The organism is Inhella sp. (assembly GCF_027532025.1).
Taxonomy (GTDB): Bacteria; Pseudomonadota; Gammaproteobacteria; order Burkholderiales; family Burkholderiaceae_C; genus Inhella.
The window spans coordinates 1-50,999 of the sequence record NZ_JAPZSY010000033.1; the positions used below are offsets into that span (position 1 = coordinate 1).

Genomic DNA, 50,999 nt, shown 5'->3' on the forward strand with positions numbered 1-50,999 from the left:
CTTCGGCGAGTTCGGCAGCACCAACAAGCTGAAGATCACCGCCCTGGGCGCCAGCACGTCGTTCGATGACGTGGGCGTGTCGGGTCAGTACAGCCAGTACAAGCAAGGCGCCACCACCCTGAAGGTGTGGAACCTCGGCGCCACGGTCAAGCTGGGCAATGGCAAGCTGATCGGGTCCTACGGCAACGCCAGCGGCGCGGCCAACCGCGACGCCACGCTCTTGGCTGTGGGTTACGACCACAGCCTGTCCAAGCGCACCACGCTGTACACCACCTACGGCAACATCAACAACAAGGGCACGTCGACCTTCAGTCTCTTGGGTGCCACGGGTGCCTCCCTGCCGTCGGCCGGCGGCAACTCGCGCGGTTACGAGTTCGGCGTTCGCCACAACTTCTGATCGTCGGGCGCCCTCCAGGCGAACCGCACAAAGGCGCCCTCGGGCGCCTTTGTTGTTTTTTGCTGGCGGTGTTCGCGGCGGTCATCCGCCACCGCTTCGGAACGGGGTCAGAGCCACCCTGGCGTTATCGGGCGACCCTTGCATGCCCTTTGTGCATGAGGTCTTGGGTTCGCCCTGCTTGCGGGCGGGGGCCGGCTTGGGGATGATGCGCGGCTTTTGTCGGCGCTGAATCGAGACGATATGTGGGTGTTTGTGTTGCGCCGCTTGGGCCAAGCCCTGGTGGTGATGGGGGTGGTGGCCCTGATTGCCTTCTCCCTGTTCCAGTTCGTGGGCGATCCGGTCGACAACATGCTGGGGCAAGAGGCCACGCCCGAGCAGCGTGAGGCTTTGCGGCGCGACCTCGGCCTGGACCGCAGCGTGGTGTTGCAGTTCGCCACCTTTGTGGGCAACGCCGTTCAGGGGGAGTTCGGCCTGTCCTTGCGCCAGCAGCGCAAGGTGTCCACGCTGATCGCCGAGGCCTTCCCCGCCACCATGGAACTGGCTCTGGCCGCCGCCTTGATTGCCGTGGTGCTGGGCATTCCGCTCGGGGTCTACACGGCCCTGCGGCGCGGCAAGCCCTTGGCGCAACTCATCATGGCGGGCTCGTTGGTGGGGGTGGCTTTGCCCACCTTCCTGATCGGCATCATGCTCATCATGGTGTTCGCAGTCGAGCTTCAGTGGTTGCCGAGCAATGGCCGCGGCGAGGTGTTGCAGTTGGGCTTTTGGACCACCGGCTTGCACCGCTGGGAAAGTGCTCGCTACCTGATCTTGCCGGCCATCACCTTGTCGTTGTTCCAGTTGGCCTTGATCGTGCGTTTGGTGCGCTCGGAGATGCTCGAAGTGCTGCGCACCGACTACATCAAATTCGCGCGGGCGCGGGGCCTGCCGGAGCGGGTGGTGCACTTCAAGCACGCTCTGCGCAACACCTTGGTGCCGGTACTCACCATCACGGGCCTGCAACTGGGCTCGCTCATCGCCTTCGCCATCATCACCGAGACGGTGTTCCAGTGGCCGGGCATGGGCCTGCTGTTCATCCAGGCGGTGCAGTTCGCTGACATCCCCGTGATGGCGGCTTACCTGAGCCTGATCTCCCTCATCTTCGTGACCATCAACTTGCTGGTGGACGTGCTCTACGTGGCCGTGGACCCGCGCCTGCGCGTGGACGGCCGTGCTGCCGGCCACTGACCGAATGCCCAACATGACGACGACGATGCAATCGCCCAGCGCTTGGCAGCGGTTTTGGGGCGGTGACGTGATGTATGCCTTCCGCCGCTCGCCGGTGGCCATGGGTTCCTTCCTGACCGTGCTGCTGTGCGTGCTGGTGGCGGTGTTGGCGCCTTGGGTGGCTCCGCACAACCCGCAGGACTTGGCCAGCTTGAACCTGATGGATGCGCAACTGCCCCCTGCCTGGATGGCCGAGGGTCGCAGCACCTTTTTGCTGGGCACCGATGGCTACGGACGCGACATCTTGTCGGCGTTGTTCTACGGCGCGCGCGTCTCCCTCATGGTGGGCTTGGGCGCGGTGCTGTTGTCGACGCTCATCGGCGTGAGCCTGGGCCTGCTGGCGGGCTTTTATGGCGGCCGCTTGGATGCCACCCTCATGCGCTTGTGCGACGTGATGCTGTCGTTCCCGGCCATCTTGGTGGCCCTGTTGATCAATGGCGTGGGGCGGGCCCTGTTCCCGAACGCAAGCGACAGCCTGGCTTACGGGGTGCTGATCTTGGCCATCGCCCTCAGCGGGTGGGTTCAGTACGCCCGCACGGTACGCGGCTCGACCCTGGTGGAACGCAACAAAGAGTACGTGCAAGCGGCGCGCGTGGTGGGTGTGGCGCCCTTGCGCATCATGCGCCGGCATGTGCTGCCCAACGTGCTCGGGCCGGTTTTGGTCTTGGCGACCATCCAGGTGGCGTCGGCCATCATCACCGAGGCCACGCTCAGCTTTCTGGGCGTGGGTGTGCCGCCCACCAATCCGTCACTGGGCACCTTGATCCGCATCGGCAACGAGTTCTTGTTCGCTGGGCAGTGGTGGATCACCCTGTTCCCGGGGCTGATGCTGGTGACCATTTCCCTGTCCGTCAACCTGCTGGGCGACTGGCTGCGCGATGCGCTCAACCCCCGACTGCGCTGATCGATGACCGTGCTGACTGCTGCTTCCCGTTTGAGCACCGAGCCTTTGCTCTCGGTGCGCGATTTGTGCGTCGAGTTCCCCACCCGCCATGGCGTGTTGCACGCGCTCGATCGCGTTTCCTTCGACATCGCGCCCGGCGAGATCCTGGGCGTGGTGGGCGAGTCGGGCGCCGGAAAATCCCTCACCGGCGCCGCCCTGATCGGCCTGTTGGAGCCTCCGGGCCGCGTGAGCGGGGGCGAGATCTGGTTTGAAGGTCGCCGCATCGACGACCTGTCGCCTGAAGCTATGCGCAGTCTGCGGGGGCGCAAGATCGGGGCCATCTTCCAAGACCCTCTGACCTCGCTGAACCCCCTGTTCACCGTGGGCCAGCAACTCACCGAGACGATTCGCGCACACCTGCCCCTGGATGCCCGCGAGGCCCGTGCGCGCGCCATCGACTTGTTGCGCCAAACCGGCATTCCAGCGCCCGAAGCGCGCATCGACCAGTACCCGCACCAGTTCAGCGGCGGCATGCGGCAACGTGTGGTGATCGCCCTGGCCCTGGCGGCCGAGCCCAAGCTCATCGTCGCCGACGAACCGACCACGGCCTTGGATGTGTCCATCCAAGCCCAGATCATCGGGTTGCTCAAACGAGTCTGCCGCGAGCACGGTGCGGCGGTGATGCTGGTCACCCACGACATGGGCGTCATTGCCGAAACCTGCGACCGCGTGGCGGTGATGTACGCCGGACGTGTGGTGGAGATCGGCCCGGTGGACCAGGTCATCAACTGCCCGGCGCACCCCTACACCATCGGCTTGATGGCCTCCATTCCCTCCATGAGCGACGAGCGCGAACGCTTGCAGCAAATCGATGGCGCCATGCCTCGCCTCAATGCCATGCCCAGCGGCTGTGCCTTCCACCCCCGCTGCCCTCAGGCGGGGCCCCGCTGCTCGCGCGAAGTGCCGGTGTTGATGGACGTGGCCAGCACCCGGGCCGCGTGCTGGGTTCACGCCGCCCAGGGGGTGTCGGCATGAGCGCCACGCCAGCTTTCATCCAAGCGCGCGACTTGGTCATGCGCTTCGACGTATCGCCGCCCTGGCTCAATCGCGTCTTGCAGGGCCAGCCGCGGCAGTTCGTCCACGCCGTGGACGGCCTGAGCTTCGATTTGCCCCGAGGTCAAACGCTGGCGCTGGTGGGCGAGAGCGGTTGCGGCAAGAGCACGGTGGCGCGCATGCTGGTGGGCCTGTACCGCCCCACGGCCGGGGATGTGGTGTTCGAGGGGCGCAGCACCCGGGAATGGTTTGCTGCCGCCGATGCACCGTCCTTGCGTCGCCGCTTGCAGATGATCTTCCAGGACCCCTACGCCAGCCTGAACCCCCGCTGGAAGGTGGCCGACATCGTGGCCGAGCCGCTGCACGAGCACCGCATCGCCACCACGCCTGCCGAGGCGGTCGATCGCGTGGGCGCCTTGCTCAGCCAAGTGGGCTTGAACCCGGCCGATGCGGCCAAGTTCCCCCACCAGTTCAGCGGCGGTCAGCGCCAACGCATCTCCATCGCTCGGGCCCTGGCTTCGGCCCCCGAGTTCCTGGTCTGCGACGAGCCCACCAGCGCGCTGGACGTGTCGGTGCAGGCTCAGGTGCTGAACCTGATGCGCGATCTGCAACAGCAGCACGGACTGACCTACTTGTTCATCAGTCACAACCTGGCCGTCGTGAGGCACATGGCCGATCAGGTGGGTGTGATGTACCTCGGTCGCCTCGTTGAGCAGGCCGACACGCGCCAGCTCTTTGCCCAGCCGCGTCACCCTTACACGCGCATGCTGCTGGATGCCATCCCTGACGTGCGGCTCACCGGTCGTCAGCGCGTGGCGGTGCAGGGCGAAGTGCCCAACCCTTTGAGTCCGCCCAGCGGTTGCAGCTTCCATCCCCGCTGCCCGCTGGCCAACGACCGCTGCCGTGCCGAGCGGCCAGCACTCCAAACGTTCCAGGGCGTCCGCGTGGCCTGCCACGCGGTGGAGGAGGGGCGCGGCTGAGCTGGCTTCAACGCGCCAGCGAGGCCGGCGGCGGGGGCAGTTTCAGTGGCCCTTTTTGGCCGCAGCCGCTCAAGGCCAACACGCCGGACAGGGCCATCACGGTGAGCCCCAGGCGCCACCAGCGCCCGACTTCTACACTGCGGTTTGCTTTCATGCCCCGCAGTGTAGAGACGCCATGTCTGCCCCGAATGCCTTGAGCGACCGCGAATACCGCGACCTGAGTGACGCCCTGCTGCGCCGGCTTGAGGCCCAGGCCGACGCATGGTTGCAGGACGACGTGATCGACATCGACGCTCAGCGCACCGGGGGTCTGCTCGAGTTCACCTTCCCCGATCGCAGCAAGATCGTGGTCAACACCCAGCCGCCCCTGCACGAAGTTTGGCTGGCCAGCAAAGCGGGTGGCTATCACTTTGCCTGGCGCGACGGCGCTTGGCGTGACACCAAGACGGGCGAGTCCTTCGACGCGGTGTTCAACCAGCAAGCCAGCCGCCAAGCCGGCCGGGGGCTGAGCATCAACGCTTGAACAGGTCCAGGATGCCCTTCTTCTCCTCCTCGGAGGCGGGCTTGGGCGCGCGGGTTTCGTCGTCGGACGTCAGGGCCGACACGCCGGCTTTGCCCGCGTACTCGTCGAAGTAGACCTCGCCGTTCACCATCAGCACGCCCTCTGGGGGTTCGATCGGGGCCGTCGGCGTGTTGCGGAGCGCGTACTGCATGAAGTCGATCCACACCGGCAGGGCCAGGCCCCCGCCGGTTTCGCGGCTGCCCAGTTTGCGCGGCTGGTCGTAGCCAATCCACACCACCGCCACGAGGCTCGGCTGGTAGCCGGCGAACCAGGCGTCGATCGAGTCGTTGGTGGTGCCCGTTTTCCCGTACAGGTCTGCTCGCTTGAGGGCGGCCTGCGCCTTGGCGGCCGTCCCACTTCGCGTCACCTCCTGCAGCAAACTCGACATCACGAAGGCGTTGCGGGCATCGAGCGTGCGGTTGTCGTCGCTGAGCACCGGCGGTTGGGCGCGGAACAGCTCGCGGCCTTTGTCGTCGGCGATGCGCTGGATCAGCGTCGATGGCAGGTAATGCCCCCCGTTGGCAAAGACGGCGTAGCCTTCGGCCATTTGCAGCGGGGTCACCGAGCCAGCGCCCAGGGCCATCGTCAGGTAGGCCGGGTGCTTGTCGGCCGCAAAGCCAAAGCGGGTCAGCCATTCTTGGGCGGGCTGCACACCCACCGCACGCAGCACGCGGATCGACACCATGTTCTTCGACTTGGCCAGCGCCGTTCGCAGCGTCATGGGCCCATCGAACTTGCCGTCGTAATTCTTGGGCTCCCAAGGGCGGCTGCCGGTGACGCCGGCATCGAAGAACAGCGGCGCGTCGTTCACCATCGTCGACGGGGTGAAGCCTCGCTCCAGGGCGGCCGAGTAAATGAAGGGCTTGAAGCTCGACCCCGGCTGCCGCCAGGCCTGCGTCACGTGGTTGAACTTGTTCTTGTTGAAGTCGAACCCCCCCACCATGGCTCGAATCGCGCCCGTGGCTGGCTCCATCGCCACCAAGGCGCCTTCGACTTCGGGCACTTGCGTGATGGCCCATTGGCCCTTGGCGTCCGGCACCAAGCGAATCACACTGCCGCGGCGGATGCGCACCTTGGGGTCGGCCCGCTCGGCCAGCCCCGAGCGCACGGCGCTCAAGCCCTCGCCCGTGACGGTGATGGTTTCGCCGTTTTGCGGCAAGGCAAGCACTTGGCGGGGCGACGCCTGCAACACCACTGCGGCCACCAACTCGCCATTGGGTGGGTAGTCCGCCAGCGCCTCAGCCACACGGGCATCCACCGCGTTGTCGTCGGCCGGGAGGTCGACATAGGCTTCCGGCCCGCGGTAGAGCTGCCGGCGCTCGTAGTCCAGCAGGCCGCGCCGCAGGGCTTGGTAGGCCACCTTTTGTTCGTCCAGCCGCACCGACAGGGTGACGTGCAGGCCGCGCGTGTAGGCCTCTTCGCCGTACCGCGAGACGATCAACTGCCGCGCGGCCTCGGCGGCATAGTCCGCCCCATGGCCACCGCTCACGCCGCGGCGAATCTTCAGTTGCTCGGCCTTGGCTTCTCGGTGTTCGGCCGCCGAGATGAAGCCCGCCTCCAGCATGCGGTCGATGATGTATTGCTGCCGAATGCGTGCCCGCCTTGGGTTCGTGATCGGGTTGTAGGCGGAAGGCGCCTTGGGCAGCCCCGCCAGCATGGCGGCTTCCGCGATGGACACGTCCTTCAGCGGCTTGCCGAAGTACACCTCGCTGGCTGCCGCGAAGCCGTAGGCTCGGTGCCCCAGGAAGATCTGGTTCATGTAAACCTCGAGAATCTTGCGCTTGGAGAGTGCCGCTTCAATTCGCAAGGCCAGCAGAATCTCGTAGATCTTCCGACTTAGGGTTTTCTCGGAGCTGAGGTAGAAATTCCGGGCCACTTGCATCGTGATGGTCGATGCGCCTTGGCTTCGGGATTCCGTCAAATTGGCCAGACCCGCGCGCAGTACCCCGACATAGTCCACGCCTCCGTGTTGGTAGAAACGCGAATCCTCGATGGCCAGCACGGCGTTCTGCATGACCAGAGGAATGTCGTCGATGGGCAGGTGCTGCCGCCGCTCTTCGCCGAACTCGGCCAGCAGCTGGCCCTCGGCGGACCAAACTCTGAGCGGTTGTCTGGGGCGGTACTCCGTCAAGCCCGACACATCAGGCAGGTTGGGGTAGGCGCTGGTGAGAACGATGGCCAGGACCAGCATGCCCGCGGCCCCCAGGGCCAGCGGGGTTCCCAGGAGCCACCAGACCCATCGGCCAACCGTGCGCCGAGGCGGCGTGGTGGCGTTGGCGGCGTGGCTGTGCGTTCGGGTCATGCGGATTTCAAGCTGACCGCATTATAGAAACCGGGCCGCTCTCCTCATGGCAAACCATGAGTGTGGCGCGAACACGTCGTTACATCTTGCGGTTCGACGACCACGACTGCACGATTCCAATGCTCCTTTGCGTGGCAAAGTGCAAAGCGCACAAAGGCTTTACTGCTAGCATGCAAGTAAGTTCTTAAGTCATTGGCCTTCGAGGCTTATGGGGATGACATGGGGTTTCTGGATGGTTTGATGGGGCGCAAGCGCCCACCCCTGTTGGGGCTCGACCTCAGTTCCACCAGCGTCAAGCTGGTGGAGTTGGGTCAAAACAAGGCCGGCGAATATGTTGTCGAGCGGTTTGCCTCCGAGCCCTTCCAGCGTGGCTGGATCACGGACGGCAACATCGAGAAGTTCGACGAAGTCGTCGACGCCGTGCGCAAGGTCGTCACGCGCAGCGGAACACGCACCCGCCAGGTGGTGATGGGCATGCCCACATCGGCCGTGATCACCAAGCGCATCATGCTGCCGGCGGGGCTCCGTGAAGATGAAATGGATGTGCAGGTCGAGGCCGAGGCCAATCAGTACATCCCCTTTTCTCTCGACGAGGTGCAACTCGACTACTGCGTGATCGGCCCCAGCACCACCTCGGTGGGCGATGTGGAAGTGCTGATTGCGGCATCCCGCAAAGACAAGGTCCAAGACCGCCAAGGCGTGGCCGAGGCTGCGGGTCTCAAGCCGGTCATTTTGGACATCGATTCGCACGCCGCGCGCATGGCCATGGGTCGGCTCATCGCCACATTGCCCAACGAAGGGCAGGACGCGCTGGTGGCTCTCTTCGAGATCGGCGCCGAATCCACCAGCCTGAAGGTTCTGAAAGACGACGAGCAACTCTACGAACGAGATCAGGCTTTTGGCGGCGCTCAATTGACGCAACTCATCGCGAGGCAGTACGGCTTGTCGTTTGAAGAGGCCGAACAGAAGAAGCTCAGCGGCGAGCTGCCCGAAGACTACGCAACCGCTGTACTGGAGCCCTTCGTCGACACGCTGTCCCAAGAAATCGGACGGGCCCTGCAGTATTTCTTCACCAGCACGCCCCACCACAAGGTGCACTACGTGATGCTGGCGGGTGGGACTGCCACCTTGCAGGGGTTGAAGGAGCGCGTCACCGACTTGACCGGCTTCACGTGCTCGATCGTCAACCCCTTCGACAACATGGTCCCGGGCGGTGGCGTTCGAGAGGGGCGGTTTCAACGTGAAGCGGCTTCGTACCTCACCGCTTGTGGGCTGGCCATGCGGAGGTTTTTCGAATGATTTTGATCAACCTGCTCCCCTACCGCGAGGAGCGCCGCAAGCGGCGGAAACAGGCGTTCGTCGCCGGGGTGCTGTTTTCTGCGCTGCTGGGCGCGGCATTGGTGGCCTTTGGATGGCTCTTGCTGCAGCAGCAAATTGACAGCCAGCGGCAGCGCAACGAGTTCTTGACGCGAGAAAACGCCAAGCTGGACGACGAGATCAAGAGCATCGCCTCCTTGCGTCAAGAGATCGACGACTTGGTTCGGCGCCAAAAGGCGGTCGAGGCGCTGCAAGGGGAGCGCAACCTGCCGGTCAACATGCTCAACGAGCTCGTGCGGTTGGCCCCGGAGGGGGTTTACCTCTCGTCGGTGAAGCAACTCGACAAGAGCGTCCAGGTGTCAGGTTTGGCGCAATCCCAGGAGCGGGTGTCGGAGTTCTTGCGCATCGCGTCCCGGGAATCTGAGTGGTTGATCGACCCGCGGTTGGAAGAAATCAAGCTGGCCAACATCAGTGCCGCGTCCGGCAATCGCGATGCGGCCAAGCGTTTGTTCGATTTCTCCATCAAGCTCAAGGTCAAGTCCTTGGCGCCTGAGCCGGGTCCCAACAAGACGCCTGCGCCGAACGCTGCGAAAGGCTGACATGGCAGACAAATCAACTTTTGACCTGCAGGCTTGGCTGGCGGATGCCGGCAGCCAGTTCCAGGGGCTCAACACGGCGGAGCCCGGACAGTGGCCATGGCTGCCCAAGCTCGTCACCTTCATCGTCGTGGCGGTGGCGGCGGTGGTGTTGGGCTGGTTCTTGCTGCTGACGGACTTTCAAGCCCAACTGGACGGTGAAGTCGGCAAGGAGCCGGCGCTGCGAGCCGACTACACCTCCAAGGTCGCCCTGGCGGCCAATCGCCCCGAGTTGGAGAAGCAGAAGAAGCAGGTCGAGGAGTACGTCATCCAACTCGAAAAGCAGTTGCCGAGCAAGGCCGAGATGGATGCACTCTTGTCGGACATCAACCAGGCGGGCATCGGGCGCGGGCTGCAGTTTGAGTACTTCCGACCTGGGGCTGAGGTCATTCAGGACTACTACGCTGAGCAGCCCATTGCTTTGAGGGTGAACGGCCGCTATCACGACTTCGGCACCTTTGCCGGCGACGTGGCCAACCTTTCGCGCATCGTCACCCTGCACAACTTTCAGATCGGTCAAGCCAACAACAAAGAGCCCGGTTTGCTGTTCCTCGAAACCACGGCGCGCACCTACCGCTATTTGGACGCAGCCGAAGTCGAAGAGCAAAAACGCGCCAAAGCCAAAGAGAAAGAAAAGGCCCAGGCAGGAGGCAAGAAATGATCATGCTTCGTGGCTCTCTCCTCGGCTTGACCGTGGTCTTGCTGGCCGGGTGCACCTCGAATTTGGACGAATTGCAGGCTTGGGCAGATGCCGAGCGCCGCGCGGCCAAGCCGTCGGTCAAGCCCATCGACGCCCCCAAGCGATTCGTGCCGCAGGCCTACGAGGCCGTGGCTGCGGTGGACCCCTTCAGCACCCAAAAATTGGTGGCGGCTGGGCGGCAAGATGCCGTTCAGCCCAATTCGCTGCTGACGGCAGAGTTGAACCGCCGTCGCGAGCCCCTGGAGGCGTTTCCGCTGGATGGGATGGCGATGGTGGGCAGCATGGCGCGCAAAGATGGCCGCTATGCCATCCTGAAAGTCGACAACCTGTTGCACTACGTGAAGCGAGGCGACTACATCGGCCAGAACTTCGGGCGCATCGTGAAGATCGAAGAGTCCGAATTGACACTTCGTGAAGTCGTCCAAGATTCGACGGGTGATTGGGTAGAGCGAATGAGCACGCTGCAACTCCAGGAGGCTGCGCGATGACTAAATTGCAGGAGAGCTTTGTGAAGCGAATCGGATGGGCGCTGACGGCAGCGCTGACTTTGACCCTCCCGGGATGGGCCTGGGCCCAAAACGCCATCCGCTCGATCCAGTCCGGGCAGCAGGCGGGCGTCGATGTGGTGCGCATCGAGTTCGACCAGCCTTTGCCGGCTGTGCCCAACGGCTTCACTGTGCAAAACCCGCCGCGCATCGCCCTGGACTTGAGCGGCGTGAGCAATGGACTCGGCCGGCAAGCGGTCGACATCAACCAGGGCAATTTGCGCTCGGCGGCGGTGGCTCAATCGGGCGAACGCACTCGCTTGGTGCTCAACCTGCGCTCGGCCACGGGCTACAAGGCGGAGTTGCAGGGCAAAGCCCTGGTCTTGGTGCTCGAACAACCTGGTGCTTCGGCCTCTTCGGAGCCGGTGCATTTCGCGCCCAGCCAGAACGCCGCGCCGATGGCCTTGCGTGACATTGACTTCCGTCGCGGCCAGGATGGATCTGGCCGGATCGTGGTCGCGCTGCCCAGTGCCCAAGTGGGGGTCGACATCCAACAGCAGGGGCGTTTCCTGATCGTGGATTTCCTGAAGTCCAGTTTGCCCGCCGACCTGCGCCGACGTTTCGATGTCACCGACTTTGGCACGCCCGTGCACTCGATGGTCGCCAGCCAGTCAGGCGATCGCGTTCGCTTGACCGTCGAACCGCGCGGCGAGTGGGAGCACAGCGCGTACCAAAGCGACAACCAGTTCGTGTTGGAAGTTCGGCCGCTGCGAGTCGATCCCAACAAGCTGACCCAAGGCCCCGGCTACAACGGCGAGAAGGTTTCGTTCAACTTCCAGAACATCGAAGTTCGCGCCCTGCTGCAAGTCATCGCCGACTTCACGCAGTTCAACGTCGTGACCAGCGACACCGTCACTGGCTCGATCACCTTGCGCTTGAAGGATGTCCCCTGGGACCAAGCCCTGGAAATCATCCTGCAAGCCAAGGGCCTGGGGCTGCGCAAGACCGGCAACGTCCTGTGGATCGCGCCGAAGGACGAGTTGGCCGCCAAAGAGAAGGCCGATCTCGAAGCCAAGGCCGCCGTGGCCTCTCTCGAGCCTCTCAAGACCCAAGCCTTCCAACTCAACTACGCCAAAGCCGAACAGATCAGCCAACTACTCTCGGGCTCGGGTGCCGGCGGCGCGAGCGCAGGCCAGGGTTCCTCCTCGGGCACACGGGTGCTTTCAGCCCGCGGCAATGTGGCCTTTGAGCAGCGCACCAACCAACTGTTCGTCACCGACATCCCCTCCAAATTGGAAGAGGTGCAAGCGCTCCTTCAGCGGGTGGACGTGCCAGTGCGCCAGGTGCTGATCGAGGCGCGAATCGTCGAAGCCGACGACCGGTTCGGTCGCACGCTGGGTGTCAAACTGGGCGGTTCCGACGCGCGCGGTCTGCGGGGTGGCATTCCCGGTTACAACGTGAGTGGCGGCAACTACCTGTCCTTCGGGGGCAACTACTCGGCCACGGGCTACCAAACGGGACAGTCGCCCCAGGTGGACTTCGGCAACACCCAATTCGTCAACCTGCCGGCCTCTGCGATCAACAGCGTCAACCCGGTGACGATCGCCGCGACCTTGTTCAGCGCCACCGCCAACCGGTTCCTGAACCTGGAGCTCTCGGCGCTCGAGGCGGATGGGCGCGGTAAAGTGGTGTCAAGCCCCCGCGTCGTCACGTCCGACCAGACCAAGGCTTTGGTGGAGCAGGGCGAGGAAATCCCCTACCAGCAAGCCACCAGCAGCGGCGCCACCTCGGTGACCTTCAAGAAGGCCGTCTTGAAGTTGGAGGTGACGCCCCAGATCACGCCCGAGGGCAGCGTCATCCTCGATGTGGACGTGAACAAAGACAGCCGCGGCATCCTGACGCCCCAGGGCTATGCCATCGACAACAAGCACGTTCGCACGCAAGTGCTCGTGGAAAACGGCGGTACCGTGGTCATCGGCGGCATCTTCACCGTGACGGAGAACGACAACGTCAACAAGGTGCCGGTCTTGGGCGACATCCCCTATGTCGGTGGACTGTTCCGCAACAAGTCGCGCAGCCAGAACAAGACTGAGTTGCTGGTGTTCCTGACCCCCAAAGTCATCAGCGACCGCGCAGCCATGCGCTGAAATCGAGAGGCAGCAATGATTTCCTGGATGAAGACCTTGAAGGCGCGCTCGCTGGCCGCCTTGCTGATGGCGGCGACCTTGGTTGCTTGTGGTGGTGGTGGTGGTTCTGCCGGAACGCCTTCCTTTCCGCCGGGTGGTGGCGGAGATGGCGGCGGTGGTCAAACCAAGCCAGCAGCCACTGTTTCGGTGGCCCTGTCCAGCGCCACGGTCACGGCGGCATCGCCTGCCACTGTTACGGTTACGGTGCTGAACCGCGCTGGGGCCGGCTTGCCAGGTAAGGTGGTTGTGTTTTCCAGCCCGCTGGGTCTTGGCAAGTTCAGTGCCCCCTCGGCTCTGACCAACGCCAACGGTGTGGCTACGGTGCAGTTGTCTCCTGTCAGCGCCACTGCCACTGGTGCTGACACCGTGGTGGCCAAGGTGGCCGTCGATGAAACGGAGTTCAGCGGGAATGCTGGTTTTCAGTTGACCGCCACCAACGTTACCTTGACGTCCTTCACATCCGACTTGGGCGGTGGTGCACTGAGCGCCTACGGCCAGACCGGTTTGACGGTGGTGTTGGGTAACACAACGGCCGGTGTGCCGGTTAATGTGGTGGTGACATCGAACTGCGTAAGCTTGGGCAAGGCGACACTGACTCCAGCCAGTGTCAGCACGTCCACGGGGCGTGCAGTGTTCACTTACCGGGACAATGGTTGCGGCGCCGCCGCTACTAGCGATGCCCTGCAGGCCTCGATCACGGGCACGACAGCGACGTCCAACCTGAACTTGAGCCTGACGCAGCCGGCGGTGTCGAGCATCGCATTCGTCTCGGCCTCGCCCGACACGATCTACCTCAAGGGCTCGGGCTACGTTGAGAACTCCACCGTGAAGTTCCGCGTTGTTGATGCCAACGGCAATGGTGTGCCGCAGCAGTCGGTATCTTTCGCGCCGACGACCTTGGCCGGTGGCCTACTGGTCGACGGACAATCCGGCACCTTCCAGAAGTTGACTGACACGAATGGCGAGGTCACGGTTCGCGTTAACGCAGGGACTGTGCCAACCCCGGTGCGCATCCGGGCTACCTTGGTGGGCAGTTCGATCTCAACCGTGTCCAGCAACCTGTCGATCGCCGTGGGTTTGCCGTCGCAGTTGAACTTCTCGCTGAGCCAAGGCACGATCAACATTGAAGGATACGACTACGACGGCACCGCGAACACCTACACGATCATCGCGTCCGACCGCCTGGGAAACCCGGTGCCGGAAGGCACTTCGGTCAACTTCGTTGCCGAAGGCGGCCAGATACAGGCCATCCGCCAGTCGACCGTTGTCAACGGATTGTCGACGATCACTGCCAACTACCTGAGCTCGGCACCCAAGCCACTGGATGGCCGCATCACGGTGCTGGCCTATGCGCTGGGTGAAAAGAGTTTCTTGGATGCCAACGGCAATAACGTTTACGACTCGGGCGAGGACTACCAAGACCTTGGCGACGTGTTCCTAGATCGCTTGTACAACTTCGGAGGTCGCGAAAAGGGCACGGCCTACGGTACGCCTACCAATCCCGGCCGTTTTGATCCAAGCACCGGCTTCAACGCCGCCGAAGATCAGGTCATTTCACTGGGTTATGCCGGATCGAGCGCCTGTGTCGCCTCGGCCTCTTCACTGCTGGACCTGTCCGTTTCCATCCCCGTCAAGCCTAGCACCTGCAGTGTGGGTTGGGGGCAAGCCTACGTGCGTCGCGCCACGGAAACCGTCCTGTCGCGTTCGACTCCGCGCATGCTGTACGGCACGAGCAGCCAAGTGATGGGAGGTGGCGTCCTGCAGGCGGCAAGCGCGGCCGGCTGCCCGCGCACCGTGAACCTGCGCCTCTTCTACGACGGCAGCGATACGCCCCAAACGATCGATTTCTACGTTGCGGGGAGCGGGGGCACTTTCTACAACACCGGTACGCAAGGCGCATTCAGCCTGATCGTGGCCGACAGCAACCCGGTCGCTTACAACCCAATGCCGGCCGGCACGATCGTGGCTGTCCAAGCGAGTTCGGGTCTTACGCCGACGCTGCTGGGGGGGTCGCCCGTGCCTAGCACGTCTTACCCGACGGGGCTGACCATCGGTTACAAGTTCGACGACACAACGACGACTGGCTCGATCACCGTCACCACGACTTCCCCGCGGGGTGTGGGGACGGTCGCAACCACCATCAATCTGGTGAAGGACGCCGCATCGGGAACCGTGGTGACTTGCCCGTGATCGTGGCCTTGGTGGGCTTGCCCGGTTCGGGCAAGTCCAGCGTGGCGCGGCAATTGGGGCGCGCCTGGGGCTGGCCGGTGGTGGACACCGACCAGCGCCTCGAATCCCGGATCGGGCAGTCGATTCGGGATTTTTTTTCGCAGCATGGCGAGGCGGCCTTTCGCGACCTCGAGGCCGAGGTGCTGACTGCCTCTCTGGCGGAGCCGGGCGCTTTCGTGCTATCCACGGGTGGCGGCATTGTGTTGCGGGAAGAGAACCGGCATGCCTTGAAGTCCCGCTCGCAGGTGTTCTACCTGCGCACCAGCGTGGAGGAATTGGTGAGCCGGCTGCGCAGCGACACCACGCGCCCCTTGCTGCAGGGGGTTGACCCGCGACAGAAACTGCGGGAGTTGATGGCCGTGCGCGATCCGCTGTACCGCAGCACGGCGCACTACGTGGTGGAAGCCCGCCGTCCCTCGGTGTCGGGCATGTCGCATTGGATCCAGATGCAGATGGAACTCGGTGGGCATTTGGTATGTGCCCCTGCGGTCGCCGACGGACAGAGCGCTCCATCGACCGCGACATCGGCAAACGCCGCCAGGCACGAAGCCTCGCCGCCTACACTCGGCGTGTGACTGATTCTGCTGTGAACGCGCTTGCCGTGGAGCGCTTCGACCCGGTGCCGCTGCCTGCCTTCCAACCCATCGCGAACACCACGCCCTTGTGGATCGAATTGGGAGATGCGCGCCGCTACCCCATCGAATTCGGCCCTTGGTCGGGCGCTAGCAGGCGGGGGGGGGCGGCCTTGATCGTCACGAATGAACGCGTGGGGCCACTGTACGCTCAGCGCCTTCGTGCCGCGGTGGTAGATCGGCATCGCACGGTGGCAGTGCGGGTGCTGCCGGATGGCGAGGCGCACAAGGACTGGGCCTCGGTGTCGGCCATCCTCGATGCCCTGGTGGAACTGGGTGCTGACCGCGGCAGCACCGTTTACGCGCTGGGGGGCGGTGTGATCGGCGACTTGGCGGGCTTTGCCGCGGCGTCGTATATGCGGGGCATCGACTTCGTTCAAGTGCCAACCACGCTGCTGGCCCAGGTCGATTCGTCCGTCGGCGGCAAGACCGGGTTCAACCATGCGCGAGGCAAGAACCTCATCGGGGCCTTCCACCAACCTAAAGCGGTTTGGATCGATTTGCAGACGCTAGCCACCCTGCCCGACCGTGAGTACCGAGCCGGATTGGCGGAGATGGTGAAGTACGGTCCCATTGCGGACCCGGCATTCTTCGAGTGGCTAGAGCGTGAGGTCGATGCTTTGAATGCGCGGGACCCGCTCGTCCTCTCAGTGGCGGTGCGCCGCAGTTGCCAAATCAAGGCAGCCGTGGTTGCAGCCGATGAGCACGAGGGCGGGATCCGCGCGGTGCTCAACTTGGGCCACACCTTTGGCCATGCCCTTGAAGCGGGGCTCGGCTACGGCGAGATCTTGCACGGTGAAGCGGTTGCTATGGGCATGGTGATAGCGGCGCAGGCCTCGATGGATGCGCTGGGCTGCGACTCCGTGGTATTGCGTCGGCTGAAAGGCCTGCTCGAGCGCTTGGGCTTGAACACTGTGGCCCCCGCGTTGTCTCCCGGTCGATTTATCGCACTGATGATGGGCGATAAGAAGAACCAAGGCGGTGCCATCCGCTATGTCTTGCTGGAAGGGATGGGGCGACCTGTGCTGGCCAGGCTCCCACATGCATTGGCCCTGCGGGCCATCGCCGCCCACAGCGTGGCCCCGTGAGTTGTTTGGCTCCGTGCGCGAGCGACTCGGCCAAGACCCGCGGCCGCAAGATCCATGAGCCACCCGCGTGGGACCGCGATGCTTTCCAGCGGGACCGCGACCGCATCGTTCACAGTTCGGCGTTTCGGCGCCTCGTTTACAAGACGCAGGTCTTTCTCAACCATGAAGGCGATTTGTTTCGCACCCGGCTGACGCACAGCTTGGAATTGGCTCAGTTGGCCCGCTCCATGGCGCGCAACCTGGGCTTGAACGAGGACCTCACCGAAGCCATCGCCTTGGCCCATGACCTGGGCCACACGCCTTTTGGGCACGCCGGGCAAACCGCCCTCAATCGCTGCATGGCCGCGCACGGTGGCTTTGAGCACAACCTGCAAAGCCTCCGAGTCGTCGATCGTTTGGAGCACCGTTACCCGGGCTTTGTCGGGCTGAACCTGTGCTTTGAGACGCGGGAGGGCATCCTGAAGCACTGCAGCGCGGTGCGGGCCCAGCAGTTGGAGGCCGAGGAGCCGCAGGGCGTAGCGTCGCGCTTTTTGCGTGGGGGCCAGCCCTCGCTGGAGGCCCAGTTGTGCAATCTGGCCGACGAAATCGCCTACAGCGCGCATGACGTTGACGATGGCGTGCGTTCGGGGTTGCTGTCGGTTGAGTTGATCCAAACACAGCCTTTGTTGGCGCGCATGTTGGCCGAAGCCGAGGCCGAGGGGGCCGACCCGCGTTTGACGCCGACGTCGCGCGTCTGGCTCTACACGGCGCTGCGTCGTTTGCTTCGCGAGTGCGCCATGGACCTCGTCATTCACACGCTGGAGCGACTGACAGAGCATGCGCCGATCGATGTCGACGCGGTGCGTGCCGGTCCACCCTTGGTCGCTTTCAGTCCGACGATGCGCGCTGAGTTGACGGCCTTGAAGCGCTTTTTGTTCAAGCACCTCTATCGCACCCCAGCGGTTGAGGCGCAGATGACCAAGGCGCAGCGCGTGGTGGAAGACCTGTTCCATCACTACCTTCACGAGGGTCTGCCCGAAGGGGCCCGCGAGGCTGAAACGCCCGAACGCGCCGTGGCCGACTACCTGGCCGGCATGACCGATCGATTCGCCCTGCGCGAGCACGCACGGATCACGGGTCAGCGTTGGTTCGATCCCGACTGACCCTTCGGCGCAGCGCCTTGCGCTGAAAATGGGGCCAGAGTCGCCGGCAGGGCCGGTGAAGGAGTCAGCGTGGCCCGTCAACCCCGTCTGGTGCTGCCCGGCGAAATGCATCACGTCTTGCAGCGTGGGCACAACCGCCAACCCATCTTCATGGACGACGCCGACCGTCGTCTCTACTTGGACCAACTGCGGGAGGCCACGCGCTTGCATGGCGTGCAGGTTCACGCCTACGTGCTCATGCCCAACCATGTGCATCTGCTGGCCACGCCTGCGGAACCGCAAAGCCTTGCGCGGGCCATGCAGACCCTGGGGCGACGTTACGTGGGGCCCTTCAACCAGCGCCACCAGCGCAGTGGCACGCTGTGGGAAGGGCGCTTTCGCACCGCCTTGGTGGAGACGCCAAGGCACTTTCTGGAAGCCCTGGTCTACGTCGAGCAGCACCCCGTGCGGGCTGGCTTGACCGAGCGCGCCTCCGACCATCCCTGGAGCAGTGCGCGCCACCATTTGGGCTTCCATCGGGATCCCCTCATCGCGGAGCACCGGGACTATTGGCTGTTGGGCAACACCCCGTTCGAGCGCGAGGCGCAGGTTCGGCGTGCGTTGGATCAGCCCCAGGCCGACGATTGGCTCGAGCGAATGGGGCGGCATGCCCACACCGGTTGGCCGTTGATGAGTCCAGAGGCCATGCACGCCTTGGCGCATGCGCAAGGGCGGGTGCTGGCGCCGCGGCCGCGAGGGCGGCCTGCGGTCGTTCCGGTCCAGCGGTCCAATGCAAGCCCCGATCCATGACTCTGTCCCCAATTTGTTAGCATCGACCTTGGTGTCCAAGCTCTAATTGACTCTGACCCCAATTGGTTTCCAGTCGGGTACAGCGGGAACGCTTGTAGGCTTCGGGCCCATCTGACGGCTGGGGTTTGAACGGTGGGCGCTCGCGCGACCGGAAGCCTCCAGCGGTTGCCGAAGGAGCCCCACCATGACCCCATCGCTTGACGCCACCACCCAACGCCCTGCAGACCTGACTGAACGTCAGACCCTGGCCGCGCACGGCTTGTACCGGCCTGACGCCGAAAAAGACGCCTGTGGCGTGGGCTTCGTGGCGCACATCAAAGGCCAACGAAGCCACGGCATCGTGGAGCAGGGCTTGAAGATCCTTGAAAACCTCGACCACCGCGGTGCGGTCGGCGCTGACAAGCTGATGGGCGACGGCGCGGGCATCTTGATCCAGCTGCCCGACGAGTTTTACCGCGCCGAGATGGCGACGCAGGGCGTGCACCTACCGCCGCCTGGCGAATACGGCGTGGGCATGATCTTCTTGCCCAAAGAACACGCCTCGCGCCTGGCTTGCATCCAAGAATTGGAGCGTGCCGTCAAGGCCGAGGGGCAGGTGGTGCTGGGCTGGCGCGACGTGCCGGTGGACCGCGACATGCCCATGTCGCCCACGGTGCGCGACAAGGAGCCGGTGCTCAAGCAAATCTTCATCGGCCGTGGCCCCGACGTCATCGTGCCCGACGCCCTGGAGCGCAAGCTGTACGTCATCCGCAAGACGGCCAGCTCTGCCATCCAAGCGCTGAAGCTGACGCACAGCCGCGAGTACTACGTGCCCAGCATGAGCTGCCGCACGGTGATCTACAAGGGCCTGCTGCTGGCCGACCAAGTCGGCACCTACTACAAGGACCTCCAAGACCCGCGCGTGGTCTCGGCCCTGGCGCTGGTGCACCAGCGCTTCTCGACCAACACTTTCCCCGAATGGCCCTTGGCCCACCCCTACCGGATGGTGGCGCACAACGGCGAGATCAACACCGTCAAGGGCAACTTCAACTGGATGCGCGCCCGCGAAGGCGTGATGAAGTCGCCCGTGCTGGGCGACGACCTGAAGAAGCTCTACCCCATCAGCATGGAGGGGCAGAGCGACACCGCGGTGTTCGACAACGCGCTGGAGCTGTTGGTGATGGCGGGCTACCCCTTGGCCCACGCCGCCATGATGATGATCCCCGAAGCCTGGGAGCAGCACGAGCTCATGGACGAGCGCCGCCGCGCCTTCTACGAGTACCACGCCGCCATGATGGAGCCCTGGGACGGCCCGGCGGCCATGGTGTTCACCGACGGCCGCCAGATCGGCGCCACCCTGGACCGCAACGGCCTGCGCCCGGCGCGCTACATCGTCACCGACGACGACCTGGTGGTGCTGGCCTCCGAGTCCGGCGTGTTGCCCATTCCCGAAAACAAGATCGTCAAGAAGTGGCGCCTGCAGCCGGGCAAGATGTTCCTGATCGACTTGGAGCAGGGCCGCATCGTCGAGGACGACGAACTCAAAGCCCAACTGGCCAGCAGCCGTCCCTACCGGCAGTGGATCGAGAACGTGCGCATCAAGCTCGACAGCATCGACGTGCCCGCCACCGGCCCTTCCGCCTTTGCTGACAGCTTGCTGGACCGCCAACAGGCCTTTGGCACCACGCAAGAAGACATCAAGTTCCTGCTCAGCCCCATGGCCACCAACGGCGAAGAGGGCATCGGCTCCATGGGCAACGACTCGCCCTTGGCCGTGTTGAGCGACAAGAACAAGCCGCTCTACAACTACTTCAAGCAGCTATTTGCGCAGGTCACGAACCCGCCGATCGACCCGATCCGCGAAGCCATCGTGATGTCGCTCAACAGCTTCATCGGCCCCAAGCCCAACCTGCTGGACATCAACGCCATCAACCCGCCGGTGCGCCTGGAGGTGGACCAGCCCGTGCTGGACTTCGCCGACATGCGCCGCCTGCGCGACATCGCGCAGCACACCCACGGCAAGTTCAAGAGCTACGAGCTGGACATTTGCTACCCGGTGGCCTGGGGCAAGGAAGGCATCGAGGCCAAGTTGGCCAGCCTGTGCGCCGAGGTGGTGGACGCCCAAAAGAGCGGCCACAACATCATCTTGATCACCGACCGTCACGCCAGCCGCGAGCAAGTGGCCATCCCGGCGCTCTTGGCGCTCTCGGCCATGCACCACCACCTGGTGCGCGAGGGCCTGCGCACGACGGTGGGCCTGGTGGTCGAGACCGCTTCGGCCCGCGAGGTGCATCACTTTGCGGTGCTCGCCGGCTACGGCGCCGAGGCCGTGCACCCCTACTTGGCGCTGGAGACCCTGGTCGCGCTGCACAAGGACCTGCCCGGTGACCTGAGCGCCGAGAAGGCGATCTACAACTACACCAAGGCCATCGGCAAGGGCCTGTCCAAGATCATGTCCAAGATGGGCGTGAGCACCTACATGTCCTACTGCGGCGCACAGCTGTTCGAAGCCGTGGGCCTGCAGAAAGACCTGGTGAGCAAGTACTTCCGCGGCACGCCCACCCAAGTGGGCGGCATCGGCATCTTCGAGGTGGCCGAAGAAGCCCTGCGCATGCACCGCGCCGCCTACGGCAACGACCCCGTGCTGGCCAACGCGCTGGACGCCGGTGGCGAATACGCCTGGCGCGTGCGCGGCGAAGAGCACATGTGGACGCCGGACGCCATCGCCAAGCTTCAGCACAGCACGCGGGCCAACAGCTTCGAGACCTACAAAGACTACGCGCAGATCATCAACGACCAGAGCCGCCGGCACATGACCCTGCGTGGCCTGTTCGAGTTCAAGTTCGACCCCAGCCAAGCCATCTCGCTGGACGAGGTGGAGCCCGCGGCCGAAATCGTCAAGCGCTTTGCCACGGGCGCCATGTCGCTGGGCTCCATCTCCACCGAGGCGCACTCCACGCTGGCCATTGCCATGAACCGCATCGGCGGCAAGAGCAACACCGGCGAGGGCGGCGAAGACCCGGCGCGCTACCGCAACGAGCTCAAGGGCATCACCATCGCCGACGGCACCAAGGTCAGCCAAGTCATCGGCTCCAAGGTGGTCGAGGCCGACTACACCTTGAAGGCCGGCGACAGCCTGCGCAGCAAGATCAAGCAGGTGGCCTCGGGCCGTTTTGGCGTGACCACCGAGTACCTGGTCAGCGCCGACCAGATCCAAATCAAGATGGCGCAAGGCGCCAAGCCGGGCGAGGGCGGTCAGCTGCCCGGCGGCAAGGTGTCGGAGTACATCGGCTTCCTGCGCTATTCGGTGCCGGGCGTGGGCCTCATCAGCCCGCCGCCGCACCACGACATCTATTCCATCGAAGACCTGGCGCAGCTCATCCACGACCTGAAGAACGTGAACCCACGCGCCGACATCAGCGTCAAGCTGGTGTCCGAAGTGGGCGTGGGCACCATCGCCGCGGGCGTGGCCAAGTGCAAGGCCGACCATGTGGTCATCGCCGGCCACGATGGCGGCACCGGCGCTTCGCCGTGGTCGTCCATCAAACACGCCGGCACGCCGTGGGAGTTGGGCCTGGCCGAGACGCAACAAACCTTGGTGCTGAACCGCCTGCGCAGCCGCATCCGCGTGCAGGTGGACGGTCAACTCAAGACCGGCCGCGACGTGGTCATCGGTGCGCTGCTGGGCGCCGACGAGTTCGGCTTTGCCACCGCGCCGCTGGTGGTGGCGGGCTGCATCATGATGCGCAAGTGCCACCTCAACACCTGCCCCGTGGGCGTGGCCACGCAAGACCCCGTGCTGCGCGCCAAGTTCACCGGCCAGCCCGAGCACGTCGTCAACTACTTCTTCTTCATCGCCGAAGAGGTGCGCGCACTGATGGCCCAGCTGGGGGTGCGCAAGTTCGACGACCTCATCGGCCGCGCCGACCTGCTCGACACCCGCAAGGGTGTCAGTCACTGGAAGGCCAAGGGCCTGGACTTTGGCCGCGTCTTCCACCTGCCCAACGTGCCGGCCGACGTGGCCCGTCGCCAGGTTGAAACCCAAGAGCACGGCCTGGAAAAGGCGCTGGACAACAAGCTGATCCAGCGTTGCCTGCCGGCCCTGGAGAAGGGCGAACGCGTGCAGTTCATGGAAGACGCCAAGAACCTCAACCGCTCCGTGGGCGCCATGCTCTCCGGCGAGTTGATCCGGCGCCGGCCCGAAGGACTGCCGGACCACACCATCTTCATGCAGATGGAAGGCCACGGTGGCCAGAGCTTCGGTGCCTTCTTGGCCGCTGGCATCACGCAGTACCTGATCGGCGACGCCAACGACTACGCGGGCAAGGGCCTGAGCGGCGGCCGCGTGGTGGTGCGCCCCAGCATCGACTTCCGCGGCGACGCCAGCAGCAACATCATCGTGGGCAACACGGCGCTGTACGGCGCCACCAGCGGTGAGGCCTTCTTCCGCGGCGTGGCTGGCGAGCGCTTTGCCGTGCGCCTGTCGGGCGCCACCACGGTGGTGGAAGGCACGGGCGACCACGGCTGCGAATACATGACCGGCGGCACGGTCGTCGTGCTGGGCAAGACGGGCCGCAACTTCGCGGCGGGCATGAGCGGTGGCGTGGCCTACGTGTACGACGAGGACGGCCAGTTCGCCAAGCGCTGCAACCCCAGCATGGTTGCCTTGGACAAGGTGCTGCCGCGTGAGGAGCAAGAAGCCAGCAGCGCCCCCGGCAGTTGGCACCGCGCCGGTCAGGGCCCCGAGGCCGACGAGGCCATCCTCAAGCGCTTGATCGAAGCGCACCACAAGTGGACGGGCTCGCTGCGCGCCCGCCAACTGCTGGACCACTGGGCCGACAGCCGCGCCAAGTTCGTCAAGGTCTTCCCCCACGAGTACAAGCGCGCCCTGTCGGAAATGGCCGCCAAGGCTGCCAGCGTCGAAGCCAGCGAAGCCGTGGCCAAAGCCGCCGGCAAGAGCAGCAAGACCCGCGCCCCCGCCAAGTAATCAAGCAAGCAAGCGAGCGAGAGATCCATCATGGGAAAAGTCACCGGCTTCATGGAATACGAGCGGCTGGAAGAGGGCTACGAGCCCGTGCCCAAGCGCCTCAAGACCTGGAAAGAGTTCGTCATCGGCCTGAGCGCTGAAGAGAGCCAAAAGCAGGCGGCGCGCTGCATGGACTGCGGCACGCCCTTCTGCAACAACGGCTGCCCGGTCAACAACGTCATCCCCGACTTCAACGACCTCGTCTACCGGCAGGACTGGCAGCAAGCCATCGCCGTGCTGCACAGCACCAACAACTTTCCCGAGTTCACCGGACGCGTGTGCCCCGCGCCTTGTGAGGCCGCCTGCACGCTCAACGTCAACGACGACGCCGTGGGCATCAAGTCCATCGAGCACGCCATCATCGACCGCGCTTGGCGCGAGGGTTGGGTTCAGCCGCAGCCCGCCGCCCTGAAGACGGGCAAGAAGGTCGCGGTCGTTGGCTCCGGCCCCGCGGGTTTGGCCGCGGCGCAGCAACTGGCCCGGGTCGGCCATGCGGTGACGGTGTTCGAAAAGAACAGCCGCATTGGCGGTCTGCTGCGCTATGGCATTCCCGACTTCAAGATGGAGAAGTCGCACATCGACCGCCGCGTCGAGCAGATGCAGGCCGAAGGCGTCGAGTTCCGCGTCAACACCCTGGTGGGCGAGCTGCCCAAGGACGGTGCGGCCGCCAAGGTCACCAACGACGCGACCACCGTCGTCACGCCAGCCCAACTGCAGGCCGAGTTCGATGCCGTGCTGCTCACCGGCGGCGCCGAAACCCCGCGCGACCTGCCCGTGCCTGGCCGGGAGCTTGACGGCGTGCACTTCGCCATGGAGTTCCTGCCCCAGCAAAACAAGGTCGTGGCGGGCGACAAGCTCAAGGACCAGTTGCGCGCCGACGGCAAGCACGTCGTCGTCATCGGTGGGGGCGACACCGGCAGCGACTGCGTGGGCACCAGCAACCGCCACGGGGCCGCCAGCGTCACGCAGTTCGAACTGATGCCCCAGCCTCCCGAGGTCGAGAACCGCCCCATGACCTGGCCTTACTGGCCGGTCAAACTGCGCACTAGCTCCAGCCACGAGGAGGGCTGTGAGCGACAGTTCGCCATCGCCACCAAGTCCTTCAACCCCGGCACCGGCAAAGACAAAGGCCGCATCAAGAGCCTGACCACCGTCAAGCTCGAATGGCAAGGCGGCAAATTCACCGAGGTGCCGGGCAGCGAACAAGAATGGAAAGCCGACCTGGTGCTGCTGGCCATGGGCTTCACCGCCCCCATCGCCACCGTGCTCGACGCCTTCGGCGTGCAACGGGACGCCCGCGGCAACGCCAAGGCCAGCACCGATTTCACCGGCGGCTATGCCACCAACGTGCCCAAGGTGTTCGCCGCTGGCGACATGCGCCGTGGCCAGTCGCTGGTGGTGTGGGCCATTCGCGAAGGCCGCCAAGCGGCCCGGGCGGTGGACGAGTTCCTGATGGGAGCGAGCGAGCTGCCGCGCTGAGTCCTGGATTCGCCCGGCCTCGACGCGAAGCGCGGTTGGGATCGCAGCACCGGGCTGGGCCCAGCCCGCTCGGTGCTCACTGCCGACGCTGGCGCCTCAGCGCGCTGGCGGCACGGGTCCAATTGATGAGGTGCGAGCCCGACAGGAAGGTCTGGTCCATGACCGGAGCGCCTTCCGGGTCCAGGGTGGCGGCATCCAGCGCCAGCACTTGGGTGCGCAGACCCCGCGAGACGAACATGCGATCGCCGCCCTGCGACAGGGTCACACCGCGCGGTCGCTCCATCGGCAGCATTCGCTTGAAACTGCGGTCCGTCGCGCTCCAGAACGTGACCATGCCGCCAACCGGGTGGGTGACCACCACCGTGTCGGACGGCTCGTGGATGTCCACGCTCAAGGCCTCGCCCGCCATGCGCCCGGTGATTTCGACCGGTTCGGTGACGAGCTGCAAGGCGTCGTCCACGCCCGGGCGCAGGCTCAAGCCACCCAGCGCCTGCTCACCCAGCCCGGCCCGCGGCGCCGAGACCACCGCCAGGGTGCCCGATGCGGTGATGGCCAAATGGCCCGCGTTGTGCCGATCGCCCTGAATCTCCTGGCGGTGCAAAAGTTTGCGCGTCTCGACGTCCACCCAAGTGATGCAAGGTTGGTCGGCGCCCGCCTTGCCGCCGCCGTTGGTGATGACCAGAACCCGCCCCTCCTCCACCCAATGGCAATCGTGGGGGTTCAGGCCAAAGGTTGGGAAATCGCCCAGCGGCCGGAAACTGTGTGCATCCCGAACGCCGATGCGGCCTTCGCCAGTTTGGGTGATCGTCTCGGTGGAGAAGAGCCATGCGCCGTCGGCGGAGAACACGCCATGCCCGTAAAACCAGCGCCCTGGCACCGGCGGGATGAATCGACGCAATTCACCGCTCGGCAGATGGAATTCCGCACAGCCCGGCCCGATCTTTTCGAACGCCACCACCTGATGGGGCTGGTCAGGCCGGATGGCGATGGCGTGAGGCAGGAAATTGACCGCCGTGAGCGACAACTTGCGCCCCGGCCAGTCCAGCGCCCCCAGCACATAGCGCAAGGTCTTGCCGTCCCCGGGGTCCACAAAGGCGCCACCTCCCACGAGCAAATCGCCCTGCATCGACCAGGACGCTGCATCCAAAGGCGGGTGCCCAGCAAGCTGCAGCGCGCGCCGCGCGGCTTGGGGAGCCCCCTGCATGCTGACCCGGGCCGTCTTCATCGCGTGGGGGGGTGTCGCAAGGCGAGCACATGCAGGGTCCGGATGGGCTGACCATGGGGCCGCATGCCGCTCGGCGGCACCTGGGACCAGTCCAGCGTGGCAGGGATTTCATGGCTGCGCCAAGCCCCCGGGCGTTGGGGGTCCTGGGTGGCGGCAAACACGCGGTAACCGTGAGCCATGAGCAGCCCCAAAACGCCTTGGAGCGACCGGTCCGGGCGCTGGTGCAGTTCGATGGCCCAGGCGCTCACCCGGGGCAGGCGCGGCAGCGCCTCCTCCAACACCTCATGCTCGTGCCCCTCGATGTCCAGTTTCACCACCGTGACATCGGGAACCAGGGTCGCCAAGGTCTCGGCGCGCGCGGTACGCGCCCCGTGGGGGTGGACCACGCTGTTCCAGCCCGACTTGGGGGTGACCCCCGCGTGCAGCTTCACCTCGCCGGCACGGTTCGAGACCGCACAAGGCTCCACGCGCCACAGGCCGGCCGCTTCGGCGGGAATCCGCGCACCGAGCAAAGCGATGTTTTCCGCCAAGGGCTCGATCGAGACGACCTGGCTGCTGCCCCCGCCTTCCCGCCAGAAGAATGCCGACAACCGGCCCTCGTTGGCCCCCACGTCCGCAATCACCTGCTGGCGCAAGGGCAGGTTGGTGGCGTACCACTCTTCCTGCGGGGACCGTGATTCGGGGGTGGGTGGGGTTGGCATTCGGCCCAGGCCCGGCGGGCCATCGACGATCGGTTCAGTGTATCGGCAGCGTTGTGGCTCCCAAGGTCCTTGGGGGCGCCTGGGCCACGGGCGGTCGGCATCGCGGCCGGGGCCGGTTCAACCGGATCGGCCCTCCAGCGCCCAGCGTTGGCAGCGCTGAAGCTGGGACATCCTCAAGTCCATCTGGGGCGTCACTTCCGCGCGGGTCTCGACAAGGTCGAAGCGCACGCGAACGCAAAGCAGGCTTCGGGGGCCCGAGGGCTCGAAGGACGTTTGGCTGAGCGCCTGCTGCACGGCGTCGGCGTACTCCGTGGGACTGCCCGGGTTGCCGCGGACCGACACGGACTGGGCCACCCCGTCGGCGTCCACCTCCACCAGAGCCGCCACCCGGACCTCTTGAACCCCTTGAACGAAGACGTCGGGCAAGACGATGTTGGGCAAGCCCCCGGGCAGAAAGCGGGCCTGGCCCGGGGGCTCTTGGGGGGGCGTGGGCTCGCTCGAGGGCATGGTGCCGTCGATGGGGCCGTCGATGGGGCCGCTGGGTTGGTCCGATGGGCCCGCCGGATGGGGTTGAGCGATCGACACCCGAACGAGCGTCGCCCGCTGGGTCACGGGGGCCTTCGGGGCCAGTGTGGGCCGAGTGAGGTCCAGACCGCCCCCGGCCGTGAGCCACGCCACCCCGGTCGCGTGCAGCAGGGCGGAAGCGCTCCAAGCCAGCCAACGGCTGGCGGGGCTTCCCCACGAAAAACGCCCGGCTGGGGCGGCCGGGCGTTGGCGTGGAGCGTGGCAAGCGGCGTCAGTTGCCACCCAAGTCCCGCCAAGAGTGGCGTCGTGTGCCGCCCGCGGACACGTCCACGGGCAAGGCCCCGGAGGATGGCATGCGCGGGCTGTTGGACACCGTGGTGTAGCGGCGTACCGCGCCGTTGGGCAGCATGCCCACCGTGGAACGCGAGCCCAGCCCATTGAGCGGCACGCTCGCCACGCCTTGTGCCGTCACCACCGACGCACCGGTCCGGTAGTCCAGGAAGTTCACCCACCCCTGACCCTGCTCACAGACGTTGCCGGCCACCAGGATGTTGCTGGTCACGACCAGGGTGCCCAGCGCCAGGACCGGCTCTGTGGTCACCCGTTCGCTCGAGACCGGCAAATCGACGTACCAGCCACCATTCGTGGCGAGGTTAACGGGCAGCGGACTGGGCACCGACCGCACCGCAGTGGCTGCCGTGCAGGCTGCAACGCCGGTGGGACAGGTTCCGTCAACGAGCGTTTGGCGCACGAAGGCGCTGGGCGCGCTGCGGGGTTGGTCAAACGATTGATCGGTGAGGCGATCCTTGATGGCATAGATCGACTGCTGGCTGGTGTCCGAGAAATCGGACGTTCCCAGGTAGCGCCCGGTCCCCACGTAGACCATTGCATAGCTGCCCGCTTGCCCCAGTTCAGGGCGAGAGGTCACCGGTTGCGTATTGCCGCTGCCATCTTTCAAGGTGATCAGGCGCAGGGCCTCGAAGCCGGCAGGCGCGACGTTGTTGTTGACGTCGAAGCGCCACACGTTGCCCAGGTTGTCGCCGCCATACAGGCGCAGCATGGTGGCGTTGGTCTCGCCGTCGTCGTACCACGCCCGGATGTGTCCCAGGCCCGAAGGTGTGGACGTGCTGCCTTGCCCCGTGGGAATGATGCCGCTGCCATTGACGCTGGTGACCAAGGTGCCGCTGGACAGGTTCACCACGTAGATGTAGCCCTTGCCGTCGGCGCTGCTGTAGTAGGCCTCGCCGTTGGGGATGTTGTTCAGGCCAGAAGGCAGCACAACCACCCACTCACCCGAGGCGAGCTTGCCGATCTCCGCCCGGCCCACGGTCAGGCCCATGTTGGGGTGCGTGAACTCCCACAAGGCCTTGGGGTTGTCGGGGTCGGTGATGTCCAAGGCGAAGTAAGAGCGGCCGCCCAGCCCCAAACTGCCCACCAACACGGTGCGCCATTCGCCCCCGATGAAGGCGTCTTGCACCGTCGGGCTGCCGTCCACGAAGTACTCGTGCTTGTTGGCGTAGTCCTTGTCGGCCAGCTTGTACAAGCGGGGCAGCACCGCAGTGGGCACGAAGGCCCAAACCTCGTTGCCCGTGGTCGCGTCGAAGGCGTGGAGCATGCCGCTGTTGGAGGCCACGTACACCATCTTGCGCCGCGTCGCCGCCGAACTGGCGAAAGCGCCGTACCCGGAATCCGAGAAGGCCAGCGACGGTTTGCCCACGTACACCGCCTCCGAGTTGACGATGTCTCCCAGCAGCGACTCCCGCAAGCGCCAGGGCTTGGCAACATCAACGAACTCACCTTCCAGGGTGCGCTCTCCGGCCAAGTACCGAACCAGCGGCTCGCCCGCGCTGGCCGTTTGGGTGGCGCTGCTCAAGCAACTCACACCCACGAGGCAGTACTGCGACAACGAACGGCCGGTGGCCGTGATGTTGGCCATTTCGAAGTGCGCCTTCTCAGCGGACGACATGGTGGACCAAGCGAAGTCCTTGAGCTTGGTCGTGGCGGTACCGCTGAACATCAGCACGCGCCGGATGGTGTTGCTGTTCAGCAAAGACCCTGCCGACCAATCTTGACCCGTTAACACATCGCCGGTCACCGTGTTGATGCGCCGACCTTCCAACTCCCCCGTCCATGATTTCGTTTCGAATGACGAAACGAAGATTTGGTTGTCACCCGCCGTGATGTTGGGGTTGCTGGTGGTGGCCGCCGCCGTCGAGCGCTCCACGCTGTCGATGGCCTCCAGCGTGTTGCGAATGCCCGTGAACAAGGCATTGGGGTTGCTCGCGCTGAAGTAGGTGCCCCCGCCGTTCACCGCCGCGTGCCACAGATCGTCGACATTGGCCTCGGTGCTGGGGGGCGCCGGCCAAGTGCAGGTGCCCGAGGTCTGCCAGCTGCATTGCCCCGTGGTCGCATTGGGGGTGAGGCCGTCCCTCACGGCAATGAAGTCAGGCGCTGAGTTTTCGTAGTCGGGCAGGTACTGCATCCGCCCAGCGACGCCAAACCCCAAGGTGAAGGTGGTCATGTTTTGGATCGAGCCTGTACTGCCGCACACGTCCACCGCCAGCGCGCCCGAGCACCACGGCGCTGTCGTCCTGAGGTCGGTCAGGCGGTAGTAGGCGGCCACGTCGGCCAGCGTGCCCGACACGGGAACGCGGTCTCTCATGGCGCCGGTCAGGTTGCCGTCTTGATCGCCGAGCACCGCGTTGTTCACGTCCCTGGCCGAGCCGAAATCTCCGTAAATCCCGTCGGTGGACAAGATCGTGTAATTGCGCTGGCAGGAATACTGCATCGGGTCGGTCACGGCCACGCCGTCGATGCTCGATCCGTTGAAGCGTCCGGCGTAGAAGCGGCCCGCGCGGGTCAGGCTGGTGATCAACGCCGTGCCACCCGAGGGATTGGCCTTGGTCAGCCGGTCGAACCAATTGGTTTTGTGTGTGCCCGTGAACGTCCCCAAGTTGAGAAACTGGGGGGTGGCCGCGGCATAGTTCAAGGTGTCGAAGCCCAAACGCCGGTTGGCGCCCACTTCCACGAAAGCGCGCGTGACCGAGGTCTTCATCGCCTGCATGCGGGTTCGGTAGTAAGCCCACCAGTTGGCGAAGTTGGTCATCTCCTCGGTGTACGTGCAGTGCGTGGTTGCGGCGCAATCGGACCGCCCGTCGGTACGGGGGTAGGTGGTGCGGCTGGGCACGATGTCCACGCGCTCGAACTGGCCGCTGAAGGCCGTTGTGGGGGCCACGTAGCCGCTGAAGGCCGCCGACGTGGTGGGGCTGAAGCTGCAGGTGGAAGCGGCCGTTGCGGCCAAGGTGGCCGTGCTGGTCAGGTTGCCGGCTGCCGTGGGTGCCGTGATCGTCACGCTGGTGCCACTGACGGAGGCCGTGTAGCCCGTGATGGCCGTTCTGGCTTGAATGGCGTTGCGGACCAGGGTGGCCAGGGTGCTGGCGTCGTTGGTCTGTGCTGTGGCCGCGGCAAGCAAGTTGGTCCCCTCGACGGTCAACGACTGCACGCCCACGTTCTTACCGGAGGTGCACCCCGATACCCCCAAAGCAATCACGACTTTGGCTTGCGTCACGGCCGTCCCGGCCGTGGCGTACTTGGTGGGGTAGCGCGCAAACGAGTACGAGGGCGCTGAGGGCGACCGAACGGCTTGGCAGGTGTTGCGAGCGGGGTCGACCAGCCGCGAATTGGCGTCGGTGTTGCACCAGCGAACGGGAGCCGGCACCGTGAAACTGCCGCCAGCGCCTTGCTGGCAGTGCCGCAGCGATGCATCCGTACAAAACTCGCTGGCCACGACGTTGTAGTAGTGGGGGCCGAAATCGCGGTCCAGCGTGATGGCGGCGTCCGGTGCGCCGATGGCGAGCTTGCCCGACCCCGTGGCGGTCGTCGCCCGACGCGTTGTGTAGTTCTTGCTGTTGACACGCCCCGGCAGCACGTAATTGCCGTTGCGCAGGCAGTCGGTGAAGGTGCTGTCGGTGCAGTACTCGACGTCGGGGAAATTGGTCAACAGGTTGATGTTGGTGGTGGACTGCACCCCAAAAGCGTCGTTGGCAACACTGGTGAAAACGGTTTGCGACGCCATTTCGCCGCCCGATGCGGTGGCCGCCGGGCGGTACCTCACGTTGGGGTTGTAGGCCATGCCGTTGAACTGCCAAACCCGGTAAGGGGCTTCGTTCGTGCAACCTAAAGCAAAGTTGCCCGTCGCGGGCGCCCCAAGGCCAGCGCCGCTGCTGCGGCAGAGTCCGCCGGTCACGTAGTCAGGCATGAAGTCCCAACTCATGGAGCCGGAGTCGTCAAGCACGAAAAGGATGTTGGGGAAGACCGACTCGGTGTTGCTGACCACCAAAGGCGTTTGCGAGATGTCGATGGGGGCGCTGTGGGTAGCGGCCATGAGCACCGAGCCGCCGACGGCGCACCCCAGCTTTTGGATTTGATTCAACACGTGACGTTTGGCCATGGTGGACTCCTTTCGCCCCGCGGGGCGCTTGGATCGTTCAGATGGAGACGATGGACTGGGTGAAGCTCACCGCGTTGCGGGGGCCTTCCACCCGCACCGTGATGCGGTAATAGATGCGGGGCGGCAATTTGATCTTTTGGCCGGCCCCTTTGCTGCCGGTGGTGTTCGACGATTCCTGCGCTGGCGATACTTCGCAGTTGGCTGCTCCAGAGGGGTCACCTTCGGTCGCGCAAAGCCTTTGGATGAGGTAGCTCACCGTGTTGCCGGCCGCGTCGGGAGGCAGGGTGTTGACGCGATTGGTCTCGGCCACTTGAAGCCCCCAGGCCTCTTCCCAGGTTTCGTTGAACGCAGCGTCGGGGTCCTCGCGCATCGCCATGTAGCCCACGGTCTCGGTACCACCGATCAGCTTGTGAGTCCACAGTCGGTTGGCGGGCGCACCGGTGCCGTCGACTTGACGGGCTTGCTGCTCGAGCCAGGCGATGGCGCGCTCGGTGCCGACGTCGGCCGCCATCGCGGCCGACTGCTGGAAGGCCGCGTTGCCGGCCACGCGGTTGCCCGCCAGCACCGAGCGCATCAAGGCGATACCCGCCAAGGACATCGCGACCAGCACGATGATGGCCAAGATCAGCACCATCCCACGCTGGCCGTGGCGATGGATGGAGGTGGAGTTCAACATCCTGAAATGACCCCCTGCCAAGCGACGTTGCGCAAGGCCACTGTGGTTTCAAAGGTCTTGTAGCGGTAGCGCTGCCAGTTGCCCAGCGCCGTGAGCACCACAGGCGTGTCCGCGCTGCCCGCCCAGTTGGGGGCGGCCGCGGTGACGTTCTGCTGCTCGAGCTGGCCGCTGCGCGCGACCAAAACCAGCCGCACAGCCGGCCGCCGGTACCAACCGCACACGGTGGTGGGCGTGGTTTGGTTGAACGCGTCGACGGTGCCGTCCATCGTGGTGCTCGTGTCCTGGCCGTATTGCGCGCGCAGGCTCACGATGCCGTCAGCGATGGGGGTCCAGTTCGCGGCACCGGCATTGGTGCAGTTTTGCGCCGCGTAGTCGCACACGGTCAGTCGCCCCCCCACCACGCGATAGGCGCGAGCGGTGGCTTGCTGACCCAAGTTGTGCAGGACGCCGTTGGACATGCCGACCGCGCCCGCTGCCGTGGTCACGTTGTTGCCGACCGGCGCTGCGCTGACGGTGGTCAGCAGGGCAGCGCAACCGAGGGGACGGATCTCGGGCGTGGCGATGACGTTGTCGTTTTGCACAAACGCACGACCCGCGGCGACGCTGTAGACGTTGGCGCTGGGCTGGGCTTGAATCCGGCTGCCCTCGGGTGAGCCCGAGCCCGAACCGTAGGCCACGCGCAGGGTGTCGGCGTTTGCGTCGCCGGCGGGGATGTCGGGGTCGTTGACGACGATGCTGGCCAGGTTGTTGATCACCCGGCCGCTGGGCAGCGTGAGCGCGCAGGCCAGCAAGTTGCCATGCACGATGCCCTGGCCTGCTTGGCGCAAATCCCGCTGCAGCATGGTCGAGGCGATCAAGCCGGACGCCTGCGCGTCGTCCCCGCCCGTCGTGGTGCGACGGCGGCCTTCGGACAGCTGGAAGACCTGCATGATGACCACCACGGCCACCAGCGCGACGGCCACGCCGACCATCAATTCCACCAAGCTGAAGCCCTGCTGCCCAGGGCGCCCAATGCGATGGGGGGCTTTCATGGCCGGACTTCCGTGATCATGGTGTGGTTGCGTACCGGGTCGGACGGGGTGTCTTGCGGCAACCTCCAGCGCACGGTGATGGCGACCCGGGAGCTTGAACTCAAGCCAACAGCGGGCACCGACGAGGCGCCCACCAGGGCGGGAAGGGGCGCGACTTCGGTGATGACCACCAGCGGCGGGTAGCCCGCCGCGCCTGGCAGCACCGCATTGACGCGGGCCTTCCAGGCTTCGTAGCCGGGGCCACCGCCTGCGCTGGAGAACTGCGCCGACAGGGTCGGGAAATCTCGGGCGACCACGCTCATTTGTCCGGCCAGTTCGCCCGCCAACATGACGGCATCCGCCCGGTACTGGGCCATGCCGGATTGCCGCACCGCGTTGGCTTGCAAGCCCACCAAGCCCAAGATGCCGATGGCGAAAATCAGCAAGGCGATGAGAACTTCCAGGAGCATGAAGCCGCGCTCGCGGGCGCCGGGCATCGGTGTGGTTTTCATGGTCAGCATGCCTGCGGGTCGCCCGTGGGGAAGGCGGGGTTGCACATCCGGACTTGTCCTGCGGGAGACACCAAGACCCGCAGGCAAGTCAGGGTTCCTCCTGCAACCTGCCGGCACTGGTCCACCGTGCCGGCGAAAACGTCGTACGTGATGGCGTCGGCCGGCAAGGGGACGACGCGTCCCATGCCGTTGAACACCACCTCCTCTGGATTGACATCCACGACGATGCCTGCCGAACCCTCGGTGGCCGAGCGCTTGTGCAGGATGTTGGGCGGGGCCGTCGGGGTGTCGGTGACGGGCGCATCACAGGCCCCGACCACGGCATCCGGGCCTGCACCGAGGTCCACCAAGTCGACGATCCAGTTCGAGGCCGTGGTCGAGCGGACGCAAGCGCTGGTGAGGTCCGACGTCAGTTGAAACCGCACTTGTGCGTTGCGCGAGGTGGCTTCCGACCTCGCCAACATCAACCCTTGTTGAATGGACTCGGCAGTCGCGCGAATTCTGGCGTTCTGCAGCCAGGTTGTGAAGGCCGGAACGGCGTACGCGAGCATCAAGCCCAAGATGGCAAGCACGACCATGGCTTCGACCAAGGTGAAGCCTTTGGGTGCACGCGGACGGTTCAGCATGAGCCGTCCTTCTTGGCCACCCAGCAGGAGGCCGATGTCGTCCAACCGGTCGGCACGGCCGTGGTGGCGCGTTGGCTGGATTGATTCACGGTGTAGGTGAAGCCCGCCATCCCGCCCTTGCCCTCGGCTTGAAGGACGAAGGCGGTGGCGCTGGGGGCCGCCGCGCAAGAAAAGTTGAAAAACTGGCTGTCCGTGGTGTTCAGCGTGCAATCGGGCGCCCCGACATAGGTTCGCGTGTCTTGGAAGTACTGCTCCATCCGAACCTGGCGCGCGGCCAGCCCCGACGTGGCTTCCGGGATCCGGGAGCGGACCACGTAGTCCCGGTACTGCGGCACCGCAACGGCCGCCAGGATGGCGACGATCGCCACCGTGATCATGATTTCGATCAGCGTGAAGCCAGCTTGGAGGGGGGGGCGCAGGGGGCGTGTGATGGACATGGCATGAACCCTTTCGGTGGTGGGATTATCGAAACGACAGCGCCCGCCGGCGATGCCGTTCGTCGCGGGCAAGGTGGCGTTGGTCGTTTTCGCGGCGGCATGAGCCGCTGCAACGGCACGCAGCCGGGACCGCGTGATGTTGCATCTGGTTTCGGGCTTCATGGGGGCGCCCGACAGGGGTATCCGAGTTTCCCCCTATCATCCGCCCCTTCGCGGCGTCGGCGTGGGCACCGCCGCGCGAGCTTCACAGGGGCGATCCGCATTGAGCAACGACGCATTGATCGAGATTGACAACGTCACCTTCGGCTACGACGCGAGCCGGATGATCTTGTCGAACATCTCGCTGCGCTTCCCGCGGGGCAAGGTGACGGCCATCTTGGGGGGCTCGGGTTGTGGCAAGACGACGCTGATGCGCTTGATCGCCGGGGTGCATGCGCCCTCGTCCGGTCGGGTGGTGTTTGATGGCGAGGTGGTGGACACGCGCAACAAGGCGCAGTTGTTCCGGTTGCGCCGCCGCTTGGGCATGCTGTTCCAGTTCGGGGCCCTGTTCACCGACCTGTCGGTCTTCGACAACGTGGCCTTCCCGCTGCGGGAGAACACCGACCTGCCGGAGCCCATGATTCGCGACATCGTGTTGATGAAGCTGAACGCCGTGGGCTTGCGCGGCGCGGCGCGGCTGCGGATCTCCGAGGTGTCCGGGGGCATGGCCCGACGCATCGCCCTCGCGCGGGCGATCGTGCTGGACCCTGAATTGATCATGTACGACGAGCCCTTCGCGGGCTTGGACTTGATCAGCATGGGAGTGGCGGCCAAACTGATCCGCACCCTGAACGATGTGACCGGTGCAACCTCCTTGGTGGTGAGCCATGACGTGCCCGAGTGCATGGCCATCAGCGACCACGTGGTGCTGTTGGCCAATGGCGGCCGCATCGTGGCCCAGGGCACGCCGGCGGAGTTGATGGCGTCGAACGATCCAGAAACCCGCCAGTTCGTGAGGGGCGAGCCCGATGGTCCGGTGAAGTTCCATTACCCGGCGCCCGCCATCGGCGCCGACTTTGGGGTGACGGCATGACGGACGCGTTGGCGCGGCTCGGGGCTCTGGTGATGGAGCAACTGCGCGGCTGGGGCCACGCAGCATTCTTTTTCATGGAACTGTTGCGTGCGGTTCCTGCGTCTCTTCGGCGGTTCGGTTTGGTGGTGGCGCAGATCCACGCCATCGGCAACCGCTCCCTGGTCATCATCATGGCCTCGGGCCTGGCCGTGGGTTTTGTGCTGGCGCTGCAGATGTACTACGCGCTGGTGACTTACGGGGCGGCGGAGAGCTTGGGGCTGATCGTCAACTTGGCCTTGGTCCGTGAGTTGGGGCCGGTGGTCACGGCCTTGCTGTTTGCAGGCCGGGCGGGCACGTCGCTCACGGCAGAGATTGGCCTGATGAAGGCAGGCGAGCAACTGGCGGCGATGGAGTTGATGGCCATCGACCCCAAGGCGCGGGTGCTGGCGCCGCGCCTGATCGGTGGCGTGTTGGCCATGCCGATCTTGGCGATTCTGTTTTCGGCAGTGGGCATCTTGGGCGCTTACGTGGTGGCCGTTCAGCTGATCGGGGTGGATGCCGGGAATTTCTGGTCGATCATGCAAACCCGGGTGGACGTGTGGCGCGACGTGGGCAACGGCTTGGTCAAGGCCTCGGTCTTCGGCGTGATTTGCACCGTGGTGGCGCTCTACCAGGGTCACGAAACCGAAGCCACGCCCGAGGGCGTGGCTTATGCGACGACGCGCACGGTGGTGATCGCGTCTTTGTGGGTGTTGAGCATGGACTTTGTGCTCACGGCCCTGATGTTTTCAACGCCTTGAGCGCGCTGCCGCTCGGCATGGAGTGAATCGAGATGAACAAGCGAAGCATTGAAATCGGCGTGGGCCTGTTTGTGCTGCTGGGCCTGCTGGGCCTGGTGTTTTTGGCGCTCAAGGCCGCCAACCTGGGGTCCACGGGGGGGGGCGCGGTGTACCAGGTGAGCGCGCGTTTCGACAACATCGGTGGGCTCAAGGCGCGAGCGCCTGTGCGCATGGCGGGCGTGACGGTCGGTCGTGTCACCTCCATCACGCTGGACCCTCAAACCTATCAGGGGCTGGTGAAGATGGACATCGACCGCGCGTACAGCTTTCCGAAAGACACCTCAGCCAAGATCCTGACGGCCGGCCTGCTCGGCGATCAGTACGTGGGCCTGGAGCCCGGCGCCGAGGAGAAGCTGCTGGCGGGTGGCGATGTGATCAAGCTGACGCAGTCGGCCGTGGTGTTGGAAAACCTGATCGGCCAGTTCCTTTACAACAGGGCGGCCGACAGCGGGACGGCGTCGAAATGAACGCACGCGTTGCCGCGCTGCTGGTCGCGGTCGCCGTGAGCGCCTGCGCCAGCGTGGTGCCGCCGCCGGGGGAGCCGAACCCTCGCGACCCTTACGAGTCGGTGAACCGGCGCATGTTTGCGTTCAACGAGCGGCTGGATGCCAAGGTGCTCAAGCCTGCGGCTCAGTCCTACCAGACGCTGGTGCCGGAGCCGGTGCGCGACGGCGTGCGCAACTTTTTCGGCAACCTGGGCGACGCGTGGTCGGCCGTGAACTGGCTGCTGCAGGGCGATGTGCATCGGGGCGTGGAGCAGGGGGCCCGGTTTGCCTGGAACTCCACCCTGGGCGTGGCGGGGTTGTTCGACGTCAGCACGTCGTTCGGACTGGACAAGCGCAGCCAAGACTTTGGGCAGACCCTCGGCGCCTGGGGCGTTGGCGCGGGGCCCTATTTGGTGCTACCGGTCTTCGGCCCATCGAGTTTTCGCGATGCCGCCGCCTTGCCGGTGAATTCCATGGGCGGCAGCGGGTGGTGGTTCGAGAGCCAGCGCACGCAGATCGCCATGCGGGCGCTGGAGGTGATCGGTCTGCGGGCGGACTTGCTCAAGGCGGGCGACTTGGTGGAAGGCATCGCGCTCGACAAGTACACGTTTTTCCGGGACGCCTACTTGCAACGCCGAGGCGGCAAGGGCAAGAAGCCGTCGGAGGACGACGACTTTGAAGTCGTGCCGTCCCCCTGATGGGCGGGGCGCGCGGGCGGTCCTGTCCACCGCCGCGTTCGATGGCCCGTTGTGGGCCCTGTTTATTGTGATGAAAGTGACGATCCTCATGCCTTCCGTTTTGTTGAGTTTGAATCGGCGTGCTGCAGCTTGGGTCATGGTCGCTTCTGGCGTCTTGTTGGCGTCCAGCGGCGTTCAAGCGGCCGACAACAGCACCCCTGACGGCTTGGTTCGACAGCTGTCCACCGAGGTGGTGGAAGCGGTGAAGAGCGACAAGGCCATCCAGGCCGGTGACCTGGGCAAGATCCAGGCCCTGGTGGAGGGCAAGGTCATGCCCCACGTCGACTTCAAGCGCCTGACGTCCTCGGCCGTGGGGCGACACTGGCGTCAAGCCACCCCCGAGCAGCAGGACCGCCTGCAGGCGGAATTCCGCGTTTTGCTCATGCGCACCTACGCCGGTGCCTTGAGCCAGGTGAAGGACCAGCAATTGGCCTTCCGGCCGTTGCGGGCTGCGCCGACCGACACCGAGGTCGTGGTGCAGACCCAGGTGCGTGGCAAGGGCGACCCCATCCAGCTCGACTATCGGTTGGCCAAGACCGACAAGGGTTGGGTGATTTACGACATGAACGTGCTGGGCATTTGGCTGGGCGACCAGTACCGCAGCAGCTTTGCCCAGGAGATCTCGGCCAAGGGCATCGACGGTTTGATCAAGACCCTGGCCGAGCGCAACGCCAAGGCCGGCGTCAAGGGGGCCTGAGGTGGGTGAGGCGCTGCTGCGCTTGCCAGCCACCGTGCAGTTGGCCAACGCCAGTGCCCTGTGGCGCGAGTGGGAGACCAAGTTGCGCGCCGAGGCCGCTTGCGTGAGCGCCCAGGCCGGGCGCGAGGTGCGGCTCAACGCCGCCGAGTTGCAGACCTTCGACTCGTCGGCCTTGAGTCTGTTGCTGAACTGTGCCCGGCTGTGCCGGCAGCACGGTCTGGCCCTGCAGGTGCACGACGCGCCTGCTGGGCTGCGCGACTTGGCCCGGCTGTACGGGGTGGAAGACCTGCTCTGGGCGCCGGCCGTGCTGGCCTGAGCGCCCATTCTGTTCAGCTGTTGGCGTAGCGCTTGCTGCGCAGCGTTTTCTTGATCTCTTGCAGCATCGGTCGCAGGCGCTCGCCCAAGCGCAGGGCCACACCGGTGGTCAGCACGTCCACGGCGGTGAGTTGCAGCAGCCGCGACACCATGGGGCTGTAGCGCTCGAAGTCTTCCGGGTGGTCGATGGCCAGCAGGATCTGGCCCGGGGCTTGGCCCATTTGGGCCAAGGGTGAGCCGCTGGCGGTCAGGAAGATGCCGGTGGCCCCTTTCTTGCGGGCGATGTCCGCTGCGTCCAGCAGGTCGCGGCTGCGGCCGGAGTTGGACAGGAACACCGCGCAGTCGCCCGGGGCAAGCATGGTGGCGCTCATCATGAGCACGTGGCCGTCGCTGCACCAACTGCTGTGCACGCCCAGGCGGAAGAACTTGTGGTGCGCGTCCTGCGCCACGATGCCGCTGTTGCCCACGCCATAGAACTCGATGCGCCGGCCGTCGCGCCCGGCCTGTGTCAAGGCGGCGATGGCGCGATCGAAGGCGGGCCCGCTGGCGTCGTTGCGGTAGTGCAGCAAGGCGGCCACCGCGTTGTCCACGACCTTCACGATGAGGTCGGCGGGCTTGTCGTCTTCCTCGACGGCGCGGTGCACGAAGGGAACGCCTTCGTTGACGCTGCCGGCCAGCTTGAGCTTGAAATCCGCCAGGCCGTCGTAGCCCACGCTGCGGCAAAAGCGCACCACGGTGGGCTTGCTCACGGTGGCGCGATCGGCCAGCTCGGACACCGGCAACGTGGCGAAGGCCCGGGGGTCGGCCAGCAGCAGATGCGCAACGCGCTGTTCTGCTGGTGGCAAGGCCGGCAAAGCGGCTTGGATGCGGTCGAGCAAGGCGCTCATACTTCCTCGGGCCAAGTGAAGCCGTCGCGCGCCACCATGGCGCTCGCGGCGGCAGGTCCCCAACTGCCGGCGGTGTAGGGGCGCGGCGGTTCTTCGCTGGCCGCCCATGCGTCGAGCACGGGGCCCACCCAACGCCAGGCTTGCTCTTGTTCGTCGCTGCGCACGAAGAGGTTCAGCTTGCCGGCGATGGCATCGAGCAGCAGGCGCTCGTAGGCGCCCACGCGGGCGGCGCCGCTGAATGCCTTGTCGAAGTCCAAATCGAGCTTGACCGGGGCCAGCGCCTCGCCGGGCGCGCCGCCCTTGGCGGCGAGCAGTTCCAGCTCGAGTCCGTCTTCGGGTTGCAGCTTGATGATCAAGCGGTTGGCGCGCTGGGGGCCCGGGAAGATGGCGTGCGGCACCTGGCGGAAGTTGATGACGATCTGTGCATCGCGGGCAGCCAGGCGCTTGCCGGTGCGAAGGTAGAACGGCACGCCAGCCCAACGCCAGTTTTGCACCTCGGTGCGCAGGGCCACGAAGGTTTCACAGCGGCTGTCGGGGGGGACCTTGGATTCCTGCAGGTAGCCGGGTACGGACTGACCGCCCACGTTGCCGGCTCGGTACTGGCCGCGCACCACGTCGCGCGTCACGCTCTCGGGCGTGAAGGGCTTGAGGGCGCGCAGCACCTTGAGCTTTTCGTCGCGAATCGCGTCGGCGTCGTTGGTGGCTGGGGGCTCCATGGCCAAGATGGTCAGCAGTTGGAGCGCGTGGTTCTGAATCATGTCGCGCAGCGCGCCCGTGCCGTCGTAAAACGGACCGCGTGTGCCCACGCCGAGCGACTCGGCCAAGGTGATCTGGATGTTGGCGATGCTCTCCCGACGCCACAGCGGCTCGAAAAAGGCGTTGCCGAACCGCAGGGCCATCAGGTTCTGGACCGAAGGCTTGCCCAGGTAGTGGTCGATGCGGAAGGCTTGCTGCTCGTCGAACACCGATCGCACCACGCGGTTGATCTGCTGCGCGCTGGCGAGGTCGTGACCCAGGGGCTTTTCCAGGACGACGCGCACCTTGGGGTGGTTGAGGCCAGCGGCCCCGAGTTGCTCGCAAATCTGGGTGAACAGGTGCGGGCTGGTGGCCAGGTAGAGCACCACCGTGTCGGCTTGCCGCTCCCCCAGCCATTCCCGCAGGCGCGTGTAATGCTCGGGCTGGCTGAGGTCCATCCGACGGTAAAACACCATCGACGCGAAGCGCTGGAACTCTTCGTCGCTGGGGCGCTTGGAGCCTTCCACTTCCTTGAAGCGCTCTCGCAGCCACTCCCGGTACTTCTCGTCGCTCTGCTCGTCACGGGCCACCGCCAGGATGCGCCCCCCCGCGGGCAACTTGCCATGGCGGAAGGCCTGGAACAGCGCCGGCATCAGCTTGCGCCAGGTCAGGTCGCCGGTACCACCGAAGAACACGAGATCGAAAGACGTGGCCGCTTGCATGAAGGTTGCGATGTAATTTTGTTACGGCTCGAATCATGCACGGGTTTCGTAACCGGGTCAAATCGGCAGGACCAGAGCCTTCGCTCATGGGGGAGTGCGCAGCGGCGTCCGTCATGGGGGTGGCCGGAAGCCGAGACGGAGCGGTGCGCCGTGCCGAGGTGGCGACAATGCCTGCCGGTGCCGCAGCGGACCTGTCGGTGCCTTCATGAACCCTGCCTCCATGCCATGAACCAACTCGATCAACTCAAGCAGCACACCGTTGTGGTGGCCGACACCGGCAACTTCCTGCAACTGGCGCAGTTCGCGCCGCGTGACGCCACCACCAACCCCTCTTTGATTCTCAAGGCCGTGCAGCAGCCCGATTACGCGCCGCTGCTGGCCGACGTGGTGAAGGCCCACGCCAAGCTGCCGATGGAGGAGGTGGTGGACCGCGTGCTGGTGCGCTTTGGGCTCGAGATCCTCAAGTTCGTGCCCGGTCGTGTGTCCACCGAGGTGGATGCGCGCCTGAGTTTCGATCGCGTGGCGACGTTGGCGCGCGCGCGTCGGTTGATGGCGTTGTACGAGGCGGCTGGCGTGGGCCGCGACCGCGTGCTGATCAAGATCGCCGCCACGTGGGAGGGCATCCAAGCGGCAGCGGAGTTGGAGCGAGAGGGCATCCACTGCAACCTCACGCTGCTGTTCGCGTTTTGCCAAGCCGTGGCGTGTGGGGAGTCGGGCATCACGCTCATTTCGCCCTTCGTCGGTCGCATCTACGACTGGTACAAGAAGTCGGCAGGCGCCCATTGGGTGGAGGCCGAGCGCGCCGGTGCCAACGACCCGGGGGTGCAATCGGTGGCGCGCATTTATCGCCACTTCAAGCAGCACGGGCTCAAGACCGAGGTCATGGGCGCGAGCTTCCGCAATGTGGGGCAGATCCAGGCCCTGGCCGGCTGCGACTTGCTGACCATCAGCCCCGATTTGCTGGCTCAACTGCAGGCACAGGATGCGCCACTGCCCCGCGCCTTGCAGGCCGGTGGAGACAGCCCGCGCGTGACGTTCGACGAGCCCACCTTCCGTTACGCCCTGAACGAGGACGCGATGGCGACGGAGAAACTGGCCGAGGGCATCCGTTTGTTTGCGGTGGACGCCATCAAGCTCGAAGCCTTGATCGAGGCCCAACGATGAGCGCGAGGGGCGATCGCACGCCGGCCTGGGCGGCCTTGCAAGCCCATTTCAACGCCGAAGGCCATGCCTTCGACCTGCGCCAAGCCTTCGCGGCCGACCCGGGGCGCGCCGAAGCGTTCACCCTGCTGGCCGCTGGTTTGCGGGTGGACTTGTCCAAACACCTCTGGACGGCCCGCACTCGGGCTTTGTTGATCGACCTCGCATCGCAGTGCGATGTGGCGGGTCAACGCGACGCGCAGTTCCGCGGCGAGGCCATCAATGGCACCGAAGGCCGTGCCGTGCTGCACACGGCCTTGCGTGCGCCGGCAGGCGCCGGGCCCCACAGCGACGAGGTGCAACGGGCGTTGGCCGACATGCTGGCCTACGCCGAGGCCGTGCGCAACAGGGCTCGTGCAGGTGAGCTGACCGACGTGGTGCACATCGGCATCGGCGGCAGTGACCTCGGCCCGGCCATGGCGGTTCAGGCCTTGGCACCCCATGCGCTGCCAGGTTTGCGCCTGCATTTCGTGTCCAACGTGGACGGCCACGATTTGGCCGCTGTGCTGCCGCAACTGCGCGCCGACCGCACGCTGTTCATCGTCGCCTCCAAGACCTTCACCACCCAAGAAACCCTGGCAAACGCCGAGGCCGCGAAGGCTTGGTTCCTGGCCCAAGGGGGCACCGACACGGCCGCCCACTTCGCCGCCACCAGCAGCCACCGAGCGGCCGCAGCGGCCTTCGGCATCGATCACGTGTTCGGCTTTTGGGACTGGGTGGGTGGGCGCTACTCGCTGTGGTCGGTCATCGGCCTGCCGTTGGCCATTGCCATCGGTGCCGAGGCGTTCCGATCGTTTTTGGCGGGCGCTCACGCGCTGGACCGCCACTTTGCCGAGACCCCGGCGGAACTCAACCTGCCGTTGCAGTTGGGCCTGTTGGACGTGTGGTACCGCAACTTCCACGGTTTTGGCAGTCGCTCGGTGGCGCCTTACCACCAGGGCCTGCGGCGCTTCCCGGCCTACTTGCAGCAGTTGGAGATGGAAAGCAACGGCAAGCGCGTGGACCGTGACGGGGACCTGCTGCCCTTTGCCACCTCGCCCGTGGTGTGGGGCGAGGCGGGGACCAACGGGCAGCATGCCTACTTCCAGATGCTGCACCAGGGCACCGATGTCATCCCGGTGGAGTTCATCGCCGTGCGCGAGCCCGCCTACGGCTTTGCGCCGCATGGGGCGCTCAAGGAGCGATTGGCCGACCAGCACAGCAAGCTGATGGCGAACTGCTTGGCCCAGGCCCAGGCGCTGATGCAAGGCAAATCCTTCGACGAAGCGGTGCGAGAAACAGCACCCACGGCGAACCCGGCGCTGGCGCCCGACGTGCTGGCGCGCCACCGCAGCTTCCCGGGCAATCGGCCGTCCACATTGATCCTGATGGAGCGACTGGAGCCCGCCAGCCTGGGGGCCTTGATCGCGCTGCACGAGCAACGCGTGTTCGTCAGCGGCGCCGTTTGGGGCATCAACAGCTTCGACCAATGGGGCGTGGAGCTGGGCAAGGCCTTGTGCCATCGGCTGCTGCCACGCCTGGCCAGCGGGGACACGTCGGGCCTGGACGCCTCGACGGCGGCTGCGCTGCGATGGGCTCGCGGGGCGTGAACGCTTCCCCGCGCTTCGTGTTCGACTTTGGGGCCGTGCTGTTCCGCTGGCGCCCCTCGGTGGTCGTGGCGGCGGCCTGGCCTGAGCAGGCCGAACAGCCGGCATGGATTGAACGCGCCGTGCGCGATTGCTTTCAGGGCTATGGCGGCGACTGGGGCCTCTTCGACCAAGGGCTGATCGATGTCGACACCCTGGCTCGACGCCACGAGGCCCGCTTGGGCTGGCCGCCCGAGCGAGTGCACGCGGTGGTGGCTGCGGCCCAGCAGGAGTTGCAGCCCCAAGCCGGCGTGCTGGCCCTGATGGAGGCGCTCCAGGCGGCGGGCCATCGGTTGTCGTACTTGTCCAACATGCCTGCACCCTTGGCGCGCGCCTTGCAGTTGGCGCACCCCTTGCGCGACTGGTTCGAGTCGGGCGTGTTTTCGTCCGACGTGCGCCTGTGCAAGCCCGATCCTGCCTTGTTCGGGCTGGCGGCGCGGCGCTTTGGCGAGGACCCGGGAGACTGCCTGCTCATCGACGATCACCCCGCCAACGTGGCAGGAGCCCAGGCGGCGGGCTGGCGGGCCATCGCCTTCACCGACGCGCCAGCGTTGGCCGTCGCCTTGCGTGCTGGGGGTTGGTTGCCTCAGCCTAAAAACGGCAGTTGATCGCTCGCCTCCGCATGCAAGTCATTGGCACCCCATCGAGATTGACGCACGGCCACGATCACCGCTTGGGTGTGAGCGCTACACGGCCGATTGCACCGCGCTGCGGCACGCTGGCGGCGTTGCTCAGCCAGGGCCAGGAGGCCCTGGCCTTCGGCAGGCACAAGCAGTCCTCAGGACTGCTTGTGTCCGGCCTCAGTCTTGCGGGCACGAGCCCGCTGCGTCGTCGCGCCTTGCCAGCGCACCGCATCACGACGCACTCGGCCGTGTCCAACTGCCGTTTCTAGGCTCAGTGACTGAGCGGACGCGACCGCGCGGGCTCGCTGTCGCCCGGCAAGGCGACGTCCTTGGGGTCGTCGCTGTTCTCGGCCGTGGCAGGCACCCGAAATTCTTCGTTGGCCCATGCGGCGAAGTCGCCGGTGTGGCAGCGTTCGCCACAAAACGGTCGCCAGCGGTTGCTGGGGTCGAACAGGGCCTCGCCCTGACAGCGTGGGCAGCGCACCACGAGCGGCTTGGGTGAGGGCATCAGGCGCACAAGCTCAATTCGAGCGCAGCATCTTCAGCGGCCAGCCTCAACTTGCCTTCGGCGTCCTGGCGCATGAGGCGGATCGACACCATCAAGCGATGGCCGGTCATTTCCGGCACCAGACCCAAGCTCTGGTCGATGCGCAAGCGCAGCAACTGATGGGGTTTGCTGCCACTGAGCGATTGTTGGTAAACCCCGCCTTGGGCCACCACCTTGTGGGGGCTGCCGGTTTCCCGCAGCAGGGACAACAGCAGGGCCACGGCTTGCGCCATGGGCACCACGCGATCCATCCACTGCAGTAGGTCTTGGCGACGCTGAGCGGCACTGTGCTGCTGCCACGCGTGGTAGGCCGGCAAGTCGAACTCGCAGGTACCTCCCGGAATGGCCAGGCGGCTCTTCAACCCCATCAGCATGTCGTGACCCGCCAAGTGGGCACCGGCCTTGCCGGTTTGGGCATTGAGGGCTTGGAAGGCGGCATCCAAGCGCTGGACCACATCGTCCAGCGCCTCCTCCGACACGGCGGGGTTGCCTCGGTAGCTGTTGAACTGCGCCTTGTGGCGCTCCAGCTCTTTGAGCATCTCGCTCTTGAGGTCGGCACGGGCGCTGGCTTCGAGCACCTCGAACAAGGTCACCAGGGCGAAGTGGTGGTCGAGCGCGGCCTCGCGCGTCACCAGTTGGCCGAGTCGGTCGAACAGGTGCTCCAGCCGCAGCAGGGTTCGGACGCTTTCGTTGAAGGGGAACTCGTACAGCAGCACTGGGCGCACCGGAAGGGCGAAATCAAGCCGAGGATTCTTTCACAGGGGGCCGCCACCGCGCGCTGGCCAGGCGCACAGCGGCTTCAAACTCCGCCAGGGTCGGGGTGCTGTTGTCGACGACGACATCGGCCACGGCGCGGCGGGCTTCGCGACTCGCCTGCGTGGCCATCACGGCACGCGCTTGCGCCAGGGTCCATCCGGGGCGCTGCGCGACCCGCTGCGCCTGGACTTCCGCGTCGCAATCGACGACCAAGATGGCATCAACCCGTTGGCGCCAGTGGCCCGACTCGACCAAGAGCGGCACGTCGAACACGACGTCCTCATGCCCCTCGGCCTGGGCCAGGGCCTCACGCAGGATCAGGGGGTGCAGCAGGGCTTCCAGGTCGGCCTTGGCCTGGGCGTCGGTGAACACTTGTTGACGCAAGGCCGAACGATCCAACTCGCCGTGTTCGTTGAAAACAGCCGACCCGAAGCGCGCTTGGAGGGCCGGCAGCGCGGTTCCGCCGGGTGCGGTCAGCGCGCGGGCGATGGCGTCGGTGTCCACCACCCGCCATCCCAGCTCCGCCAACACCCGGGCAGCCGTGCTCTTGCCGCTGCCGATGCCGCCCGTCAGGCCCAGGCGCATGGCGCGCTCTCAGGCCCAGCCCAACCAGTGCAGAACGCGGTTTTGGCCGGCGAACATCACCACCAATGCCGCTCCCGCCAAGAACGGCCCAAAGGGAACGTAGCGGCCTTCGCGCAGGGCACCGCTCAGTTTCATGCCGATGCCGACGATGGCGCCCACGGCCGAGGCCAAGAGCACGATGGGCAGGAGCATTTGCCACCCCAGCCAAGCGCCCAGTGCCGCCAGCAACTTCACGTCCCCCATGGCCATGCCCTCGAAGCCCCTCAGCCACTTCCAGCCCTTGGAAATGCCGCCCAGCCCCACCGCGGCCCCCACCACGCCCCACAGGGCGTCGTTCAAGGGCAAGGTCCAGCCCAAGCCTGCTGCCACCAAGCCCGCCCACAGCAGGTTCAACGTGAAGGTGTCGGGGAGCAGGGTTGTGTCCCAATCCACCAAAGACGCAGCGAGGAGCAGGGCCACGAAGCCGCACCACAGCAAAGCCACCGGGAGGGCGCCCATGTGCCAGCCGACGGCCGCAAAGAGCAAGCCCGTCGACAGCTCAACCAGCGGGTAGCGCGCGCTGATGCGCGTGCCGCACGCGGAGCAGCGACCCGCCAAGCGCAGCCACCCCAGCAAGGGCAGGTTTTCGTGCCACGCCAGGGCGTGCCCGCATGAAGGGCATGCCGATCGCGGGCGGGCGAGGCTGTAAGGGGGCTGGCGATCCAGGCCGTCCAGCAAGGCTTGCGCCCGCTTGGCTAGGTCCTTGGCTTCCGTCGCCGAGACGGCCTGGGTCGAAGCGACCTCCTCGTGCGAGGTGAGGATTTCCGCAGCCTCCCGGCTCCATTGACGGACGAGGATGCGCGGCGTGCGGTAGACCACGACGTTCAGAAAACTGCCCACGCACAGGCCAAGCACACCCAGCGCCCACGGCGACAACCACCAATCCCACGGCATCGTTCAGACCACTTGACCCATTTTGAAGATCGGCAGGTACATGGAAACCACGATGCCGCCGATGAGGGTGCCCAAGAACACGATGATGAAGGGCTCCATCAAGCTCGACAGTGCCGCGACCGCTTCGTCCACTTCGTCTTCGTAGAAATCGGCCGCCTTGCCCAGCATGTGGTCCAGCGAGCCCGATTCCTCGCCGATGGCCGACATCTGCATGACCATCACCGGGAACAGGTTGGCGCCTTGCATGGCGGCCGTCAGCGCCGTCCCCGTCGACACCTCGCGTTGAATTTTTTCCGTCGCTTCGGCGAACACCGCGTTGCCCGAGGCGCCCCCCACGGAATCCAGGGCTTCTACCAAGGGCACGCCGGCCGCGAACATGGTGGACAGGGTGCGCGTCCAGCGCGCGACCGCCGCCTTGAACATCAGATCGCCGAAGACCGGGATCTTGAGCAGCAGGCGGTCCATGGTTTTCTGCATCTTTTCGCTGCGTTTCCAAGTCTGGAAGAAGAAGTAAAGGCCCAGCCCGAGAGAGCCAAAAATGAGCCACCAATAGGCCACGAAGAACTCCGACAGCCCCATCACGAACAAGGTGGGCGCAGGCAGGTCTGCGCCGAACGACGTGAACACCTCCTTGAAGGCCGGGATCACGAAGATCATGATCACCGCCACCACCACGAACGCCACCACCATCACCGCGATGGGGTAGGTCAGCGCCGACTTGATCTTGTTGCGCAGCGCCACGGTTTTCTCTTGGTAGATCGCCAGTCGGTCGAGCAGCGATTCCAAGATGCCGGCGGCTTCGCCTGCTTCGACCAGATTGCAGTAAAGCGCGTCGAAATAGATGGGGTGCTTGCGGAAGGCCGTCGACAAGCTGGTGCCCGATTCGACGTCGAGGCGGATGTCGTTCAACAGCTTCGTGAGTCGGGGGTTGGTCGCGCCGCGGGCCACGATGTCAAACGATTGCAACAGGGGCACGCCGGCCCGCATCATGGTGGCCAACTGCCGGGTGAACACCGCGATGTCTTTGACCGTGATGGACTTGCCGCCGATCTTGCCCTGCTTCTTGATCTTGCCGACCGTGATCCCTTGCCGACGCAGCGACGCGCTGACCACCGCTTCGGAAGCAGCGCGCAATTCCCCTCGGACGGTCTTGCCGTTGCGGTCTTTGCCTTCCCACTCGAAGACATGCCCGGTTTCGCCGCGCTTCGCGGCTGCTTTTGTCGTTGCCATCATTCCTCCAATGCGTTGGGCGGCCTGCCAGCCCTCATTCGTTCGTCACCGACAGCACTTCTTCCAGCGAAGTCACGCCCAGGCGGACCTTGGCCAAGCCAGCGCCGCGCAAATCCCGCACGCCCTCTTTGTGGGCCTGCGCCGCAATGTCCACGGCCGTGCCCTGGCTCAGGATGATGCGCTGCATGTCCTCAGTGATGGGCATCACTTGGTAAATGCCCACGCGCCCCTTGTAACCGTTGTTGCAGGCAGAGCAACCCACCGGGCGGTAGGGGCGCCAACTGCCGTCCAGGTCTTCTTCGCGGTAGCCGGCGCGAATCAGTGCGTCCGGGGGGTAGTCGGCCGGTTGCTTGCAGCTCTCGCACAAGCGGCGTGCCAGCCGTTGGGCGGTGATCAAGATGACACTGGAGGCGATGTTGAAGGCCGCCACGCCCATGTTCATCAAGCGCGTCAACGTCGTGGGAGCATCGTTGGTGTGCAAGGTGGACAGCACCAAGTGCCCGGTTTGTGCGGCCTTGATGGCGATGTCCGCCGTGTCCAGATCTCGAATTTCACCCACCATGATCACGTCGGGATCCTGGCGCAGGAAGGACTTCAGCGCCGCCGCAAAGTTCAAGCCGGCCTTGTCGTTCACGTTGACCTGGTTGATGCCGGGCAAGTTGATTTCTGCGGGGTCTTCCACGGTTGAGATGTTGACACCCGGCTGGTTCATGATGTTCAGGCAGGTGTACAGCGACACCGTTTTTCCTGAGCCGGTGGGGCCGGTGACCAGCACCATGCCGTAGGGCCGATGGATGGCGTGCAGCAGGCGATCCTTCTCTACCTTTTCGTAGCCCAGGGCATCGATGCCCAACTTGGCGGACGACGGGTCCAGGATCCGGATCACGATCTTTTCGCCGAACAGCGTGGGCAGCGTGGACACCCGGAAGTCGATCGCCTTGGCGCCGAACTTGAGCTTCATCCGACCGTCTTGAGGCACGCGCCGTTCGGCGATGTCCATGCGCGAGATGACCTTGATGCGAGAGGCCAGCTTGTCTTTGATGGCGATGGGGGGTTGCGTGATCTCTCGCAACTCGCCGTCAATTCGGAACCGGACGCGGTAGTGGTATTCGTAAGGCTCGAAATGAAGGTCGGACGCGCGCATGTTGATGGCGTCCACCAGCATCTTTTGCAGAAAGCGCACCACGGGCGCGTCTTCCACATCGGCCAACTCCTGGGCGTCTTCCTTCTTGTCGGTTTCCTCTTCGGCGATGTCGAAGTCGATGTCGCCCGAGGTCATGCTCTCGAGCGACTCGGCTGCCGATGCGGCCGTCCCTTGCAGCAACTTGGCCAGCTTGTCTTGCTCGACGATCACCCAGTCGGACTGCAATTGGGTGGCGAACTTGATGCGCTCGACCACCTCTTGCTCGGTGGGGTCGGCGCCGCCGAGGATCAGGCGGTTGCCGCGGCGACCCAGGGCCACCACTTGGTATTGCGCGGAGAGCTTGCTATCGAGCACATCGCGCGGCAGGCGTTGGGGGTCGACAGCCCCCAGATCCATCAACGGAATGGACAACGCTTGGGACAGCGTGTGAGCCAACTCCGCGGCGGACAAGGCGTTGGCAGCCACGGCCGCGGCGGCGAAGCTGATCTTTTTCTCTTTGGCCTGCTTGAGGATGTCTTCAGCCGCGCGCTCTTTGAGCTTGCCGGCATTGACCAGCACCCGTGCTGCACCCGAGAGCTTGGTGTTGGCTTCGTTGGCAG

The 50,999-nt window shown here is 65.4% G+C and carries 46 protein-coding genes; 27 read left to right on the forward strand and 19 right to left on the reverse strand.

The annotated features are described in order from the left end of the window. The 5 genes from O9335_RS05950 to O9335_RS05970 all read left to right on the forward strand — a co-directional run. The coding region (locus O9335_RS05950; RefSeq protein ID WP_298384997.1) for a porin at positions 1–397 on the forward strand (397 nt) is incomplete at its 5' end. A gap of 240 nt (positions 398–637) precedes the next feature. Beyond that, positions 638–1,621 carry an ABC transporter permease gene (locus tag O9335_RS05955; protein WP_298385000.1) on the forward strand — a complete coding sequence of 328 codons (984 nt, stop codon included), beginning with the start codon at positions 638–640 and terminating at the stop codon, positions 1,619–1,621. A gap of 13 nt (positions 1,622–1,634) precedes the next feature. Continuing rightward, positions 1,635–2,564, forward strand: coding sequence for an ABC transporter permease (locus O9335_RS05960; RefSeq protein ID WP_298385003.1), 930 nt, complete (start codon positions 1,635–1,637; stop codon positions 2,562–2,564). Positions 2,565–2,567: 3 nt separating this feature from the next. Then, entirely contained in the window at positions 2,568–3,578 is a 1,011-nt protein-coding gene (locus O9335_RS05965) for an ABC transporter ATP-binding protein (protein ID WP_298385009.1), read from the forward strand. Continuing rightward, a complete protein-coding gene (locus O9335_RS05970; RefSeq protein ID WP_298385011.1) occupies positions 3,575–4,576 on the forward strand; it encodes an ABC transporter ATP-binding protein in 1,002 nt (333 codons plus the stop codon). Before O9335_RS05965 ends, O9335_RS05970 begins: the two co-directional genes overlap by 4 nt. A 7-nt stretch (positions 4,577–4,583) precedes the next feature. Here the strand turns inward: O9335_RS05970 and O9335_RS05975 are convergent, their stop codons facing one another. Next, on the reverse strand, positions 4,584–4,730 hold the full coding sequence (locus tag O9335_RS05975; protein WP_298385013.1) for a lipoprotein: 147 nt from the start codon (positions 4,728–4,730) through the stop codon (positions 4,584–4,586). 21 nt (positions 4,731–4,751) lie between these two features. Here O9335_RS05975 and cyaY point away from each other — a divergent pair, with 21 nt between their 5' ends. After that, positions 4,752–5,099, forward strand: a complete 348-nt coding sequence (cyaY, locus tag O9335_RS05980) for an iron donor protein CyaY (RefSeq protein ID WP_298385016.1) — start codon at positions 4,752–4,754, stop codon at positions 5,097–5,099. Here cyaY and O9335_RS05985 read toward each other — a convergent pair. After that, positions 5,089–7,329, reverse strand: a complete 2,241-nt coding sequence (locus O9335_RS05985; protein WP_298385126.1) for a penicillin-binding protein 1A — start codon at positions 7,327–7,329, stop codon at positions 5,089–5,091. The two genes, cyaY and O9335_RS05985, sit on opposite strands and share 11 nt — an antisense overlap. 330 nt (positions 7,330–7,659) lie before the next feature. Here O9335_RS05985 and O9335_RS05990 point away from each other — a divergent pair, with 330 nt between their 5' ends. The 12 genes from O9335_RS05990 to O9335_RS06045 all read left to right on the forward strand — a co-directional run bounded on the left by O9335_RS05990 (position 7,660) and on the right by O9335_RS06045 (position 25,127). Beyond that, positions 7,660–8,739, forward strand: coding sequence for a pilus assembly protein PilM (locus O9335_RS05990; RefSeq protein WP_298385019.1), 1,080 nt, complete (start codon positions 7,660–7,662; stop codon positions 8,737–8,739). Beyond that, the gene (locus tag O9335_RS05995; RefSeq protein WP_298385022.1) at positions 8,736–9,356 is read left to right on the forward strand and encodes a PilN domain-containing protein; all 621 of its coding nucleotides are present in this window, start codon (positions 8,736–8,738) and stop codon (positions 9,354–9,356) included. Before O9335_RS05990 ends, O9335_RS05995 begins: the two co-directional genes overlap by 4 nt. A gap of 1 nt (position 9,357) precedes the next feature. Beyond that, on the forward strand, positions 9,358–10,053 hold the full coding sequence (locus O9335_RS06000) for a type 4a pilus biogenesis protein PilO (RefSeq protein WP_298385026.1): 696 nt from the start codon (positions 9,358–9,360) through the stop codon (positions 10,051–10,053). Then, a complete protein-coding gene (locus tag O9335_RS06005) occupies positions 10,050–10,580 on the forward strand; it encodes a pilus assembly protein PilP (protein ID WP_298385028.1) in 531 nt (176 codons plus the stop codon). Before O9335_RS06000 ends, O9335_RS06005 begins: the two co-directional genes overlap by 4 nt. After that, a complete protein-coding gene (gene pilQ / locus O9335_RS06010; protein WP_298385031.1) occupies positions 10,577–12,724 on the forward strand; it encodes a type IV pilus secretin PilQ in 2,148 nt (715 codons plus the stop codon). The genes O9335_RS06005 and pilQ overlap by 4 nt, the downstream gene beginning before the upstream one ends. 27 nt (positions 12,725–12,751) lie before the next feature. Continuing rightward, positions 12,752–14,953, forward strand: coding sequence for an Ig-like domain-containing protein (locus tag O9335_RS06015; protein ID WP_298385034.1), 2,202 nt, complete (start codon positions 12,752–12,754; stop codon positions 14,951–14,953). Further along, entirely contained in the window at positions 14,950–15,567 is a 618-nt protein-coding gene (locus O9335_RS06020; RefSeq protein ID WP_367185407.1) for a shikimate kinase, read from the forward strand. The genes O9335_RS06015 and O9335_RS06020 overlap by 4 nt, the downstream gene beginning before the upstream one ends. An 11-nt stretch (positions 15,568–15,578) precedes the next feature. Then, positions 15,579–16,712 (forward strand): 3-dehydroquinate synthase, encoded by a 1,134-nt coding sequence (gene aroB, locus O9335_RS06025; RefSeq protein ID WP_298385040.1) that lies wholly within the window; start codon positions 15,579–15,581, stop codon positions 16,710–16,712. Then, positions 16,709–17,854, forward strand: a complete 1,146-nt coding sequence (locus tag O9335_RS06030) for a deoxyguanosinetriphosphate triphosphohydrolase (protein ID WP_298385044.1) — start codon at positions 16,709–16,711, stop codon at positions 17,852–17,854. Before aroB ends, O9335_RS06030 begins: the two co-directional genes overlap by 4 nt. A gap of 69 nt (positions 17,855–17,923) precedes the next feature. Next, positions 17,924–18,643, forward strand: coding sequence for a transposase (locus O9335_RS06035; RefSeq protein WP_298385047.1), 720 nt, complete (start codon positions 17,924–17,926; stop codon positions 18,641–18,643). Positions 18,644–18,827: 184 nt separating this feature from the next. Next, the gene (locus O9335_RS06040) at positions 18,828–23,609 is read left to right on the forward strand and encodes a glutamate synthase-related protein (protein ID WP_298385049.1); all 4,782 of its coding nucleotides are present in this window, start codon (positions 18,828–18,830) and stop codon (positions 23,607–23,609) included. A 30-nt stretch (positions 23,610–23,639) separates the two neighbouring features. Then, positions 23,640–25,127: a glutamate synthase subunit beta gene (locus tag O9335_RS06045; RefSeq protein WP_298385054.1), complete on the forward strand. Its 1,488-nt coding sequence runs from the start codon at positions 23,640–23,642 to the stop codon at positions 25,125–25,127. 76 nt (positions 25,128–25,203) lie between these two features. On the opposite strand, the gene O9335_RS06050 is transcribed toward O9335_RS06045, so the two are convergent. From O9335_RS06050 to O9335_RS06090, 9 genes are all read right to left on the reverse strand, one after another. Next, complete coding sequence (locus O9335_RS06050) at positions 25,204–26,352, reverse strand: DUF1513 domain-containing protein (RefSeq protein ID WP_298385057.1); 1,149 nt, start codon at positions 26,350–26,352, stop codon at positions 25,204–25,206. Next, entirely contained in the window at positions 26,349–27,053 is a 705-nt protein-coding gene (locus tag O9335_RS06055) for an FkbM family methyltransferase (RefSeq protein ID WP_298385060.1), read from the reverse strand. Before O9335_RS06055 ends, O9335_RS06050 begins: the two co-directional genes overlap by 4 nt. Before the next feature lie 117 nt (positions 27,054–27,170). After that, positions 27,171–27,665, reverse strand: a complete 495-nt coding sequence (locus O9335_RS06060; protein ID WP_298385063.1) for a hypothetical protein — start codon at positions 27,663–27,665, stop codon at positions 27,171–27,173. Between the two features lie 184 nt (positions 27,666–27,849). Further along, on the reverse strand, positions 27,850–32,028 hold the full coding sequence (locus tag O9335_RS06065; RefSeq protein ID WP_298385066.1) for a PilC/PilY family type IV pilus protein: 4,179 nt from the start codon (positions 32,026–32,028) through the stop codon (positions 27,850–27,852). A gap of 37 nt (positions 32,029–32,065) precedes the next feature. Continuing rightward, complete coding sequence (locus O9335_RS06070; protein WP_298385069.1) at positions 32,066–32,701, reverse strand: hypothetical protein; 636 nt, start codon at positions 32,699–32,701, stop codon at positions 32,066–32,068. After that, complete coding sequence (locus O9335_RS06075) at positions 32,698–33,735, reverse strand: PilW family protein (RefSeq protein WP_298385072.1); 1,038 nt, start codon at positions 33,733–33,735, stop codon at positions 32,698–32,700. Before O9335_RS06075 ends, O9335_RS06070 begins: the two co-directional genes overlap by 4 nt. After that, a complete protein-coding gene (pilV, locus tag O9335_RS06080; protein WP_298385075.1) occupies positions 33,732–34,226 on the reverse strand; it encodes a type IV pilus modification protein PilV in 495 nt (164 codons plus the stop codon). Before pilV ends, O9335_RS06075 begins: the two co-directional genes overlap by 4 nt. Before the next feature lie 2 nt (positions 34,227–34,228). Further along, a complete protein-coding gene (locus O9335_RS06085; RefSeq protein ID WP_298385078.1) occupies positions 34,229–34,852 on the reverse strand; it encodes a GspH/FimT family pseudopilin in 624 nt (207 codons plus the stop codon). Beyond that, positions 34,846–35,451, reverse strand: a complete 606-nt coding sequence (locus O9335_RS06090; RefSeq protein ID WP_298385081.1) for a type IV pilin protein — start codon at positions 35,449–35,451, stop codon at positions 34,846–34,848. The genes O9335_RS06085 and O9335_RS06090 overlap by 7 nt, the downstream gene beginning before the upstream one ends. Positions 35,452–35,611: 160 nt before the next feature. On the opposite strand from O9335_RS06090, the gene O9335_RS06095 reads away from it, so the two are divergent. The 6 genes from O9335_RS06095 to O9335_RS06120 all read left to right on the forward strand — a co-directional run bounded on the left by O9335_RS06095 (position 35,612) and on the right by O9335_RS06120 (position 39,414). Beyond that, the gene (locus tag O9335_RS06095; RefSeq protein ID WP_298385128.1) at positions 35,612–36,361 is read left to right on the forward strand and encodes an ABC transporter ATP-binding protein; all 750 of its coding nucleotides are present in this window, start codon (positions 35,612–35,614) and stop codon (positions 36,359–36,361) included. Next, a complete protein-coding gene (mlaE, locus tag O9335_RS06100; protein WP_298385084.1) occupies positions 36,358–37,140 on the forward strand; it encodes a lipid asymmetry maintenance ABC transporter permease subunit MlaE in 783 nt (260 codons plus the stop codon). The genes O9335_RS06095 and mlaE overlap by 4 nt, the downstream gene beginning before the upstream one ends. 32 nt (positions 37,141–37,172) lie before the next feature. Continuing rightward, positions 37,173–37,646, forward strand: a complete 474-nt coding sequence (gene mlaD, locus O9335_RS06105; RefSeq protein ID WP_298385087.1) for an outer membrane lipid asymmetry maintenance protein MlaD — start codon at positions 37,173–37,175, stop codon at positions 37,644–37,646. Continuing rightward, complete coding sequence (locus O9335_RS06110; protein WP_298385089.1) at positions 37,643–38,362, forward strand: VacJ family lipoprotein; 720 nt, start codon at positions 37,643–37,645, stop codon at positions 38,360–38,362. Before mlaD ends, O9335_RS06110 begins: the two co-directional genes overlap by 4 nt. Before the next feature lie 136 nt (positions 38,363–38,498). Beyond that, positions 38,499–39,098, forward strand: a complete 600-nt coding sequence (locus tag O9335_RS06115; RefSeq protein WP_298385092.1) for a phospholipid-binding protein MlaC — start codon at positions 38,499–38,501, stop codon at positions 39,096–39,098. 1 nt (position 39,099) lies between these two features. Beyond that, a complete protein-coding gene (locus O9335_RS06120; protein ID WP_298385095.1) occupies positions 39,100–39,414 on the forward strand; it encodes an STAS domain-containing protein in 315 nt (104 codons plus the stop codon). Between the two features lie 13 nt (positions 39,415–39,427). On the opposite strand, the gene O9335_RS06125 is transcribed toward O9335_RS06120, so the two are convergent. Beyond that, positions 39,428–40,291 (reverse strand): SIS domain-containing protein, encoded by an 864-nt coding sequence (locus O9335_RS06125; protein ID WP_298385131.1) that lies wholly within the window; start codon positions 40,289–40,291, stop codon positions 39,428–39,430. A gap of 5 nt (positions 40,292–40,296) precedes the next feature. Next, on the reverse strand, positions 40,297–41,757 hold the full coding sequence (zwf, locus tag O9335_RS06130) for a glucose-6-phosphate dehydrogenase (RefSeq protein WP_298385102.1): 1,461 nt from the start codon (positions 41,755–41,757) through the stop codon (positions 40,297–40,299). 225 nt (positions 41,758–41,982) lie between these two features. Between zwf and tal the strand changes: the two genes are divergently transcribed. Genes tal through O9335_RS06145 form a run of 3 tightly spaced genes read left to right on the forward strand, consistent with a single transcriptional unit; the run spans position 41,983 to position 45,190 of the window. Beyond that, on the forward strand, positions 41,983–42,921 hold the full coding sequence (gene tal / locus O9335_RS06135; RefSeq protein ID WP_298385106.1) for a transaldolase: 939 nt from the start codon (positions 41,983–41,985) through the stop codon (positions 42,919–42,921). Further along, positions 42,918–44,546, forward strand: a complete 1,629-nt coding sequence (pgi, locus tag O9335_RS06140; RefSeq protein ID WP_298385109.1) for a glucose-6-phosphate isomerase — start codon at positions 42,918–42,920, stop codon at positions 44,544–44,546. The genes tal and pgi overlap by 4 nt, the downstream gene beginning before the upstream one ends. Continuing rightward, positions 44,543–45,190: an HAD family hydrolase gene (locus tag O9335_RS06145; protein WP_298385112.1), complete on the forward strand. Its 648-nt coding sequence runs from the start codon at positions 44,543–44,545 to the stop codon at positions 45,188–45,190. Before pgi ends, O9335_RS06145 begins: the two co-directional genes overlap by 4 nt. Positions 45,191–45,476: 286 nt before the next feature. On the opposite strand, the gene yacG is transcribed toward O9335_RS06145, so the two are convergent. From yacG to pilB, 6 genes are read right to left on the reverse strand one after another with little or no spacing between them, the layout of a single operon-like run. Beyond that, positions 45,477–45,713, reverse strand: a complete 237-nt coding sequence (gene yacG, locus O9335_RS06150) for a DNA gyrase inhibitor YacG (protein WP_298385115.1) — start codon at positions 45,711–45,713, stop codon at positions 45,477–45,479. Then, on the reverse strand, positions 45,713–46,468 hold the full coding sequence (gene zapD / locus O9335_RS06155; protein WP_298385135.1) for a cell division protein ZapD: 756 nt from the start codon (positions 46,466–46,468) through the stop codon (positions 45,713–45,715). Before zapD ends, yacG begins: the two co-directional genes overlap by 1 nt. Positions 46,469–46,490: 22 nt before the next feature. Beyond that, complete coding sequence (coaE, locus tag O9335_RS06160; RefSeq protein ID WP_298385118.1) at positions 46,491–47,093, reverse strand: dephospho-CoA kinase; 603 nt, start codon at positions 47,091–47,093, stop codon at positions 46,491–46,493. 9 nt (positions 47,094–47,102) lie between these two features. After that, complete coding sequence (locus tag O9335_RS06165; RefSeq protein WP_298385120.1) at positions 47,103–48,026, reverse strand: A24 family peptidase; 924 nt, start codon at positions 48,024–48,026, stop codon at positions 47,103–47,105. A gap of 3 nt (positions 48,027–48,029) precedes the next feature. Then, positions 48,030–49,256: a type II secretion system F family protein gene (locus O9335_RS06170; RefSeq protein WP_298385123.1), complete on the reverse strand. Its 1,227-nt coding sequence runs from the start codon at positions 49,254–49,256 to the stop codon at positions 48,030–48,032. Positions 49,257–49,290: 34 nt separating this feature from the next. After that, positions 49,291–50,958: a type IV-A pilus assembly ATPase PilB gene (gene pilB, locus O9335_RS06175; RefSeq protein ID WP_298385137.1), complete on the reverse strand. Its 1,668-nt coding sequence runs from the start codon at positions 50,956–50,958 to the stop codon at positions 49,291–49,293. Positions 50,959–50,999 lie beyond the last annotated feature (41 nt).

Bases quoted from the DNA above. Each gene is read 5' to 3' on its own strand.
- O9335_RS05970 (WP_298385011.1), top strand. From the start codon at position 3,575: ATGAGCGCCACGCCAGCTTTCATCCAAGCGCGCGACTTGGTCATGCGC.
- O9335_RS06165 (WP_298385120.1), bottom strand. From the start codon at position 48,026: ATGCCGTGGGATTGGTGGTTGTCGCCGTGGGCGCTGGGTGTGCTTGGC.
- coaE (WP_298385118.1), bottom strand. From the start codon at position 47,093: ATGCGCCTGGGCCTGACGGGCGGCATCGGCAGCGGCAAGAGCACGGCT.
- O9335_RS05965 (WP_298385009.1), top strand. From the start codon at position 2,568: ATGACCGTGCTGACTGCTGCTTCCCGTTTGAGCACCGAGCCTTTGCTC.
- O9335_RS06055 (WP_298385060.1), bottom strand. From the start codon at position 27,053: ATGCCAACCCCACCCACCCCCGAATCACGGTCCCCGCAGGAAGAGTGG.
- O9335_RS06005 (WP_298385028.1), top strand. From the start codon at position 10,050: ATGATCATGCTTCGTGGCTCTCTCCTCGGCTTGACCGTGGTCTTGCTG.
- mlaE (WP_298385084.1), top strand. From the start codon at position 36,358: ATGACGGACGCGTTGGCGCGGCTCGGGGCTCTGGTGATGGAGCAACTG.
- O9335_RS06170 (WP_298385123.1), bottom strand. From the start codon at position 49,256: ATGGCAACGACAAAAGCAGCCGCGAAGCGCGGCGAAACCGGGCATGTC.
- zwf (WP_298385102.1), bottom strand. From the start codon at position 41,757: ATGCAAGCGGCCACGTCTTTCGATCTCGTGTTCTTCGGTGGTACCGGC.
- O9335_RS06110 (WP_298385089.1), top strand. From the start codon at position 37,643: ATGAACGCACGCGTTGCCGCGCTGCTGGTCGCGGTCGCCGTGAGCGCC.
- O9335_RS06050 (WP_298385057.1), bottom strand. From the start codon at position 26,352: ATGAAGACGGCCCGGGTCAGCATGCAGGGGGCTCCCCAAGCCGCGCGG.
- O9335_RS05985 (WP_298385126.1), bottom strand. From the start codon at position 7,329: ATGCTGGTCCTGGCCATCGTTCTCACCAGCGCCTACCCCAACCTGCCT.
- O9335_RS06075 (WP_298385072.1), bottom strand. From the start codon at position 33,735: ATGAAAGCCCCCCATCGCATTGGGCGCCCTGGGCAGCAGGGCTTCAGC.
- tal (WP_298385106.1), top strand. From the start codon at position 41,983: ATGAACCAACTCGATCAACTCAAGCAGCACACCGTTGTGGTGGCCGAC.
- O9335_RS06095 (WP_298385128.1), top strand. From the start codon at position 35,612: ATGATCTTGTCGAACATCTCGCTGCGCTTCCCGCGGGGCAAGGTGACG.
- cyaY (WP_298385016.1), top strand. From the start codon at position 4,752: ATGTCTGCCCCGAATGCCTTGAGCGACCGCGAATACCGCGACCTGAGT.
- pilV (WP_298385075.1), bottom strand. From the start codon at position 34,226: ATGAAAACCACACCGATGCCCGGCGCCCGCGAGCGCGGCTTCATGCTC.
- O9335_RS05990 (WP_298385019.1), top strand. From the start codon at position 7,660: ATGGGGTTTCTGGATGGTTTGATGGGGCGCAAGCGCCCACCCCTGTTG.
- O9335_RS06040 (WP_298385049.1), top strand. From the start codon at position 18,828: ATGACCCCATCGCTTGACGCCACCACCCAACGCCCTGCAGACCTGACT.
- O9335_RS05960 (WP_298385003.1), top strand. From the start codon at position 1,635: ATGACGACGACGATGCAATCGCCCAGCGCTTGGCAGCGGTTTTGGGGC.
- O9335_RS06085 (WP_298385078.1), bottom strand. From the start codon at position 34,852: ATGCTGAACCGTCCGCGTGCACCCAAAGGCTTCACCTTGGTCGAAGCC.
- yacG (WP_298385115.1), bottom strand. From the start codon at position 45,713: ATGCCCTCACCCAAGCCGCTCGTGGTGCGCTGCCCACGCTGTCAGGGC.
- pilQ (WP_298385031.1), top strand. From the start codon at position 10,577: ATGACTAAATTGCAGGAGAGCTTTGTGAAGCGAATCGGATGGGCGCTG.
- mlaD (WP_298385087.1), top strand. From the start codon at position 37,173: ATGAACAAGCGAAGCATTGAAATCGGCGTGGGCCTGTTTGTGCTGCTG.
- O9335_RS05975 (WP_298385013.1), bottom strand. From the start codon at position 4,730: ATGAAAGCAAACCGCAGTGTAGAAGTCGGGCGCTGGTGGCGCCTGGGG.
- O9335_RS06090 (WP_298385081.1), bottom strand. From the start codon at position 35,451: ATGAAGCCCGAAACCAGATGCAACATCACGCGGTCCCGGCTGCGTGCC.
- pgi (WP_298385109.1), top strand. From the start codon at position 42,918: ATGAGCGCGAGGGGCGATCGCACGCCGGCCTGGGCGGCCTTGCAAGCC.
- O9335_RS06065 (WP_298385066.1), bottom strand. From the start codon at position 32,028: ATGGCCAAACGTCACGTGTTGAATCAAATCCAAAAGCTGGGGTGCGCC.
- O9335_RS06045 (WP_298385054.1), top strand. From the start codon at position 23,640: ATGGGAAAAGTCACCGGCTTCATGGAATACGAGCGGCTGGAAGAGGGC.
- O9335_RS06015 (WP_298385034.1), top strand. From the start codon at position 12,752: ATGAAGACCTTGAAGGCGCGCTCGCTGGCCGCCTTGCTGATGGCGGCG.
- O9335_RS06115 (WP_298385092.1), top strand. From the start codon at position 38,499: ATGGTCGCTTCTGGCGTCTTGTTGGCGTCCAGCGGCGTTCAAGCGGCC.
- O9335_RS05995 (WP_298385022.1), top strand. From the start codon at position 8,736: ATGATTTTGATCAACCTGCTCCCCTACCGCGAGGAGCGCCGCAAGCGG.
- O9335_RS06000 (WP_298385026.1), top strand. From the start codon at position 9,358: ATGGCAGACAAATCAACTTTTGACCTGCAGGCTTGGCTGGCGGATGCC.
- O9335_RS05955 (WP_298385000.1), top strand. From the start codon at position 638: ATGTGGGTGTTTGTGTTGCGCCGCTTGGGCCAAGCCCTGGTGGTGATG.